Origin of the sequence: Hyphobacterium sp. SN044 (assembly GCF_021864465.1) — a bacterium.
Lineage (GTDB): Bacteria > Pseudomonadota > Alphaproteobacteria > Caulobacterales > Maricaulaceae > Hyphobacterium.
On sequence record NZ_JAKKUV010000012.1, the window covers coordinates 641 to 56,373 of the forward strand.

Sequence of the window (55,733 nt, forward strand, 5' to 3'; positions counted from 1 at the left end):
GGCCTCGGCGGTTTTCAGGGCGGTTTCAGCGGTTTCGGGGGCTTCGCCGAACATTTCGCTGCGATCGGCGCGTGCAGCTTCCGCGGTTTCGAGCTGGCGCGTCAGCTTTTCGAGCCGCTGGCGGTGACTGTCGACCTCACGGCGTGCCGAATCGCGGGCAGCATGAAGCGCGGCCACGGCGCGGGAGGCGGCATCGAGCGCCTCGTCCTTCTTGCGGCGGCGGGCCTCGGCATCGCTGCGCACGGCTTCGGCGCCGGCGAGCGCCTTTTCCTCGTGCGAGGCGGCGTCTTCGAGGGCCTTTACCTCGGCGGCGGCGCGTTCGGCGGCGGCCAGCGCATCCTCGTGCAGCGCGCCTTCGCGCTCAATCGAGGAAGCCAGGTCCTTCAGACGCGATTCGAGGGCTTCAATATTGCGGCTGATGTCAGCGGCATCGCGCTGGAACGTGTCGCGCTCGCGTTCCAGGCGCCGAAGGGCCGCGCTCGCCTCAGCCTCGGCGGTGCGGGCGGGTTCGAGCGATGCGCCAGCGGCTTCGGCCGCCGACGAGGCGGCGGCAGCCTTTCGAATCGCTTCCTCGGCGGCCGACCGGGTTTCGGCCATGCGCGCTTCGGCGGTGTTCACCGCGTCGCGGGCGTCCTGCCAGCGCTTCAGCCACAGGGCGGCTTCGAGCGCGCGGATGTCGCCGGAGAGATTGCGATAGCGGGCGGCCTGGCGTGCCTGTCGCTGCAGCGCTTCGTGGCGCGCTTCGAGGTCGTCGATCACGTCCTGCAGCCGATCGAGATTCGATTCGGCACCTTTCAGGCGCAGTTCCGATTCATGGCGGCGGGCGCGCAGGCCAGCGACCCCGGCGGCCTCTTCCAGAACCCGGCGGCGGTTTTCCGGCTTGGCGGCAATCAGTTCGCTGATCTGGCCCTGGCGGACCAGGGCCGGGGAGTTCGCGCCGGTCGAAGCATCGGCAAAGAGCAGCTGGACGTCCTTGGCGCGGACCTCCTCGCCATTGACCTTGTAGAGTGAGCCGGCGCCGCGCGTGATGCGGCGGATGACTTCCAGCGAGGCGCTGTCATTGAAGCGGGCGGGCGCGGTGCGGTCGGAATTGTCGACATTCAGGACGACTTCGGCGCGGTCGCGCGAGGGGCGGGCGTCGGTGCCGGAGAAGATCACGTCTTCCATGCCGGCGCCGCGCAGCGACTTGGCCGACGTCGCGCCCATCACCCAGCGCAGGGCTTCGAGCAGGTTCGACTTGCCGCACCCGTTGGGCCCGATAATCCCCGTCAGGCCCGGCTCGATGCGCAGCTCGGCCGGGTCCACGAAGGACTTGAATCCAATGAGTTTGAGTGCCGTGAATTTCACGGTGCCTCCGCCGGACCCCGGACGGATGTCACCATCCGTCCCTCACGCATCACTACCCCTGGCGGATGTCATTCCCCCGCCTGATTCAGGTAATGAAGAATGATTCGGCGGAATGTGTCTGCACCGCCGTCCGTCGGGAGAAGATCGCCGTCGATTCGCAGCGGCTCGCCTTCCGCGTACCAGACCCAGCCCTGACCCTCCGGCGAAGCGCCGGAATTGACCATCACGCCGTTGAAAAAGAAGGTTGGCGTTCCGCCAACGCCATCTTCCACCGCCTGTTCATGCTCGGCCAGAACGGCCTGAAGCACGTCCTGATTCTCGAGGCAGGCATCGAAGGCCGCCTCATCCATGCCGAGCGCAGCGGCGATCTGGAGATATTGCTCGCGCGGCCCGCCATCGCGTGCGGCCTCGAAGATGGCGTGCTGTTCCTCGAACAGCAGGTGGATGGCGTCGAAGTAAAGGTCCGGGTCGGCACAGCGTGCGGTCATGAAACCGGCCATCGCAAGGCGCGGCTCGCCGGTCAGCATTTCCCGCAGGACGAAACGGACCTCGCCGGTCGAAATGAACTCATCCGAGACCATCGCCCAGTTGTCTTCATACCAGTGGGCGCAGTGGCCGCAGGCGACCGAGGCGTATTCGATCATCAGGAGCGGAGCATCGGGCTCGCCGAGCGTCCATTCCCCTTCGCGTTCGAGGCCGGGATCGCTCGCGGGCGCGGCGGCTTCGTCCTGGGCGAGAGCCGGGGCGGCAAAGACGACGGCCCCGGCGATCACTGCGATCCTGAGAAGCTTATTCACCGGTTTCACCTTCGCCTTCGGTTTCGCCGTTTCCGGCCGGAGCAGAGCCGCCCGCTTCGGCGAGCATGTAGTTCAGAAGGGTGCGGAAGGTGTCCTCGTCGACGCGGCCCGGAACCGGCTCGCCGTCGATCAGGATCAGTTCGTCTCCCCAGAAATAGACGTTCTGGCCATTGGAGCGGCGCGCTTCGAGCATTTCGCCATTGATCACGAAGAGCGGGGTGGAGTTGATGCCGTCCTCGATCGCCTGATCGTGCGCATCCCGCACGGACTGGCGGTGTTCCTCATTGTTCAGGCAGGCGTCGAACTCGGCCTCGCTCAATCCGGCGGTCCGTGCGACGGACAGAAGTTCGGCGCGGGCGCCGCCCGGCTGACGCGCGGACTGGAAGATCGCGATCTGCTGCTGGAAGAGCAGGTCGATCATGCCGAAATACTCATCGTCCGGCACGCAGCGCGTCAGCATGAAGCCGGCCATGGCGATCGGCGCGGAGCCGGTCAGCATTTCGCGCATGACGAAGCGGACTTCGCCGTCCTCGATGAATTCCTCACGGATCATCGGGAAGACTTCCTCGTGGAAGTCGCGGCAGTGCGGACAGGCGACGGACGAGTATTCCACAACCGTCAGCGGCGCGTCGGCGCTGCCGATGGCGCGGTCGCCGGCACGCTCGTACTCGGTGCGCGGACCGGACGTGCCAGAGGTATTGCCTGCGTCATTGCCTCCGCCGCAGGCGGCCAGAGCGGTGGTGGCGGCCAGCGCCGCGATCGTGAACAGCCGTCGATTGGCGAACATGGTCATGCTTCCTGTCCTGTCAGCTTTCGCGGGCGCGGACGCCGCGCCCGAATTTTTCCAGAGCGGAGTTTAGCCGGGCTTCCGGGTCCGTCTCCACCCCTTCTCGCACGGTTTCCGCTTTGTGTGGCGGTGTTGCGGCAGATGCCGCGGCGGGACGGTTCGGCCGGCCTTGCCGGATACGGATTTTCGTTGGAGCGGATTTACCAGCGAACTGGGCAACGCGCTGCAGGATGCGGCGCGATTCCGCCTCGATCACGGCGGCGGCCGGACCGCGCGCAGTGACATAGAGCGTTCCGCCCCGGATCGAGTCCGGCGCGCACCATTGCGCCAGTGTCTCGCCGACGATTTCAGGCCAATGCCGGGCCAGCGCCTCGGCACCCGGCCCGAATTTCTCGGAAAGCGGTTTCAGGATCTTGCCTGCGGCCCGGCCCGCGCTCGGCGGACCGGCGAAGGCCGCCTTGCCGCGGCGCTGCGCCAGATAGCGCGCGGCGGCGGATTCGAGACTGACGGAACGGCGGGGCGGTTTCATGCGCGCCATCCTTGTCCGGGAGGGGGCATCCGCACAAGTTCTGCGGCAATGACAAAGCTGTCACGCGACACGATCACGCGCCTGCGCCGCGAATTGCTGGACTGGTATGACCGGTCCGGGCGGATTTTGCCGTGGCGGATCCGGCCCGACGACCGGGACGTCGGACGCGTGGCTGATCCCTATGCGGTCTGGCTGTCGGAGATCATGCTGCAGCAGACGACCGTGCCGCACGCGACGCCCTACTGGCACCGCTTCCTCGACCGCTGGCCGAGTGTGGAAGCACTGGCCGCTGCACCCGACGACGATGTGCTGACCGAATGGGCGGGGCTCGGATATTACGCGCGTGCTCGAAATCTGATCGCCTGTGCCCGTCAGGTGGCGGAGCAGGGCGGACGGTTTCCCGACACGCTCGAGGGGTTGAAGGCACTCCCCGGGATCGGCGACTACACGGCCAATGCCATTCTGGCCGCCGCCTTCGACAAGCCGTCGAGCGTCGTCGACGGGAATGTCGAACGGGTGATGACGCGCGTCTTCCGGATCGAGACGCCGCTGCCCAAGGCCAAGCCGGAAATCACCGAGATCGCCGCGGAAATCGCCGACCCGGACCGGCCCGGCGACTATGCGCAGGCGATCATGGACCTGGGCGCGACAATCTGCACGCCGCGCTCACCGGCCTGCGGCCTTTGTCCGTGGCGCCCCGATTGCGCGGCGCAGTCCGCCGGGGTTCAGACGGACTACCCGAAAAAGATCGCGAAGAAGGCGAAGCCGGTCCGGCGCGGGATCGTCTGGCGGATCGAGCGCGACGGGAAGGTCTGGCTGCGCAAGCGGCCGGAAACCGGCCTGCTCGGCGGCATGATGGAAGTTCCGGGCTCTGTCTGGTCAACCGAGACACCTGAGGCGGATCCGCCCTTAGAGGCCGACTGGGACGCCCTGCCGGAGGTCCGGCACGTCTTCACGCATTTCGCGCTGACGCTTGAGGTGCGCCGGGCGGACGCACCGGACGGTTGGGAACCCGGCGAGGGCGTGTGGGCGGATCTGGACGCGCTCGGCCGCTATGCGCTGCCGAGCGTGTTCCGGAAAGTGCTGGTGCTTTGATTTCTTCGTCATTCGAGGTTCGCTTTTCGGGCACCTCAGGATCAGGAAATCAACAGACTTGACCCTGATGCTGAGGTGCCGCCGTCAGGCGGCCTCGAAGTACGAGGTTCGCACTAGACGGTCATCGTTTCACGGATCTGGGCGCGGAGCGTGTCGAGCGGCTGGAAGCCGCCGCGCACGCGGATATGCCAGAACGTCCAGCCATTGCAGGACGGGGCCTTCTGGATCTCCGCGCCGACCTTGTGGATCGAGCCGGTCGAGCGGCCGGAGATCAGCGTTCCGTCCGCCCGGACGCGGGCGGTGCGTTCACCGCGCGGGCAGTAGAGCGTGTCACCGGGCTTCACGAGGCCGCGCTCGACGAGATTGCCGAAGGGGATGCGCGGTTCGGCGCGCTTCGACTGGGTGACGGCCAGAACTTCGCGCGTCGCCGGAGAGATCGAGGCAATGCGCTCGCGGGCGATCGCGGCATAGTCCTTGTCGCGCTCGATGCCGATGAAGTGACGGCCCAACCTTTTCGCGGCGGCACCGGTCGTGCCCGATCCGAAGAAGGGGTCGAGCACGAGGTCGCCCGGATTGGTCGTGGCGAGCAGGACGCGGTGCAGCAGGGATTCGGGCTTTTGCGTCGGGTGGGCCTTCTTGCCGTCGGCCAGTTTCAGGCGTTCGCCGCCGGAGCAGATCGGCAGGGTCCAGTCGGAACGCATCTGCACGCCGTCATTCAGCGCCTTCATCGCGGCGTAGTTGAAGGTCGGCTTGGCGTCCTTCGTCTTGGCGGCCCAGATCAGCGTTTCGTGGGCGTTGGTGAAGCGCGTGCCCTTGAAGTTCGGCATCGGGTTCGACTTGCGCCAGATCACGTCATTCATGATCCAGAAGCCCATGTCCTGAAGGAAGGTGCCGAGCCGGAAGATGTTGTGATAGGTGCCGATCACCCAGATGCCGCCATCGGGCTTGAGAAGCCGGTGGGCCTCTTCCAGCCAGGCGCAGGTGAAGAGATCGTAGTCGTCGTGATTGCCGATCTGGTCCCAGTCGGCATCGACGGCGTTGACGCGGGAATTGTCCGGGCGGTGAAGTTCACCGCCGAGCTGGAGGTTGTAGGGCGGATCCGCGAAGACCAGATCGACGCACTCGTCCGGCAGGGCCTGCATCGCGTCGACGCATTCCGCTTCGATAATCTGGTCAATCGGAAGATCGTCCCGCATCGCCCCGCTCCATCCCGTTTTTCTGTCGGGACAGAATCCGGCGGTTGTGGCTAACGGGGGGTTAAGCCGAGTGCGCGCTGGGCGATCGGGGCGAAGCTCAGCCGATGGATCGGGCAGGGGCCGATTTCCGCGAGCGCGGCGAGATGGGTGGCGGTGCCATACCCCTTGTGGGCTGCGAAGCCGTAACCCGGCCAACGCGTGTCGGCGCGCTGCATCAGCGCGTCGCGGGCGGTCTTGGCAATGATCGATGCGGCAGAAATCTCGGGCACGCTGGCATCGCCGCCGACGATCGCTTCGCCATCGCAATCGAGCCGGGCCGGAACGCGATTGCCGTCGATCAGTGCCCGGTCCGGGCGGACGGGCAGGGCCCAAAGCGCCCGGCACATGGCGATCATGGTGGCGTGAAGGATGTTCCGCCGGTCGATTTCCTCCGGCTCCGCGATCCCGATGCCGACCCAGGCCTTCTGACGGATACGCGCCGCCAGTATCGTCCGCGCCCGTTCGGAAAGACGCTTGGAATCGTCGAGTCCCTGCACGCGGCGACGCGGGTGGAAGATGACGGCAGCCGCGACGACCGGACCGGCCAGCGGACCGCGACCGGCTTCGTCGATACCGGCGATGAGGGCAGGGGGATTCATATAGAAATGGTAAACGATTCCCGGTGCCGTGACGTCACTCCAGCACAGAGGCGGCGGGTCACCGCTCCGGCGGCCAGGGCCTGTCCGGACTTTCTGGCGTTGGCGGGTTTGAGATCGCCTGCTCCGGCCCGGCTGCGTCTGCCTCGCCTTTCGGCGGCTTCCGGCGGATACCGACGGTGATCAGCTTCAGCCAGAAAAAGATCGCGCCGATCGGTATGGCCGCAAGCAGGAAGGCGGGTTCGACCTCGGCGGCCCGCGAATAGCCACCGCCGAGAAAGCTGAGCTCGAAGAGCTGATAGTGAGTGATGGCGCCCGACTGACGAACCGCGGGTGCGAGCATCTCCCAGCCGCCGGTTGTCCAGTTCAGCTGGAAGACGGGGTAGCAGGCGAACAGGATGAAGAGCGTCCACAGGATGCGCCGTTTCACGCGTTTCAGCCGGTACATGGCGATCAGGGTCAGGATCACGAAGACCGGCACGCCGATCGCCGCGGCGAGGAAAATCTGGTGCGCACGCGTCAGGGTTTCGGGGGAGGCGTAGGCCGCAGGATCATAGAGGACGACCCGCAATGTGGTGATCCGCAGCGGTTCGTCATTCTCTGCATAAAGCTGCTGGATCAGTCCGTACTTGTCATCGCCGTAAACCAGCAGGACCACGGCCGTGCGCCGGCGGCTTTCGACATTGCCATCGCTCGAAACTCTCAGATTGTTCGAGAACTGATAGCCGATCAGGCCGCGGCGGTCGGGGGGGCCGTCGGGCAGGATAGCGAGGATTTCGGCAAATCCGCCATCGATCGAGGCGGCCGGGATGACCGGGTGGAGCAATGGCCGCACCGGTTCCAGGTCACCGGCGATGGCGGCATCGGTTGCCAGATCGACGATCGCCCGGGTTTCCTCGTCGATCATCCGCTCGGCGGCTTGAGACTGCAGTGCTTCGCAGGCACTCAGAAATCCGCACGCCAACAGAACCAGAAATATGCGCATCATCCCCAACCCCCACAGATAAAACTGCCTGCATTGAAGACGTTGCGCAATTTCAAATTTAATTCTGCCCGGTGCTATATCGGGCCAGGACGGTGATCGGACCGGGAGTGGTCGAATGCATCAAACGCACGCAGATACGCATCGCCTCGACACGATCCTTCGCGTGACCGGATGGGGCGGGGCCATCACGCTGCTGCTCTTGCCGCTGATCGCGATGCAGTTCACCGACGAGGTCAACTGGACGCCGGGCGACTTTCTCGCCGCGGCCTTCCTGCTCGGTGCCACGGGCGTTGCCATGGAAGCGATCTTCCGGAAGTCGGCGAACTGGACCTACCGGATCGCGGGCGGGATTGCCGCGGGGGCGGGCCTGCTTCTCGTCTGGTCGGTGTTGGCGGTCGGGATCATCGGCGCGGAAAGCGATCCGGTGAACCTCCTGTTCGCCGCGGTGTTCGCGGTGCTGGCAGGCGGGGCGGTCATCGTCCGGCTGGAAGCCGACGGAATGGCGCGGACTCTGATCGCGGCGGCGGTCGTTCAGGCGATCATCACGGGCATCGCGCTGGCGGTCGGATACGGCGCGGAAACGGGCCATGAGCTGATCGAGGTGCTGGGGGCGAACGGCGTCTTCATCCTCGCCTTCCTGCTTTCGGCCGGCCTATTCCGGATCGCGGCCAGGGCTCAGAACAGCGCGGCCTGATTTTTCGAGCCGAGCGGGCGCTGGAAGAGATCGACGCGCAGGCCGGGGGCGGGGCGGTTCAGGCCGATGCGCTCCACGGTCGCGCGGAAGCGGCGGGCGATGATCTGGGCATAGGGGCCGTCGCCGCGCTGGCGCTTGCCCCAGCTGGAATCGTATTCCTTCCCGCCGCGCGTCTGGCGGATCAGGCTCATCACATGGCTGGCGGAATCCGGGCGCGTTGTCGCCAGCCATTCCTTGAACAGGTCCTTGATCTCCTGCGGCAGGCGCAGCAGCACATAGCCCGCGCTCTTTGCGCCCGCCTCGGCGGCGGCTTCGAGGATCTTCTCCAGCTCCCGGTCGGTCAGCGCCGGGACGACCGGCGCGGCCATCACCGTCACCGGGATGCCCGCCTCGCTAAGACCGCGGATCGCGTCGAGCCGCTTGGCGGGTGTGGCGGCGCGGGGTTCCATGTCCCGCGCCAGGCGGCGGTCGAGCGTTGTCACCGAGATGGCCGCCCGGACGAGACCCTTCGCCGCCATGGGCGCGAGAATGTCGAGGTCGCGCAGGATCAGCGCCGACTTTGTGATCAGGCTGACCGGGTGATTGAAGCGGGCGAAGACCTTCAGGAGTTCGCGGGTGATCTGCTGCTCGCGCTCGATCGGCTGATAGCAGTCCGTATTGGCGCCGATCACGATGGGCTCGGGCCGGTATTTCGGGTGCAGGAAACGTTCTTCCAGAAGCTTCGGCGCGTCCGGCTTCACGAACAGGACGCTCTCGAAATCAAGGCCGGGCGAATAGCCCCAATAGGCGTGGCTGGGGCGGGCATAGCAATAGATGCAGCCATGCTCGCAGCCGCGATAGGGGTTGATCGACCAGTCGAAGGAAATGTCCGGACTGTCGTTCTTGTTCACGATCGTCCGGGACGTGTCCTTGATTGTGACGGTGCGCAGCTGGCGCGGGACGGCATCGTCTTCCCTCCAGCCGTCGTCGAACGGCTCATAGGCGAATTTCTCGTATCGCCCGGTGACGTTCGACCGCGCGCCGCGGCCACGGATCAAGGGCTGGGACGTGCCGGTGAAGAAGGCCGTGCCGCCGGCATCTTCCATGCGGGCGGGCGGGCCTTCCGCGTCGGGAAGGGGTTCGTAAACAGGGTCGTTCCGGTCCTCGCTCATGGGCGAGGATAATGTTCCTAGAGAAGGAACAATACAAGAACAAAAATCAGGACGCCGATGTCAGATCGGCAGGCCGTAGCGGGTCGAGTATTCCGCCTCCAGCCGTTCCAGCGTGGCCCAGAAGGGCAGTTCGGCCTCGCCGGTCAGCACCGAGCGCAGCAGGTTGAGGTGGGCGTGCCACCCGGCCAGAACGCCAGCCTGGGAATCGACCTTGGCGAGATCGGTGTGGATCAGGATGAGGCGGACGCGGTCGCCGTCCTCCTCGAGCGAGAAGGTCACGTCGGACCAGTCGTCATTGCCTTCTTCCCACTTGAACCGCAGCAGGCGCGGCGGGACGGCCTCGACGATCTCGGCTTTCGTCGGGATTTCGGAATTGCCTTGCTTCGCATATTTCTCCGGCGGCCGGTCGTCGGGCCCGGTCAGTTCGCCATTGCGGAAGATCAGCTCGGCCTTCCCCCCGGGCTTGAGGTCCATATGGCCCGCCGCCAGCCATTGCGCGCGCAGATCCGGTTCGACGAGATAGGCCCAGACCTTCTCGATCGGGCCGGGCAGGAGGCGTTCGAATCGCAGCGTGCCTGGCGGGGTGAAACTGCCATGGTCGAGATTCGTATCGGTCATTGCCTCGGTTCCTCGCTGAGCAGGGCTTCCAGCCGGTCGAGCCGGCCATTCCAGAGCGCACGTTTCCCGGTGATCCAGCGCGCGAGCGCGTCCAGAGGTTCCGGGGAAAAGGCGATGCGATGCTCCTTGCCTTCCCTCCGGCGGGTCACGAGCCCGGCGTCTTCCAGCACGCGGATGTGTTTCGACACGGCGTTCAGCGACATCTCGAAGGGTTCGGCGATCTCCGTGACGCGCGCCTCGCCGCGCATCAGCCCGTCGAGAATGGCGCGGCGCGTGGGATCGGACAGGGCGTTGAAGATCGTGTCGAGCGCTTGCATGCCATCATTCAACTTAATGGTTGAATGAAAGTCAAGACCTGGCTTGGAATCCCTCTCGCCGCAGAAAAATTTCAGGCGTATGGAGTCGCCGTTCTCTTTTTTGGGGGAGGGCTCTCCACATGTTGCGCATGACAATCGCGGCTGCCGCAATGGCAGCGGTTTCCTTCGGCGTGGCCCATGCACAATCGTGCTGCGAGCCGCCGAGCTGGGACTGGATTGAAAACGCCGAGACAAGCTCGACGGGCGTGACGCCGCCGGCGGCCGCCATGCTGGGTGATTTCGAAGTCACATTCGAAATGACCACGCTTGCCGAAGTGGCGGCCTTCGCCGGCGGGGACGTGTCCCATGCGGGCGACGCGGCGGCCTCGCAATACTGGCTTTGCTATACGCTGCCGGACTCGCGTGTATGGGTGATCTCGAACGGCGAAATGGGCGGAACCGACCATGCCGTTACTGGCGTGGCGGTCGCATCCGATCCCTCCGGGGCCGAATTCGACGGCTGCCCGGCGGCGGAGTTCGGATCTTTGACCGTGTCGGGCGTGGGGCTTGGGTCCGATGCCGCGGCTCTCGAAGCCGCCTTCGGCCAAGTCGCGGCGCAGACGGATCGCGGGTCGGTCTATTTCTCGATGATTCCCGCTGAAAACCCCGACTTCTCGGTCGTGTTCGCAGCGGGCGCCCAGTTCGAGAATGATGGTGTCCTGACGCTGCAGGTCAGCCACATCACGGCGAACTGAGTAGTTGCGTCACCCCGGCGGAAGCCGGGGTCCAGATTTGCGGTCTTTCTGGATTCCGGCTTTCGCCGGAATGACGCCTAACCCGTTTCCTCCAGCCGCTTCTGCAGCATCAGCAGGTCGCGCCAGGCCTGCTTCTTTTCCTGCGGGCGGCGGAGGAGATAGGCCGGGTGGAAGACCGGCAGGGCGGGGATGTGTTCGCCCGGTTCGAACTTCTCGTCCTTGAGGCTGTATTCCGCCCAGCGGCCGCGCAGGCGCATGATGCCGACCGAGGCGCGCAGGAGGGCCTGCGCCGAGACGCCGCCGACACACACCACGATCTTCGGTTTCACCAGCGCGATGTGCCGCTCGATGAAGGGCAGGGCGAGGGCGATTTCCTCGGTCGTCGGGCTGCGGTTGCCGGGCGGGCGCCAGTTGAGGATGTTCGAGACGTAGACATCGGTCTCGCGGTCGAGCCCGATCGACGCGAACATGCGGTCGAGCAACTGGCCGGACTTTCCCACGAAGGGCTCGCCCTGTTCGTCCTCGTCCTTGCCGGGGGCCTCACCGACAATCATCAGCCCGCTTTCCGGATTGCCGCGGGCGAAGACCGTGTTGCGCGCGGTGCGCTTCAGCGGGCTGCCCTCGAATTCCTCGATGGCGGTTTTCAGGTCTGCGATTGTCTTCGCTTTCGCGGCGACCTTGCGCGCCTCGGCCTCGTCGGCGGCCTTCTCGCCATAGCCGGCGGCACGGGCGGCGGCCGCCGTCGCGGGTGCCGCCTGCATGGCAGGCGGAGGCGCGCGCCTGGCTGCCGGTTCCGGGGCTCGGGGACGCGGCTTCGGCGCGCTGACCGGCAGGTCCGGCTCGATACCCATATCGGCCCACCAGGCGGTGAGGCTTTTCAGGGCGGTTTCGCGCGGATCGGCGGCGGGCGGCATCGGTTCGGGTCCGGAATGGTCGGAGAAGGCCCTGCGGCCTAGATGAAGGCAGAAAGCTAAGCTAAGACGGGCCAACAGCAAACCGTGCCATCAGCATCTGAGGGAGACCGACATGGCCGATACCGGCGTTGAACGCGAGTCGATGGAATATGACGTCGTCATCGTCGGCGCGGGACCGGCCGGCCTCTCGGCCGCCATCCGCCTGAAACAGCAGGCGGAAGCGGAGGGCCAGGAGATCAATGTCGCGGTTATCGAAAAGGGCGGCGAGGTCGGGGCGCACATCCTGTCGGGTGTGATCATGGACCCGAAGGCCATGAATGAGCTCTTCCCGGACTGGAAGGAGCGCGGCGCGCCGCTCGACACCGAGGTCAAGGACGACCGCTTCTACTACCTCAACGAAAAAGGCGGCTTCCGCTTCCCGAACTTCATGTTCCCGCCGCTGATGAGCAATCACGGCTGCTATGCAGGCTCGCTCGGGAATATCTGCAAATGGCTGGCCGAGCAGGCCGAGGCGATGGGCGTTGAAATCTATCCGGGCTTCCCGGCGGCCGGTCTCGTCATCGAGGACGATGTCGTGAAGGGCGTCGTGACCGGCGATTTCGGTGTGGCGCGCGATGGCGGCCACAAGGACGGCTACCAGCCGGGCATGGAATTGCGCGGCAAGTACACGCTGATCGCGGAGGGCGCGCGCGGATCGCTCGCCAAGGTGCTGCTGGAAAAATACGGGCTCAACAGCGACAGCGAGCCGCAGAAATACGGGATCGGCCTGAAAGAGCTTTGGCAGGTGAAGCCGGAGCGTTTCAAGCCGGGCCTCGTACAGCATACGATGGGCTGGCCGCTCGACAACAAGACCGGTGGTGGCAGCTTCCTCTACCACTGGGGCGACAATTTCGTCTCCGTCGGCTTCGTGGTGCACCTCAACTACAAGAATCCGTGGATTGCGCCGTTCGAGGAATTCCAGCGCTTCAAGACACACCCCGACATTCGGGGCACGTTCGAGGGCGCCGAGCGCGTCTCCTACGGCGCGCGCGCGATCACCGAAGGCGGTTATCAGTCCGTGCCGAAGCTCGCCTTCCCGGGCGGGGCGCTGATCGGTTGCTCGGCCGGTTTCGTGAACGTGCCTCGCATCAAGGGCAGCCACAATGCAATGAAGACCGGCATGATGGCCGCCGAAGCCGCTTTCGAGGCGATCAAGGCCGGCCGTCAGGGCGACACGCTTACGGCTTATGAAGAGGCGTACGAGACTTCATGGGTGGCGAAGGATCTGAAAAAGGTCCGGAACGCCAAGCCGCTCTGGTCGAAATTCGGCACCTTCATCGGCGTGATGCTGGGCGGGGTCGACATGTGGACGAACACGCTGTTCGGCATGTCGGTCTTCGGCACGATGAGCCATGGCGGCACCGATGCCGAGGCGCTGGAACCCGCCGACCAGCACCAGAAGATCGCCTATCCCAAGCCCAACGGCGTTCTGACCTTCGACAAGCTGTCCTCGGTCTTCCTGTCCAACACCAACCACGAGGAGGACCAGCCGGTTCACCTCAAGGTGAAGGACATGGAGCTGCAGAAGACGAGCGAGCTCGAAGTCTATGCCGGACCGTCGGCGCGCTATTGCCCGGCCGGCGTCTATGAGTGGGTGAAGGATGAAACCTCCGGCGAGGAGCGTTTCGTGATCAACGCGCAGAACTGCGTCCATTGCAAGACGTGCGACATCAAGGACCCGAACCAGAACATCAACTGGACGACGCCGGAAGGTGGCGGCGGCCCGATCTACGTCAACATGTGAGGAGGGCGGCTTGCCGCCCGGTTCCGGGCGGCGCAGCATGATGCCCATGACACTTCGTTTCCTGACCGTTCTGACCGGTGCGGCCTGTGTGCTTGGCGCTTGTGCGTCCACCGGTGACTATGCCGAATCCGACAATCCGGCCGAAGAGACACAGTCGGCCTATGGCGCCTTCCTCGCGGCGCGCTTCGCCGGGACGACGCAGGATCTCGACATCGCCTCGGACTATTTCGCCGCCGCGCTCGGTCACGAACCGGGCAGCGTCTTCCTTGCCGATCGAACCTTCCTGGCCGCGACGATTGCGGGCGACATGCAGCGCTCCGCCGATGCGGCACGCCTCGCCGTGACCGGTGCGGACGAAAGCGGACTGGCGCGGCTGCACCTCGCCGCAGCGGATCTGCGCGCCGGACGCGGGCGGGAAGCGGCCGCCTGGCTCGAAGACGGCAATTACGGCCCGTTCAACCAGCTTCTGGCCGACATGCTGCGCGGTTGGGCGCTGGCCTCGACCGGCAATTTCGACGAGGCGATCGCCAGCGCCGACATGATGAATGCGCCGGGTTTCTCCGCGCCCTTCGTGACGATGCACAAGGCGCTGCTGTTCGATCGCGCTGGCCGCAATGACGAGGCGGAGGCGGCCTATCAGGAGGCGATGGCCGGGGCGAGCTATCGCCGCGTCACCGTTGAGCTCTATGGAGCCTTCCTCGAGCGGCAGGGCCGTCAGGCCGAAGCCGAAGCGCTCTACGTCGCGTCGCTGGCCGAAGCGCCGGGTGATCCCGGTATCGAAGCCGATCTAGAGCGCGTCCGGTCGGGGGGCCGTGCGCCGCGTTCCCTCAGCCTGTCACAGATGGCCTCCCGCGCCATTCTGGGGCCGTCGGCGGCCGTGGCCGCACAGGCCGACATGGAAATCTCCATTCTCTATCTGCGCCTCGCGCAGCGGCTCGACCCGGATTATGCGCCGACCCTGATCCTGATGGGCGGATCGCTCGACCGCATGGGGTTCAGCGAGGCTGCGCTCGATGCGTTCGACGCGGTGCCGCGCGGCCCGTTCTGGATGAGCGCGCGGATCGAGCGTCTCTGGCTGCAGGCCCGCTCCGGCGATCCCGACGGGGCGCGCGCCGGTGTCCGGCGTCTGGCCGACGAGACCGGCGATCTTGAAGCCCTGACCCTTCTGGCCGACCTGTCGCGGGCCAATGGCGAGCTTGAACAGGCCGCCGCGCTCTATGAAGAGATCGCCGCCCAGTACGAAGCCGCGGGACAGGCGCCGGACTGGCGCTATTACTTCTTCCGGGCCGCTGTCCTCGATCAGCTCGGGCGCTGGGACGAAGCCGAGGCGCTGTTCCTGCGCGCACTCGAAATCAGTCCGAACGAGCCGGATGTGCTCAACCACCTCGGCTATGTCTGGGTGACGCAGGGCCGGAATATCGAGGAAGCCTTTGCGATGATCCGCACCGCGGCCGCCCAGGAACCCGATGCTGGCTATATCGTCGACAGTCTCGGCTGGGCGCATTATGTGCGCGGCGAATATGAGGAGGCTGTCCGCCACCTCGAACGCGCCGCGGAACTCGACCCCGCCAGCCCGACGATCAACTTCCATCTCGGCGATGCCTACTGGCAGGTTGGCCGCGGCGTCGAAGCCCGCTTCCAGTGGCAGCGCGCGCTCGAGCTCGATCCTGATCCCGATGAAATCGAGGCGCTGAACGCGCGGCTGGAAACCGGCGTCGTACCGGCGCTTCCCGAAACCGCGTTGGCGGAGGGGCCCGAGGCTCCGTGACCCGTGAATTCGCGGCGGCGAAGCTCAATCTGACACTCCATGTCGGACCGGTCCGGCCGGATGGCTACCACCCGGTCGACAGCCTTGTCGTGTTCGCCGACTGGGGCGACCGGCTGACTTTTGAGGCCGCCGATACGCTGTCCCTGGAGATCAGCGGCGAAGGGGCGGAGACGCTCCGCGCCGAGGACGGCAATCTCGTTCTGAAGGCGGCCGAAACGCTGGCGATCGCGGCAGGCATCAATGCGCCGGGCGCGCGGATCCGGCTCGACAAGTCCATTCCGCTGGGAGCAGGTCTCGGCGGCGGGTCCGCCGATGCCGCAGCGGCCTTGCGCGGCCTCAACCGGCTGTGGGAGCTCGACTGGCCGGAAGACATGCTGGCGGGGCTCGGCGCCGAGATCGGTTCGGACGTGCCGGCCTGTGTTTTTTCCCGGCCCCTGCGGATGCGCGGCCGGGGTGAACGCACGGAATTGCTCGAGACCTGGCCAGCGCTTCCGACGCTGCTGGTCAATCCGCGGCAGAGCGTTTCGACGGGCCGGATCTTCGCGCTCTACGACAATGACCCTCAGCCGATCGCGGCGATGGGAACACCCGCTTGCGAGACAGCCGAACAGGCTATCGGAACCGTCGCGGCGGGGCGAAACGATCTTCAGCCGCACGCCGTCACCGCGGCCGGCGCGGTGGGCGAAGTCCTGAAAGCGCTTGAGGAATTGCCTGCGGCGCGTCTCGTCCGTATGACCGGGTCCGGTTCGACCTGTTTCGCGCTGTTCGATTCGAAGGAAGCGGCGGTCGAAGCCGGAATTCGGATCGCCGCCAGTCATGCCGACTGGTTGATCCAGCCCGTGATGCTGGGGGGAAGTAACGCCGCATGACCGCCTATGCCCTGATCCTTCCGCTCGGTTTTGCGATCAGCTTCGCCATGGCCTGGATGGTGCGCCATGCCGGTATTCTGGACCATCCGAACAATCGGTCGAGCCATACCAACCCGACCCCGCGCAGCGGCGGTCTGGCGATTGTTGCGGCGGTCGCCGCCTGTGCCATTGCCTGGACATTCGTTTCGCAGGCCCCGCCGGGCGTCGGCGTGGCACTCGCCGTCATGGCGGCAGCCGGGCTTCTGGGCTTCATTGACGACCTGATCTCCGCCGGAGCGGCGGAGAAATTCCTCGCGTTGATGGCGGTTTCGCTGGCCGCGGCCTTTGCCGCCGGGCCGGTCGCCGCGATCGATTTCGGGTTTGCGTCCGTGACCCTGCCCTTCGCCATCGGCCTTGCGGGGACGGCGCTCTGGGTTTTCGTCGCGATCAATGTCGTCAATTTCGCCGACGGGTCGAACGGGCTTGTGGCGGGTGCGATGGCGATTGCCGGTCTTGGACTGACGCTCGTCTCTGGCCAGCCTGCCGGCCTCTTCCTCACGGCGGCTCTGATCGGCTTCCTGCCGTGGAATGCCCCCAATGCCCGGCTTTTCCTCGGAGATGTCGGGGCGCTGGCGATCGGAGGCTGGTTTGCGGTCGCCGGGCTCAATGCGGTGACGGCCCAGGACGGGATCAGCGTCCTTCTCGTGCCGCTGCTGATGTTGCCGCTGCTCGTCGATATCCTGCTGACGCTGCTTGCGCGGGTCCGGGCCGGCTACAAGATCACCCAGCCGCACCGCAGCCATGGATACCAGATCCTGGTGCGCCTGGGGCTGCCGCACTGGCGCGTGGCGCTGGCCTATGCCGCCGCGACCGGGTGGTGCGTGATCCTGGCGCTGATCGCCAATGCGCTGGCCGGGGTCTGGCCGTTTGCGGCACTGGTCGTGATGAGTGCATTCCTCGGCATCGTGCACACGCGCATCCGCGCAAAGGCGAAAGCCAAGGGCCTCGATCTCGGCGAATAAACGGGTTAGTGCGCGCGCTCGACGACGAAGTCGGCCAGGTCGGTCAGCGCGGTCTTCCAGACATTGTCGGGGAAGCCGGAAAGCGCCTCGCGGGCATTGGCCGCATGCGTGCGAGCGGCTTCGAGCGTGGCCTGCAGCGCGCCATGCTTCGTGATCAGGTCCAGCGCGTGTTCGAAGTCGCCGTCCTTCTGGTCCTTGTCCGCGATGACGCGGGTCCAGAAGGCGCGTTCCTCGTCATTGGCCGCCGCGATCGCGATCGTGACGGGCAGGGTCACCTTGCCTTCACGGAAATCATCGCCGGTCTTCTTGCCGAGCGTCGCGGACAGGCCGCCATAGTCGAGCATGTCGTCGACCAGCTGGAAGGCGAGGCCGATCTCGCGGCCATAGCGGTCGAGCGCGGCGATCTCGTCCTCGGTGCGGTTCGCGACGATGCCGGAGACTTCGGCAGCCGCAGCGAACAGGGCCGCTGTCTTTGCTTCGATGATGGCGCGGTAGGACGCTTCGGACACGTTCACGTCGCCGGTCGCGGCGAGCTGGCGCACTTCGCCTTCGGCGATGACGCTCGCGGCACGCGACAGGGAATGCAGGGCGGGCAGCGATTCGGCGTCGACCATCAGCATGAAGGCGCGCGCGAAGAGGAAATCGCCTACGAGGACGCTCGGCGCATTGCCCCAGACGATGTTCGCGGACTTGCGGCCGCGCCGCAGGTCGCTCTCGTCGACCACGTCATCGTGCAGCAGGGTCGCGGTGTGGATGAATTCGACGGCCGCGGCGAGTTTCAGCTGCGCGTCGCCCTCATAGCTCAACATGCGTGCGGTCGCGAGCGTGATCAGGGGCCGGATGCGCTTGCCGCCAGCCTCGACCAGATAGCGTGCCAGTTTCGGGATCAGCGGAACCGGGCTGCCCATGCGGTCGAGGATGAGGGCATCGACGCGGCGCATATCGGACTGCGCCATGTCGGCGAGCCGTTCGGCCGCGTTCAATTCGGCGGTGGGCGCCTTGCCCGCTGTGACCGTGGTGTCCAAGCTCATTCCCCTGCGGCGCCCCGCGGTTGAATGCCAGACAATAGGAATGGGCCCGTCCGGCGGCAAGCGGCGCATGCGGCGCGTTTTCGTCGCATGCTTTTGCGGGTGAGATACAATATGCGGCCGAAGATGAAAGGTGCGGGCATGATCGAGGTGCACAGAACGAATGATCCGGTGGAGATGTCCTTCGTTCAGGCGGTGCTGAAAGAGGCAGGGATTCCCTGCTTCGTGACTGACGATCAGGCGTCGAGCCTTTATGGCGGCAGTCTGAAACAGCTGCGTCCGCGCCTTCTGGTGGCCGACGAGGATGCCGAAGAGGCAAGGCAGCTGCTGGAAGAGGCTTTTGCCGAGATCGCGAAGGGCGAGAGCGAGTGAGCGAAGACCGCTTCCTCGATGGCCGCATCACCCTGACCCAGCCCGATGACGGATTCCGCGCCGGGATCGACGCGGTGCTGCTGGCCGCGGCGCTGAACGCGAAACCGGGCGAACGGCTGGTCGAGCTGGGCTGCGGCGCCGGGACGGCCAGCCTGTGTGCGGCATCGCGGCTGACGGGCTGCCACTTCACCGGAGTGGATATCGACCCGGACATGGTCGCACTGGCTGAGGGCAATGCTGACGCCAATGCGATGGCGGACCGGGTGGGTTTCGCGCTGGGTGACGTCGCCGAGCCGGCGAATTGGGGACCAGCGGACCAGGTCTTCTTCAATCCGCCCTTCTTCGACGATCCGAAGTCGATGCGCGCCCCCAAGGCCGGGAAAACGCGCGCCTATCTGACCGGGCATACGGTGCTGGCGGACTGGATCGCGGCGGCGCGCAAGACGCTGAAGCCGCGTGGGCGGCTGACCGTGATCCACCGCGCCGACCGGCTCGGCGATCTGCTCTTCCTCCTGAATGCCCGCTGGGGCGATGTCGTCGTCAAGCCGGTCCATCCCCGCGCGGATGCGCCGGCGAAGCGGGTGATCGTTGCCGCGACCCGCGACGCGAAAGGGCCGCTGTCAATGCTCCCGCCGCTGGTCCTGCATGACGGCGCGGGCGGGCAATACTCCGCCGAAGCCGACGCGATCCTGAGGGGAAAGGCGGGGCTGGTGCTTTAGTTTTCGGACGTCTCCCGGTCGCGCGGAGCGTGGTCCGGGATCCTGCTGGACCCCGGTCTTCGCTGACGCGAAACCGGGGAGCGTCGGTTTTTCATGTCATTCCCTTCTCCCCTTTTTGAAGGGGAGAAGGTGCCCGTCGGGGCGGATGAGGGGTTCTGCTCTGTAATCGAAGAGTGAGGCTGTCCCCCTCACCCGGCGCTGCGCGCCATCCTCTCCCCCTAAAGGGGGCGAGGGGAAGCTTTGTTGGATTCCCGGTTGAAGCGCGCTACTCCACTGCCATGCTCGGGATCACGCTGCTCCTCATCGTTCTGGCCGCCTTTCTGTGGGGCGTGTTCCGCACGCCGGTGCGGCGGCGGAGGAACCAGGCGGCCGAAGCTGCGAAGCGCGCGGTGGAGAGCCGCATTTCGCCGCAGGACAAAGAGGATTCCTCTGCTTGATCGGGGCGGGCTTCCTGCCTAGGGTCCGCCCGCCTTCGCGCCGGGCTTGCCCGGCGGTGTTTCTTCAAGCATGACCGGACCCATGGCCGCGCCCTCCTTCCAGGACCTCATCCTCACCCTGCAGCGCTATTGGGGCGAGCAGGGCTGTGCGATTCTCCAGCCCTATGACGTCGAGGTCGGGGCCGGCACGCTGCACCCTGCGACGACGCTGCGCTCGCTCGGCGGCAAGCCGTGGCGCGCGGCCTATGTTCAGCCCTCGCGGCGGCCGTCTGACGGGCGCTATGGCGAGAACCCGAACCGGCTGCAGCACTATTACCAGTTCCAGGTGCTGCTGAAGCCGTCCCCGGCCAATCTGCAGGACCTCTATCTCGGCTCGCTCGACGCCATCGGGATCGACCGCGACCTGCATGATGTGCGCTTCGCCGAGGACGACTGGGAGAACCCGACCGTCGGGGCCTGGGGCCTCGGCTGGGAGGTGTGGTGCGACGGGATGGAAGTCAGCCAGTTCACCTATTTCCAGCAGGTCGGCGGGCTCGATGTCGAGCTTGTCTCCGGCGAGCTGACCTACGGGCTCGAACGCCTCGCCATGTATGTGCAGGGCGTGGAGAACGTCTACGACCTCGACTTCAACGGGGCGGGCCTGAAATACGGCGACGTCTTCCAGGAGGCCGAGCGGCAGTATTCGGCGTTCAACTTCGAACATGCCGACGTCGACATGCTGATGCGGCAATTCACCGACGCGGAAAACCAGTGCCGCGCGCTGCTGGCGCTCGATCCGCCGCTGCCGCTACCGGCATACGACTACTGTCTCAAGGCCTCGCACCTGTTCAACCTGGTCGAAGCGCGCGGGGCGATCTCTGTTGCCGAACGCGCCAGCTGGATCGCGCGGGTAAGAGAGCTGGCCAAGGGCTGCGCCGAGGCGTGGGTCAGCCTCAAGAAGGGGGCGGCGTGATGAATTTTTTCCACTCTGCTGAACTGCCCCCCACCCCAACCCTCCCCCGTGGGGGGAGGGAGGAATACGCCAGCGCCACTCCCTCCCCTGGAGGGGAGGGCCGGGGTGGGGTGAAATTCAATCCGATGGAGGCGTCCGCATGACGGTACAGCTTTACCACAATCCGCAATCGCGGGCGGCGCTGACGCACTGGCTGCTGGAAGAGCTCGGCATCGACTACGAGATCAAGCCGGTCGCCTATGAAGACGGGTCGATGCGGACGCCGGAATTCCTCGCGATCAATCCGATGGGCAAGATCCCGGTGATCGTCGACGGCGATACCGTCGTCACCGAAACGAGCGCCATCGCGATCTATCTCTGCGACAAGTACAAGACGCCGAACGATCTCGCGCCGGGTCTCGATGACCCCCGCCGCGGCGAGTATCTGCGCTGGGTCGTCTACCAGAGCGCGGCGATCGATCCGGCCATGATGCAGGCCAATACCAAGGTCGAGATCCCGCGCCAGTCGGCCGGCTGGGGCAGTGTGGAGCTGGTCGTCGACGTGCTGGAAGACCGCGTGTCGAAGGCGAACCCGTATCTCTTCGGCGAGTGGTTTACCGCCGCCGACGTGCTGATCGGCGGTGCGCTCGGATGGGCGACGCAATTCGGCATGTTCCCGGCCAAGCCGGGCATCAAGGCCTATGTCGAGCGCGTCCAGTCGCGCCCGGCCTTCCAGAAAGTCTTTGCCGGTTAGGATCTGACGTACACGTGGCCCAGCTGCTTCTCGAATTCTTCTCCGAGGAAATTCCGGCGCGCATGCAGGCGCGGGCGGAAGCCGATCTCGAACGCCTGCTGTCCGCCGCGTTGAAGGAAGCCGGTCTCGGCTGGGACAGCTTCGAGACCTTCTCCGGTCCGCGCCGTCTGGGCTGCGTGATCGAGGGGTTGCCGGTCGAGACCGAGGCCGTGCGCGAGGAACGCAAGGGACCGCGCACCGATGCGCCGGAAAAGGCGCTCGAAGGCTTCATGCGCGGGGCGGGCGTCGCCAGCCTCGACCAATGCGAAGTCCGTGAGGACAAGAAGGGCAGCTTCTACGTCGCCATCATCGAGACGCCGGGGCGCAAGACGGCGGACGTGATCGCCGCCGCCGTCCCGCAGATCGCGAAGGACTTCCCCTGGCCGAAATCGATGAAGTTCGGCGAGGGCGACAGGACGCAGCGCTGGGTCCGTCCGCTGCAGCGTGTCCTCTGCCTGCTCGACGGCGATGTCGTGCCGTTCGCGGTGTTCGGCATCGCCACCGGCAATGAGACCGAAGGCCACCGCCGCATGGGGCGCGGCCCGTTCGCGGTTACCGATTTCGCCGATTACGAAAAGACGCTGCGCGACAAGGGCAAGGTCGTCCTCAAACGCGCCGACCGCATGGCGATGATCGCCGAGCAGGCGGCGAAGGTCTGCGCCGATGCGGGCCTCAAACTCGTCGAGGACGAGGAGCTCTTAAGCGAGGTCGCGGGTCTTGCGGAATGGCCGATCGCCATTCTCGGGCAGATGGACCCGGACTTCCTCGACCTGCCGCCGGAAGTCATCCAGCTGACGATGAAGACGCACCAGAAGTATTTCGCGGTGGCGCGGGCCGACGGCTCGCTCGCGGCGAACTTCGTCGTCGTCGCCAACCAGGACGCCCCCGATGGCGGCAAGGCCATCGCGGCGGGCAATGCCCGCGTGCTGTCCGCGCGCCTCAGTGACGCGCGCCACTTCTGGGACAAGGACATCGCCCGCGGGCTCGAGGACATGGCGAAAGACCTGTCCAAGGTCACCTTCCACGAGAAGCTGGGGACGGTCGCCGACAAGGTGGAACGCGTCGCCGCGCTCGCCCGCGAACTCGCGCCGTCGGTCGGCGCGGACCCGGATCTGGCAGAGCGCGCCGCGCGCCTGGCCAAGGCCGATCTCGTGTCGCAGATGGTCTATGAATTCCCCGAGCTTCAGGGGGTGATGGGCCGGTATTATGTGCTGGAAGTTCTGAAGAATAATCCCCCCTCCGTCGGCTCCGCCGCCACCTCCCCCGTGAACGGGGGAGGAAAGCAGGGCGGCGATTTTCCTCCCCCGCCTGCGGGGGAGGGGGACCACGAAGTGGTGGAGGGGGGAGTTCTCTCGGGGCTATCCGAGGACGGGCTCCGCCAGATCGCCGATGCGATCCGCGATCACTACAAGCCGCAGGGCCCGTCCGACGCCGTGCCGACCGCGCCGGTCAGCGCCGCGGTGGCGCTCGCCGACAAGCTCGACACGCTGGTGGGCTTCTGGGCGATCGACGAAAAGCCAACGGGCTCGAAAGACCCGTTCGCGCTGCGGCGTGCTGCGCTGGGGGTGATCCGCGTGTTGTTGGAAAACAGCATTCGTCTTTCCGTAAGTGACGTCATCCACCGCGCTTTGGCTATTGTTGTCCCACAGCTTGAGAAATCACCTGTCATATCCATCCAGGGCAAATTTTCTGCAAGTGATCTCGATAAGCTCTCTGATGTGATTGCTGAGGCGAAGCCTTCGGGATCAGTCTCGATTAAAGCTCGATACTTTTCAGGCGTTGTTTCGGTCTCGACCGGATGGGCCTTCATGGCTGTGTTGATGTCCAACAGCGGCATCCTCGCCTTCTTCGCCGACCGCCTGAAAGTCCATCTGAAGGACGAGGGCGTGCGGCATGACGTGATCGATGCCGTGTTTGCCCTCGGCGACGATGATCTCGTCCGCGTCACCAACCGCGCCCGTGCGCTGCAGGCCTTCCTCGACAGCGAGGACGGGGCGGCGCTGCTCGCCGGCTATCGCCGCGCGGCGAATATCCTCAAGGCCGAGGAAAAGAAGGATGCGAGCGGGTTCGCCGCCGATCTGGGCGATGGCGCGCTCGATGCGGACTATCTGACCGGCGATCTGCAGCCGGAAGAAACCGCGTTGATCGCGGCGCTAGAGACCGCCTCGAACGATGTGAAAGTGGCGGTCGAAACCGAGGATTTCGAGGGCGCGATGCGCTCGCTCGCCGTGCTGCGCGGGCCGGTCGATGCCTTCTTTGACAAGGTCACGGTCAATGCCGATAACGCCATGTTGCGGCGCAACAGGCTTCGTCTGCTGGCGCGTATAAGGTCGGACGCGCATGTCGTGGCCGATCTGTCGAGAATCGAGGGGTAGACCCCTCACCCCAGTCCTCTCCCTCATAGGGAGAGGGAGTCCGGTTCGGCGCTACTTTCCCTCTCCGTTGAGGGAGAGGGTGGCCCGCTAGGCCCCCGCGAAGGCGGGGCAAGGGCCGGGTGAGGGGGTAGAAGGGCAGTTTTCCCTCCCCTTGTGGGGTGGGCCAGGGTGGGGTGAGACACCTTCGAATTCCCCCCACCCCAACCCTCCCCCGATGGGGGAGGGAGAGAGAATTCGGCTTCCTCCACGGAAGCAGAGAAGGAAGAAGAGCATGAGCGGCACCAAGTGGGTCTATGCGTTCGGCGGGGGTGACAGCGAGGGCGAGGCCTCGATGCGCGAACTCCTGGGGGGCAAGGGCGCGAACCTGGCCGAGATGGCCAAGCTGGGCCTGCCCGTGCCGCCGGGCTTCACGATCACGACGAGTGCCTGCAACGCCTATTACGACGGCGGCAAGCAATGGCCGGGCGGACTGAACGAACAGGTCGAGACCGCGCTGGCGAAGCTTGAAGGCGTGACCGGCAAGGCGTTCGGCGATCCGAAGAATCCGCTGCTCGTCTCGGTGCGCTCCGGTGCCCGCGCCTCGATGCCGGGCATGATGGATACGGTGCTCAATCTCGGGCTCAATGACGAGACCGCGGAAGGCTTGGCGCAGCTCTCCGGCGACCGCCGCTTCGCCTATGACAGCTATCGCCGCTTCATCCAGATGTATTCCGACGTCGTTCTGGACCTCGACCATTCGATGTTCGAGGAGATCCTGGAGACGTTCAAGGAAGAGAACGATTTCACGCTCGACACCGAATTGTCGGCCGAGGACTGGGAAGAGATCGTCCGCGATTACAAGGCCGCCGCCGCCAAGGCGCTGGGCCGCGACTTCCCGTCCGATCCGCGCGAACAGCTGTGGGGCGCGATCGGTGCGGTCTTCGCCAGCTGGATGAACGACCGGGCCAAGACCTATCGCCGCCTGCACGACATCCCGGCGAGCTGGGGCACGGCGGTGAACGTCCAGGCCATGGTGTTCGGGAATATGGGCGAGACAAGCGCCACCGGCGTTGCCTTCACCCGCGACCCGTCCACCGGCGAGAACGCCTTCTATGGCGAGTTTCTGGTCAATGCGCAGGGCGAGGACGTCGTTGCCGGCATCCGTACGCCGCAATGCCTGACCAAGGACATGCGCGAGAAGATGGGCGACAAGGCCCCCTCCATGCAGGAGGCGATGCCTGACAGCTATAACGAGCTGGCGGAAGTCTTCTCCAAGCTGGAGCGCCACTACCGCGACATGCAGGACATCGAGTTCACGGTCGAGCGCGGCCGGCTCTGGATGCTGCAGACCCGCAACGGCAAGCGCACCGCCAAGGCGGCGCTGAAGATTGCCGTCGACATGGCGAAGGAAGGCCTGATCACCGAGGACGAGGCGATCCTGCGCGTCGACCCCGCGCAACTCGATCAGCTGCTGCACCCGATGATCGACGAAAGCGCCCAGCGCGACGTGCTGGCCACCGGTCTGCCGGCGTCGCCGGGTGCGGCGGCGGGCGTCGTCGTGTTCGACAGCGACGAGGCCGAGGCCATGGCCGCGCACGGCGAGAAGGTCATTCTCGTCCGCATCGAGACCAGCCCGGAAGACATTCACGGCATGCACGCCGCGCAGGGCATCGTCACCGCGCGCGGCGGCATGACCAGCCACGCCGCCGTGGTGGCGCGCGGCATGGGCCGGCCCTGCGTTTCCGGCGCGGGGTCGATCAAGATCAACTATGCGGAAAAGTCCTTTACCGTCGGCGGACGCACGGTGAAGCAGGGCGATTTCATCACCATCGACGGTGCCACCGGCGAAGTGCTGAGCGGCGCGGTGCCGATGATCAAGCCGGAACTGACCGGCGATTTCGCGGCGCTGATGGTGTGGGCCGACAAGGCACGGCGCATGAAGGTGCGCACCAATGCCGAGACCCCGGCCGACGTCCAGACGGCGAAGGAATTCGGCGCGGAAGGCATCGGCCTTTGCCGCACCGAGCACATGTTCTTCGACGCCGACCGCATCGCGGCGGTGCGCGAGATGATCCTGTCGGAAGACCGGGCCGGTCGCGTCGCGGCACTGGCGAAAATCCTGCCGATGCAGCGCCAGGATTTCGAAGAGATCTTCACCATCATGGAAGAGCGGCCCTGCACGATCCGCCTGCTCGATCCGCCGCTGCACGAATTCCTGCCGCACACTGAAGAAGACGTGGACGCAGTGGCCAAGGCGACCGGCCTGTCGGCGAAAGCGCTGATGGAACGCGCCGCGGCGCTGGGCGAGACGAACCCGATGCTGGGGCATCGGGGTTGCCGTCTGGGGATCACCTTCCCGGAAATCTACGAGATGCAGGCCCGCGCGATCTTCGAGGCGCAGGTCAATGTCCAGAAGAAGACCGGCGTGCGTCCGGTCGCCGAAGTGATGATCCCGCTCGTGGCGATGGCGAAGGAATTGTCCATCCTGAAGGCCCGCATCGAAGGCATCGCCAAGGCGGTGGAGAAGGAAAGCGGCACCGCGCCGGTCTATACGGTCGGTACGATGATCGAACTGCCGCGCGCGGCGCTGCGCGCCGATGAAATCGCGATCGAGGCGGAATTCTTCTCGTTCGGCACCAACGACCTGACGCAGACCACGTTCGGCCTGTCGCGCGACGACGCCGGCAAATTCCTCGGCGACTACATCGAGGCCGGTATCTTCGAGAAAGACCCGTTCGTCACGCTCGACCAGTCCGGCGTGGGTGATCTGGTGCGGATTGCCGCGGAACGCGGCCGGTCCGCGCGGCCGGGGCTGAAGCTGGGGATTTGCGGCGAACATGGTGGCGATCCGGCTTCGATCGCCTTCTGCGATTCGGTCGGGCTCGACTATGTGTCCTGCTCGCCATACCGCGTGCCGATCGCGCGGCTTGCTGCAGCGCAATCTACCCTCAAGAATAGACGATAAAGTCTTGAATCGACTTGGGCTTGATTAAAGCGGCTTGCCAATTGCAAGGCAGTTACCCATATGCGGGCATCAGTCCCGCTTGACCATGCATTGAGGGTCATTTAGACGGGCCCGCTAATTTCATCATCTGTTCAGCGTCTCGTGGTAAATGCCACAGTAAGGTTGAACGGGTGATTCGACGGGACGGAGTTACATGACCGCCACGCCGATTTTGAAAAACCGGCCGCGACTGATCGCGGGCCTGAAGACCCTTGCGGTTTCGGTACTCGCTGCGAGCCTCGCAGCGATGTTTCCGCTCGCCGGTGTCCGTATCCAGCAGCAGGAAGATGCCGCCCACTGGCAGAATCTCGCCTCACGCTATCTCGAAGCCGAGGACGCGCTCGACTGGTCCGCGCCGGGCTCGCTGCAGCTCGCCGCGCTGCGTGTCGATGCCAATCCGGAAACCGGGGTGACGCGCGTCGCCTCGCGCCCGCTGGCCGAATTGCGCACCTTCGACCGCACGCATATCGAACGCGCCCGGCTGGAAGCCGAGCAGCTCGATTGCCTTGCGACCGCCGTCTATTACGAGGCGCGGGGCGAAGGCTTCGCCGGCCAGGTGGCGGTGGCGGAAGTGGTGATGAACCGGGTGGCCCACTCGGCCTATCCCGATACGGTCTGCGGTGTTGTGTATGAGGGTTCGACGCGCGCGTCGGGCTGTCAGTTCAGCTTCACCTGCGACGGTTCGATCAATCGGTCGCCGCGCGGCCGCGCCTGGCGCCGGGCTCAGCTCGTCGCCGAGCACGTGATGCTCGGTTTCGCACCGCCGGTTACGCGCAATGCCACGCACTACCATACGGTCGCGATCGACCCGCACTGGTCGAGCTCGCTCGTGCGCACCCGCACGATCGGCGAGCATATCTTCTATCGCTTCCCGAGCCGCCGCGAACGGGCGGAGATGGAACGCGATCTCTAAAGGCCGCGCACCTGAATAACGAACACGAACGCCGCCGGTTCCCCCGGCGGCGTTTTGCATTGCAGCGCAGGATTTTCGCCCGTGAGGCGCGAAATGCGTTAACCTCCTCCGACATCGTCCGGGGAGGTTGATATGCGCGCACTTGGTCTGATTGCGGCGGTCGCGCTGCTAGGAGGTTGCGGTGAACTGGGGGTCGGGGACGACCCTGAAGCCGCCGGTGCGGGACCAGACGGTCCTGCAGTCTTCACCGCCCCCGTAACGCAGACGACCAGATTTAGCGATCTCGCGCCCGGGCGCGACACGGGTTTCCGGCTCGACAGCGCGATCACCTCCGGACAGCGCCAGGCATACCAGGTCGTGATCACTCTGCCGGCGGCCTACGCGTTCAACGGGTTCACGGCGCTGGGTCCGGCAGGCACGCGGATTGGTGCCTATGGCTTCGAGTTCAATCCAAGTTCACCAGGACCTGACCGTCTGTTCCCGGTCTATTCGATCGACAGCGATAGTGCCTGGGTCGACACCAATCTCGACGGCAATACCAATCCGCTGAAGCCGACGATCGAGTATTCGCAGGACGGCAGCCAGAACCATGTCCTCACCATCACGCTGCCGCGTGGCGGCGACGGGCTGACGGGGTCGCAGACGGCCAGTTTCAGTTCCGACGTGATGGCCTTCCTGCGGACCGGTATTTTCTCGAACCCGGCCTCGGGCGGTGGAGTGCCCATCACTGTGGCGCTGACTTCGGTTGATCCCGACACCGGCGACGCGAACGACAATGCCGGAAGTCCGCCGGAAAGCTTTGCGGTCAACGACACTGTGACGATCGCGCAAACCCAGATCTCTGCCGCCGTTCTGCCGTCCAGCCGTTCGGTCACCTATGAACGGACGGCGACGGCATTTGCCACGATCGTCAACGGCGGCCAGGCGGTGGCGGAGAATTGCTCGATCTCGCTGCTCAATGCGATCAAGGTCGGATTCAGCTATCAGACGACAGATCCGAACACCAACGCACTGACCGGCACGATCAACACACCGGTCGATATACCGGCGGGCGGCAATCAGAGCTTCGTGATCGCGATCCGGCCGGAAGAGGAATTTTTCAACGCGCCCATTCCGTTCACGACCGAGCCGCTGGAATTCGTGTTCAGCTGTTCGACAGGTCAGGCGATCCAGCTTCCCGGCGTCAACCAGTTGCTGTTTTCGTCGGGCCCCGGACAGCCCGCCGATGTGATCGCCATAGCCGCGACGGCCACGAATGACGGCATCCTTCATCTCGGCTCGACCACCTCAGGCGGCGCAATCGGTGTCGCGTCGATGAATATCGGCACCGGCAGCCCGCTGACCATGCGTGCGACAGCCGCGAACGTCACGGTCCGGATGTGCGAAACCACCGGGAATGCGAATGGCGCCTGTCTGGCCGCGCCGGCCGCGACGCTGAACTTCACCCATGATCAGAACACCGTCCGCACCTTCACCGTGCTGGTGCGGGGGAGCGGTCAGGCCATCGCCAACGATCCGGCGCGCAACCGGATCCGGCTGGAATTCGTCGACGCGGGTGGTGTCGTGCGCGGATCGACCTCGGTCGCGGTGACGACGGCGAACGCCCCGACCTAGCCGGTCAGCGCCTTCGCCAGAACCGGCAGGCTGCGATCCATGCGGTAGTCGATACCGGAATGGTTGTCGGGGAATTCCTCATAGGTATGGGGCACGCCCATTTCGGTGAGGCGTTTCGTCATGCGCCGCGCGCCGTAGAGCAGGTTGTACTGGTCGACATCGCCGCACTCGATCCACAGCGCCTTGAGCTTCTTCAGTCCCTCTCCGTGCTCGTCGAGCATCTCCAGCGGATCCCACTTCATCCAGTTTGCCCAGCGTTCCTCGATGCGCTCGCACGTGTCCATGGTGACGGGGAGGCGGATGCCGAGAAATTCCTCCGGCGCGGGGTCGTAGGTCGCGGCCATGGCGAGGATCATCAGGGCGTGGATGTCCTTGCCGTCCGGCTTGTTCTCGTTCTCGAACTTCTCGATGAAGCGCTCGATCGAGCCGCCATGCTTGTCGATCCGCCGCAGCGTCTCGGCGAAGTCGGCCGCGAACATCAGTTCGAACCCCATGTCACCGGAATAGCAGGCCGTCGCCGACCAGAAGTCCGGGTGGAGCAGGGCGTGAACCATCGCCCCATAACCGCCCGAGGACTTGCCGAACAGGCCGCGCCTGCCGTCGCCGCCGCAGCCATAAGCTTTCTCGACCGCCGGCACGGCCTCCTGCAGCAGGAAGTCGTCCCAATTCCCCATCGCGGCGGAATTGACGTACTGGTTGCCGCCGAGGCGGGTGAAACAGTCCGGGAAGGCGCACACGACCGGCGGCATCTCGCCCGAGCCGATCAGCCGGTCGAGGCGTTCGGGGACGTTCTCGCCGAAATTCTTCCAGTTGGTGTGGGCGGGTCCGCCGGCGGTGAAGCCGACGATGTCGACGAGCAGCGGCAGGCCGGACCCGTCGGACCCGTGCGGGATGTAAACGTCGATGCGCCGCCGCGTCGGGGCGCCCAGAACGTTGTTGGCGACGGCCCTGCTGTCGACCCAGATCGTCTCCACCCGGCCTTCGGGATGGTCGTGGCGCTTTCTCATCTCGCTCTCCTCGCGTGTTCGCGGCGGAGGTTAGCGGGGTTTTCCGAGGGGTTCGAGGCGGTGAGTACAGGTCCGTCGGGAGTCTGAGAGCTTCATCCTTGACGCTCCCCGGTTTCGCGAAGCGAAGACCGGGGCCCAGATTGCAGGCTGCATGGATCCCGGACCGGCTGCGCCGTCCGGGAAACGTCAGTAATTATCTGAAATACTCGCGTTCCTCCCCTTGAAGGGGAGGGAAAGGACACTGTCAAACCGCGTCCAGCCCCAGATCGAAATTGGGAGCGGAATGGGTGAGAGCGCCGACCGAGATGATGTCGACACCGGTCTCGGCGATGGCGCGGACAGTCGTTAGATCGACGCCGCCAGAGGCTTCCAGCACCAGCTTGCCCTTCGCCTGCGAGACTGCGGCGCGCATGTCGTCGAGGCCGAAATTATCGAGGAGGACGACGTCCGCCCCGGCCTCGATGGCTTCGGCCAACTGATCCAGCCGGTCGATCTCGGTCGATATGCGGACCATGTGGCCGGCATGGGCGCGGGCCGCGCGGACCGCTGCGCCGACTCCGCCCGCCGCGGCGACGTGATTGTCCTTGATCAGGATGGCATCGGCGAGATTGAAACGGTGCGCCCCGCCGCCGCCCGCGCGGACGGCCTGGATCTCGAAGGCGCGCAGGCCGGGCGTGGTCTTGCGGGTGTGGACGATGCGCCCGCCCGTGCCTTCCACCGCCTTGACGAATTGCGCGGTCAGCGTCGCGATGCCGCTCATCCGGCCGAGGAAGTTCAGCGCCGTGCGCTCGGCGGTGAGGATGGGCTGGACGCGGCCTTCGACCGACAGGACGACGGAGCCCTTTTCCAGCGCCGCGCCGTCATCGAGACGGACATCGATTTCCAGATCGGGTCCGCAATGCCAGAAGGCTTCGAGCGCCGGTTCGAGACCGCACAGGACGCCGCTCTTGCGGGCGCGGAGTTCGTAGCGGCCTTCGGCATCTTCCGGCAGCGTTGAAAGCGAGGTGAGATCACCGCCGCCGCCGAGATCCTCGGCCAGCGCGCGGCGCACGGCATCTTCCACGATATGGCGGGGCAGGGGCGGAACCATCATGCGGGGCGGGCCTCGGTCGTGTTGGCGGGCGCATCGAGATCTTCAAGCGCCAGGCGCGTGTGGCGGGCGCTCTCGGCCTTCGCCGGGTAATCGAGCCGCCAGTGTGAACCGCGGCTTTCCTGCCGCCGGAGCGCGCCCGTGACCACGAAGCGCGCCGCCAGCAGCGGGTCGGCCTCGCCATAGCGCGCGGCCAGCCCGTCCAGAATGCCGCGGAGGCGTTCGAGACCCGCGCCCGTACGTTCGACGCCGCATTCCGCGCCCATGGCCTGTCTGAGGCGCGTCAGGGCGAGCGGCGGCAGGACGGGTGCCGCCTCGGCCCGCAGAGCGATGCGGTCGGGGCCGGGGTGCATGCGGATGGCATGCGCCACGCGCGCACCGAAGACGAGGCCTTCGGCGAGGGAATTGGAGGCCAGCCGGTTGGCGCCGTGCAGGCCGTTCGCGGCGCATTCGCCGACGGCCCACAGGCCGGGAAGGCTGGTTTCGCCGTCCATGCCGGTGAAGACGCCCCCCAAGTGATAATGCGCCGCCGGGGCGACCGGGATGGGTGTGGTGCGCGGATCGAGCCCGGACTCCGCACAGGCCGCGAAGACGGTCGGGAAGCGCTCCGGGAAGGTGTCGCCCACCGCGCCGCGCGCATCGAGGAAAGCCTTGCGGCCTGTCTGGCGGGCGCGGTGAACGGTGCGGGCAACGATGTCACGCGGTGCGAGGTCGAGCGCGTCGTGCACGCCGTCCATCAGTCGGCGGCCGTCACGGTCGATCAGGACGGCGCCAGCCCCGCGCAGCGCCTCGGTGGCGAGCGGGGCGGGGTCACGGCCGAGATCCATCGCGGTCGGGTGGAACTGGACGAATTCGGGGTCGGCGATTTCCGCGCCGATCCTCGCGGCCATGGCAATGGCCTGACCCAGCGCGCCCGCGGGGCTGGTCGAGACGTCCCACAGACCGCCCGCGCCGCCCATGGCGAGGACGGTGTCGTTCGCCTCGGCGGGCTCGGTTTGGCCGTCCGGGCCTTGCAAGAGCGCACCGGCGCAGCCGCCATCGCGCGACGGCAGCAGTGCCACGGCGCGCCAGCTCTCGCGGATCGTGATGTGGTCCGCCGCGCGCACCGCGCGTACCAGCACGTCCAGGATCGCCGCGCCGGCACGATCGCCGCTGACATGGGCGATGCGGGGGCGGGAATGGGCGGCCTCCAGGCCCTGGGTGAGGCGTCCCTTCGCGTCGGTATCGAAGGGCACGCCCAGCGCCCGCAGCGCCGCGACTTCCTCCGCGATGCCGGAGGCCAGCAGGCCCGCCGCCCGGACACAGGTCAGGCCGTCGCCGGCGGCGAGCGTGTCCTTCACGTGCAGGGCCGGGCTGTCGTCCTCGCCCAGTGCGGCGGCGATGCCGCCCTGCGCCCAGCCGGTCGCCGCACCGGACCCGAGCGGCGATCCCGTCACCAGCGTGACCGGGCGCGGTGCCAGCTTCAGCGCGGTCCAGAGACCGGCGATGCCAGCGCCGAGGATGAGAACGGGGCGGTCTGCCACCTTCGTTGCTCCTAAACCGTCACGAGTTCGATCGGGCCGGCCTCGCGGGCCGGATCGAAGCGGGCGGGTTTGTCAGGCTTCGGCAGGTCGAGCATGCGCTGCACCGACTGGCGAGCGCGTTCGGCGATGTTGGGATCGACCTCGACGGCGTAACGCTCGTATTTCAGCGCTTCGTAAATATTCCTGAGATTGATCCGCTTCATGTGCGGGCAGAGATTGCAGGGGCGGACGAATTTCGTCGCCGGGGCCTCCACCGCGACATTGTCGCTCATCGAGCACTCCGTGAGGAGGACGGCGGTCGCCGGCTTCTCGCGCTTCACATAGTCGGCCATCGCCGCGGTCGAGCCGGCGAAATCGGCGGCCTTGACCACGGCGGAGGGGCTTTCCGGGTGGGTCAGGATGATGACACCGGGATGGGCTTCGCGCAGCGCCGCGACATCTTCGGCGGTGAAGCGTTCATGCACTTCGCACGCCCCCTTCCAGGACAGGATGCGGACGCTGGTATTGGCCGCGACATTGCGCGCCAGATACTCGTCCGGGATCATGATGACGGTGTCGGAGCCCCATTCCTTGGCGGCCCATTCCACGACCTGGACCGCGTTCGAGGAGGTGCAGCACACATCGGCCTCGGCCTTCACGTCGGCGGAAGTGTTCACATAGGTGACGACCGGGACGCCGGGATATTTCGCCTTGATCAGTGCCACGTCGCGGCCGGTTATCGAGGAGGCGAGCGAGCAGCCCGCGCGCATGTCGGGGATCAGGACGGTCGTTTCCGGGGCGAGGATTTTCGCCGTCTCGGCCATGAAGTGGACCCCGGCCTGGACGATGATGTCGGCATCGGTCTTCGCCGCCATCTGGGCGAGGGCGAGGCTGTCGCCCATCAGATCGCCGACGCCGTGGAAGATTTCCGGCGTCATGTAGTTGTGGGCGAGGATGACGGCATTCTTCTGCCGCTTCAGCGTGTTGATCGCATGGATCAGCGGCGCGTGGGCGGGCCATTCCTCGGGCAGGATCACGTCCTTCACGCGGTCATAGATCGCGTCGGTCGCGCGCTTCACCTCGTCCGTATAGGGCAGATCTTCATTGTCATTGAAGGCGGTCGCCGGGGCGTCAAAGCCGTAGCCGCCACCATTGCCGGTCAGAATGCGTTCCATCTCTTCGCCTCCTTATGCTCATATTGAGCATTTATAGGGCCCGATGACAGGCGGCTGTGTCGTACAGCCGCCTTTTGCTCTTTCAGAGCCTAAGTAGGGTGAGCACCCGTCCGGGTCAATGCGCTTTCGTCGCTGCAGCGCAACATATGTGTCACGAATGGTCGCGCGGCCTGTTCGTCCGCCACACTGAACCGATGGATTCGAATAGCGTCGTGCTTGGCCTCGGGATATTGATGTTCCTGATCGTGATCAGCTGCTGCTCATATGTGGACGATTTAGAATGGCTCACTTGTCAAATCTATTTATATTCAATATATTAATTACAATAATATACATACCTTTAGTGCGTGAGCGCATTATAATTGAAAATTATAAAGGAAATAATTTCATTCGTACAAATCTATATTATAGAATTGCTATCGTTGTCGTTTCTTTATCATTACCATTCATGTTTTTAATTATTAATTATATTATTAATCAATCACTGTTTGAGTGGTCCGACTTTAGTTTGTTTAAATTATTCGCTTTTTTGTTGCCGCTATTTAGCTTCTTGGCGGTCTTTTTAATGGCACGAGCTTTACGCTAAGTTTGCTACGGTTGTCGCACTGAACGAAATAACTCTCGGTTAGCTATCGAAGTTGCGCGTCTGATGATTGGGAAGCTTTTCCACCATTGCAAGATGTTGCCCGACGCCTTGAATCCCCACGCCCATCACCCCTGATTGAGCCTCGGCGTTGCCAGGCCCGAGGCCGGGCCTTCGCGCAGGGCTTCGCGGCGGAAACGGAAGAGCTCGGCGGGGCGGCCGCCCGTGCGCGCTTCCATCCGCCCCGTGCCTTCGACGAAGCCGGAGCGGTCGAGCGCGCGGCGGAAATTCTGCTTGTGCAGCGGATAGCCGACAATGGCCTCGGTCACGCGCTGCAGGTGGGAGAGGGTGAAGCGTTCCGGCATGATCTCGAACACGACCGGGCGGTATTTCACCTTGGCGCGCAGGCGGCTGATCGCGGTCGCCAGAATGCGGCGGTGGTCGGACGCCATCGCTTCACCCATGCCGGCCGGCACGGCTTCGCGGTCGCCGCGGTCGCGGCGCGCTTCGGTCACTAGGCCGACCTCGTAGAGCAGCTCATAGCGGTCGAGGACGCGTTCCTCATTCCAGGTCATGCCGTCGAGGCCGAAGGCGATGCGGAGGCGGTCGCGGCGGGCCTCCCGCTTGCCGGGCGACCCGGCCTCATCCGCCCAGCGGCGCAGCGCCGGGGCAATGACGGCCGCGATGACGGCCGGCTCACCGATGCGCCAATCCTCCCACGGGAAGAAGCGGTACCAGTCGCGCCACACGCCGCCGCCTTCGGGCGGGTTGGAGGTGTCGGGCGTCAGGGCGAGATAGCCGATGGAGATGACGCGTGCGCCGTCCGTGCCGGTCAGTTCCGCCAGCGGCGCTTCGCGGCCCATATCGCCGAAGGTGTAGAGCTGTTCGACATAGCCGAGCTGAAACTGGGCCTGTTCGCTGACCCATTCGCGCAGGCCGATCTCGAACGTTCGGTGGGTCTTCGGATCGAACGGGCCGAAGGGCAAGGCGGGTGCGCCTTCGCCGCTCGGCACGGCCAGAAGCTGGGGCGCGTCCTCGTCCACCGCCACGATGACGGCGTTGAGGCCAACGATCAGCGCCCCGGACCCGATCATGCGCGTTTCCGTCTCGGCCTGGCGTCCGCCTCGACGTTGGCGAGCAGCGTCTCGAACCGAGCGACGAAGCGTTTCTGCGCCTCCTTCGGCGGGGCGGGGTCGATCGTGATGCCGAGGCCCGCAGGCGGCTTGCCGAAGAAGGCGTTGGACTCGGCCTCGGAGAAGCCCGCGATCTGGGTCGCCTCGAACCAGGCGCAGATATGATCGGCACGCTTGATCTTGCGCTTCACCTCGGCCGGCGTTTTCGCGGGCAGGCCGAAGCGGGCGTGGACGGCGTGCTCCAGCTTCTCCTCGAACAGCTTGTAGTCGATGCCCAGCGCCGCCTTGAACGGGCTGATCATGTCGCCGATCACGTATTCCGAGCTGTCGTGCAGCAGGGCGGCGAGACGCCATTTCGCCTCGAGATCGGGATAGAGAAATCCGGTGATGTGTTCGACCACCAGGCTGTGCTCGGCGACCGAGAAGGCATGGTCGCCGCGCGTCTGGCCATTCCAGCGCGCCACGCGGGCGAGGCCGTGGGCGATGTCGTCGATCTCGATGTCGAAGGGCGAGGGATTCAAGAGATCCAGCCTGCGTCCCGACAGCATCCTTTGCCAGGCTCGCGGCGTTTTGTCGGATGTCGGTCGCGTTCTCGGCATGTCAGTCTTATCCTGTAGCTCGACTCGGCTGGCGGGCGGCCTTTCCTAAGACCCGTGCCGCGAAGATCAAGCGCGCTGCCAACAGAAGGATCACTCCCATGGCCCGCGAACGCATCATGGTCACTTTGCAGGGTGACGAAAAGGACCGCCCCACCGTGGAGGCCGCTGCGCGCCTGGCGCGCGGGATCGGGGCGACACTGGACGGGCTCTTCGTCGAGCCGGACGCCTCGGCCTATCTGATGTGGACTGGGCCCGGCGTCGCCGCCGCGACGGTCATGGCCGGCGCGGTCGATTCGATCCGCGAGGAAAGCGACCGCTGCGCGGAAACGGCGAAACAGACCTTTTCGGGCGTGCTCGCCGGTTTCGACAGCCTGGCGGCGGACGGCCGCTTCTACCGGGTTTCCGGCACGGTGTCCGAGGTGGCGGTCGAAGCGCGGCTGGCCCGCTATGTCGTGACCGATCCCCAATCGATGGCTGGAAACGGCCCGCTCGCCGATTTCGTGACGGCGGTGCTGATCGACGAGCAGGTACCGGTGATCGCGGCGCGCGCCGGCATGATGCCGCCGGAAACCATCCACATCGCCTGGGACGGGTCGAAGGAAGCGGCCCGCGCCGCGGTGGGAGCCGCCCCGCTCATCGCCAATGCCAAGCGCGTCATGGTGCTGCAGTCTGACAAGGGGCTCGACTATTCGGATCGCCGCAGCGCCCCGCCGGAACGCCTGATCGACTGGCTGGCCGATCTCGGCTGCCGGGCCGGGACGATCGATATCGACGACGCGGACAATGTCGGCGAAGCGATTCTCGATTCGTCGAAAGGCGCGGACCTGATTGTCGCCGGCGCTTATGGCCATTCGCGCTTGCGCGAATTCGTCTTCGGGGGCGTCACTCGGTCGCTCTTTCAGGCCGTTGACGGACCGTCGCTTCTTGCGGCTCACTGAACCAACAGAAAAACAGGAGACTCCTCATGGGCCTCATGCGTGTCACGCTACGACTGGGTCGTAATCCCGATGCCGGCTTTCCCGATGGCGACGACCATCAGGGCTATGTGATCGTCGCGCCGCTCGACAAGGACGGGCGTCTCGATCTCGGCCTGTGGCGGGAGAACAAGGAGACATGCACCGTGCTGCGCTTCGACCCCGATCCGGACGAGCGCGCTGACGGCTGGCTGAGCCATCGCGGAAACAACTGGTATTTCCGCTATGACGAGGAAGACGAGGGCCCGGACGAGCCGGTCTACAAGCTCGGCGATCACACGCTGAAGCTCGGCGAATACCTCACCATCCACGAAGCCGATGGCGACGATCTGACCTACAAGATCACCGAGGTCACCGCGGTCTAGAAGCTCCGGTCGTCAGCGACCACGGCCAGCCTGGTGCCGTCGTCGCTGACCGCCATGCGCGTCACGTTGGTGATCATCGCGCCGCGGAAATCCGCGACCGGCGCCCACTCCGTGCCGGCGGTGCGCGAGTAGAGCGTGCCTTCGTCACTCGACAGATAGACGAGCGTGCCGTCCGCCCTGCGATGGGCTGCGAAATCCTGGCTCATGCCCGGCAGGGTGAAGAGCATTTCAGTCTCGCCCGAGTCGAAATCATAGCGGTTGAGCGCCCAGCCTTCTTCCTCGTTCCCGGTGGTGAAAAGCGCCGCCGCGCCGCCCGGCTCGGCGTTGAGCGCCCGGCCGATCCCGTCGGCGACGATCTGTGTCTCGCCGCTGGCGACGTCCGCCACCTGCAGCGTGAAGGTCTCGCCCAGGACGAAGAGGGCGACCTGCGACCGGTCGGCGTTGAAGGCGTAATAGCCGATCGTCGTCAGATCGAGGACGGGCTGCGGGTCCGACCCGTTGGCGTTGGCGTGGACGAGATGCTGCGTCGATCCGTCGGCCAGTTGCCGCACAAAATAGAGGCCGGATGTGGCGCCATAATTGCGCGGCGAATATTCGCCCGAATCCGGCGTCGAGGTGATCTGCTGGCTATTGCCGGACGTGGCGATATGGATGCGAATATCCGTCAGACCGCCATCGGATTCCGAGGAATAGAAGAAGTCGTGACCGTTCGGCAGGAAGGCCGGCTGGTTGTCGTAGCCGGGGTGGTTCGTGGCGTTGCGCATGTTGGTGACGGCCGGGACCGCGCCGGTCCAAGCCAGGTCGGCGAGAAAGATATCGGTCGTCGGCAGCATCGCCTCGGCCGCGTCATCGGGTTCGGCGGCTTCGTCCGCACCCTCGCCCTCGGCCGGCGTCACGTCCGGCAGCTGGGTCGCGACCTCGTCGGCCACTTCACTGGCGGCGCTGGTGAGTTCCTCGTCGACGGGGACCTGGTTCTCCGGCGAGCAGGCCATAAGAAGCGCGGCACTCGCCGCCGAAATCATCAGGGTGAGCGTCCGCGTCATCGCATGTCTCCGAAGGGTCAGCGTTTCTGGATCACGGCCGCGCCGCAGCCATAGCCTGCACCGAATGCGCACATCAGTCCACGTTCGCCCGGCTTCATGTCGTTGCTGTTGAGGTCGAATGTCATCAGCACGCTGGACGAAGAGGTGTTGCCGTATTCGTCGAGGATGATCGGCGCGGCATCGGCATCGGGTTCGCGCTCGAGGACGCGTTTGGCGACCATCTGGACGATGCGGATATTGGCCTGGTGCAACCAGGCGCGGCGCACATCGGCGGGTTTCAGCCCGAGATCGGCGATCAGGGCAGACCCCACGCCGGAGGCCATCGGAATGACGTCGCGGAAGACGCGGTGGCCGTCCTGGTCGACGAAGGGTTCGAAATTGTCGCCTTCCTCGAACTCGGTGTGATTGAGGAAGCCGAAGTCGGACCGCAGCGCGTTGGAATACGCATTCTCCAGCCGCGTACCGAGCACTTCCCAGCCGCCGGCTTCGCGGTCGCCGCGCTCAAGCAGCACGGCGGCGGAGGCGTCGCCGAAGATGAAATGCACTTCGCGGCGGCGGTAGTGATTGATCGCGCTCATGATTTCCGGGCAGCAGATCAGGATCGCGTCGGCCGAACCGGAGCGGATCATGTCGCGCGCCAGCTGCATGCCGTAGATCGCCGAGGCGCAGGCCATCGTCATGTCAAAGGAGAAGCCGTTGATGCCGAGCGCGGACTGGATCTCGGTCGCGACGGCCGGAAAATTCCGCTGCTGCGCGGAGGAAGCGACGATCACGCCGTCGACGTCCGCTGCCGTACGATTGGCCTTTGCCAGCGCCTTCCTCGCCGAGAGGAGGGCGAATTCGGCCTGCACCGACATCTCCTCCTTCGGGCGGTGGGGCAGGCGGGGGCGCATCCGGTTCAGATCCATCAGGCCCGGCTTGTCGATGACGTGCCGGTTCCTGATGCCCGAGGCCGAGACGATGAAGTCCTCACTCGACAGCGGCTTGGGTTCCGCTTCGCCGCGCGCGATCGCGTCGGCATTTTCCGCATTCCAGCCCTCGGCCCAGGTGTTGAACACCTTCACGAGCTCGGCGTTTGAAATGCTCTCTTCAGGGGCGTGCCAGCCCACCGAACGGATGACGCAGTCCCTCACGCGGCAATCCTTCTTTCGACAAAAATCGATCCGACCGAGTATCCGGCCCCGAAGGAACAGATCAATCCCTTCTCCCCGGATTCGAAATCATCGTTGTGGCGATGGAAGCAGACGACCGAGCCTGCGCCCGCCGTGTTGGCGAACTCGTCGAGAATGGTCGGCGCCTCGGCGTCCGCGTATTCGCGGCCGAAGACTTTCTGCGCGATGACGCGGTTCATGTTGGAATTCGCCTGGTGCAGCCACAGGCGCTTCATGTCGTCGGGCTTCAGGCCGCAATCGCCCATGTGCTGCAGGATCATCTCCGCCACCATCGGGCAGACTTCCTTGAAGACGCGGCGGCCATTCTGGACGAACAGCATCTCGTCCTCGTCGCGCGCCGGTTCCTCGCAGCGATTGAGGAAGCCCTGATTGGAGCGGATATTGTTCGAATACTGGGTCTTCAGCCGGGTGGAGAGGATTTTCCAGCCCGGATTGCCCCAGTCGGCCCGCTCCAGAATCACGGCCACGGCGACATCGCCGAAGATGAAGTGGCTGTCGCGGTCGGTGTAGTTCAGCTGCGGCGTGGTGATCTCGGGCGTCACGACGACGATCCGGTTGGCCTGACCGCAGCGGATCGCGTTCACCGCCTGCTGCAGCGCGAAGGTCGCCGAGGAACACGCGACGCTCATGTCGAAGCCGAAACCGGTCGCGCCGATCGCGTCCTGGATCTCGATCGCGACGCACGGATAGGTGCGCTGCATCGAGGTGGCCGAGCAGATCACGCCGTCGACGTCGCTGCCGTCCAGCCCGACACGGTCCAACGCGTCCTTCACCGCCACCACGCCGGCTTCCGCCATCAGGCAGAGTGCGTCGTCGGGGCGGGGTTCGACCTTCGGACGCAGGCGGCTGGCGTCGAGAATGCCGTCCGGATCGATCGCGTAGCGCGATTTGATTCCCGAGGCCTTTTCGATGAATTCGACGGAGGAGGGCTGTTTCGCCTCGCGCTCGCCGCGTTCGATTTCGCCCGCATGCTCCTCGTTCCAGCGCGCCGCATAGGTGTTGTAGCTCTCCACGAGCTGCGCGTTGGAAATGGAATGGGGCGGTGTCCACAATCCCGTGGACCGGATGATCACGTCGCTCATGAAGACAGCGCCTCGCGCAACAATGTGAAGACTTCGTTGCAGCGCGTTATGGCGCGGACCGCCGCATTTGTCAGTTCCGCGGTGTAGCAGACGCTAGTTCGGATCGGCGATGCGCCGGTCGCCGCGGCCTTCCTGGTCCTCGCACACCCAGTCGCCGGGACCGGCCGGATCGTGCGAATTGCCCATGCGGCATTCGTCCCGCGACATCTGGCGCGCCTCGCCCGGTTCGGCCGGGTCGAGATCGAGTGTGGAACAGGCTGACAGAGCCAGCGGCAGGGCAAGAAGAAAAGCGCGTTTCATCGAACTACCTCGCAAGGGCACGGACCGGATCGTGGCGCGGGCAGGTGACGAGGTGATCGTTCACCAGCCCGGTGGCCTGCATGAAAGCATAGACGATGACCGGGCCGCAAAACCGGAATCCGCGATTCTTCAGATCCTTCGACATCCGCTCGCTGAGCGGTGTCGAGGCGGGAACATCACGCAGGGTCCCGAAACGGTTCTGAATGGGGCTGCCGTCGACATAGCCCCAGAGGTAGTCCGCGAAATTCTCGCCGCGCTCGCGCATGTCGAGATAGAGTTTCGCATTGCCGATCGCGGCCTTGATCTTCGACCGTGATCGGATGATGCCGGGATTGCCGAGCAGGCGTTCGATATCGGCCTCGCCATAGCGGGCGATGATCTCCGGATCGAAGCCGTCGAAGGCCTCGCGCATGGTCTCGCGCTTCCTGAGAATGGTGATCCAGGCGAGGCCGGCCTGGAAGCCGTCGAGGATCAGCTTCTCCCACAACGCCCGGGCATCGTATTCCGGCACGCCCCATTCGGTGTCGTGATAGGCGGCGTAAAGCGGGTCGTCATCGGGCGCCCAGGGGCAGCGGGTCAGCATGGCGGAATCTCCTCCGCCTCCGGTCTAGCGCGCGGCGGTGAGCGTGGCGACCCGATGTTTGCTGCTGCCTTGCTCACGTTTCCCGGACGCGCGCAGCGCGATCCGGGACCCAATCAATCGTGATAGCTGGACCCCGGTCTTACCGGGGAGCGTCGGATTATTGTTTACACACCTGCCGGCAAAACCACCTTTGCCTTCAAACCACCTGACTCCACCTCTCGCGCGTCGTCCAGGCGATCGAGGCGCAGGATGGCGAGAGCATGAGCGCCCGCCGAAGACGTGATCGTGCCAAGCGCGGTGTCGCCGAGCGTCACGTCCGTTCCGGCCGCAGGAGCCGTAGCTTCGAAATCGAGTCGAACAGTCCGCTTGCGGATCGTGCCGCGCCGCTTCATGCGCGACACGACTTCCTGACCCACGAAACACCCCTTCTTCCATCCGATCCCGCCATAAAGGTCGAGATTGACGTCGGTCGGAAAGACGTCGGCCTCGCCATAATCCCGGGCGAAGGCCGGGACACCGGCCGCGATCTCGGCCTCTGCCTGAGAAGCGTCTCCCGCTCGCCATCCAGCCGTTTCGGCGCGCGGCCGGATACCGCGTTTGGGCAGGGCGGCGCTCCGCGGATCGGGCGTGCCTTCGCCGGCGATGATGGCGAGATCCTCGCTGACGCGGACTTCGGCCCTTGCGCGCAGCTTGTACATCGACAGGCGTTTCGCGAAAGCGTCGGCCGCGGCGGCGGGCAGTTCGATCAGGACGCCGTCCGGGCGGCCATGGATGAGGAAATCCACGATGATCTTGCCTTGCGGAGTCAGCAGGGCGCCAGCACGCATTTCGCCGTCACTGATGTCCGCAATCGGACAGGTCACGACGCGTTGCAGGAAGTCGCGCGCTTCCTCGCCGGTAACGGCGATGGCGGCACGATCGGTCAGGCGGGCAGGGGAATCAGAGTTCATGGCCCAGCATATGGCCACGCCTTGCGCGCTGGCCAAGACTCACCGGCTCGGCTATTCCGCTTTTCCATGCAGCGCATCCTGTTCATCACCTCCACGCGCATCGGCGACGCCGTCATCAACTCCGGCGTGCTCGATCATCTGGTTCGCACCAATCCGGATGCGAAATTCACCATCGCCTGCGGACCGCTGGCGGTTCCGATTCTGGAAAACACGCCGGGGCTGGAGCGCCTGATCATCATCCACAAGAAGCCCGCCGGCATGCACTGGCCGGGCCTGTGGCGGCGCGTGGCCGGGACGAAGTGGGACAGGGTGGTGGACATGCGCGGGTCGGCGATCGCCTATCTCCTGCGCGCCGGGGAACGCAATGTCGCGGGCCGCTATCCCTATCCGGACAACAAGGTGCGCGAGGCCGCCAGCGTGATCCGCGCCGAACCGCCGCCCGCACCGAAGATTTACGTGCCGGCGGACGCCCATTCCCGCGCGCTCGGCCATTTGCCGGCCGGGCGGCAGATGCTGGCGATCTGCCCGTCGGCCAGCTGGCCATTCAAGATGTGGCCCGCCGACCGGTTCGCGGAGCTGGTGAAGCGCCTCGTCGGGCACGGCGGACCGATGGCCGGCGCTGCAGTGCATATCTTCGGCGGGCCGGGTGATGAGGAACACGCGCAGCCGATCCTGCGCGTCCTGCCTGATGCCGGCGTCGTGGACTTTACCAACAAGCTGCACCTGATGGACGTGGCGGCGCTGCTCGGCCGGGCGCGCCTGTTCGTTGGCAATGATAGCGGCGTGATGCATATCGCCGCCGCGATGGGTGCGCCGACGCTGGGGCTGTTCGGCCCGTCGGACGAGCGGCGCTACGGCCCGTGGGGCGAGAATTGCGCGAGCGTGCGCGGTCCGCGCGGTTTCGAGGAAGTCCGTGAACTCGCGACTTCGAAGGATTTTCGGGCCAATCCCGAAAGCCTGCTTCTCGATCTGTCGACCGATGCAGTCTATGAAGCGGCATGCCGGCTGCTGGAGCGGACGAGTTCATGACCCAGACCTATGACCTGATCATCAAGGGCGGCGAGGTGGTGAACCACGCCGGCCGCGGACGCGCCGATGTCGGCGTGATCAATGGAAAGATCGCGAAGATCGGCGATCTCGGTACCGCCAGTGCGGGCGAGACGGTCGACGCCGCGGGACTGCACGTCCTGCCGGGCGTGATCGACAGCCAGGTGCATTTCCGGGAACCGGGGCTGGAATGGAAGGAAGACCTCGAAACCGGGTCGCGCTGCGCGGTTCTGGGCGGGGTCACCGCCGTGTTCGAGATGCCGAACACCAATCCCACGACCTCCGATCCGGACACGCTGCTCGACAAGCTGAAGCGCGCCGAGCGGATGCATTGCGATCATGCCTTCTATGCCGGGGCGACGAACGAGAATGCCGACATCCTGCCCGTGATGGAGCGGATGACCGGCTGTTGCGGCGTAAAGGTTTTCATGGGCGCTTCGACTGGCGATCTGCTGGTCAAGGACGATGCGGGCGTCGAGCGCGTCCTGAAGGCGATCAAGCGCCGCGCCGCTTTCCACAGCGAAGACGAATACCGCCTCGAGGAGCGCCGCAAGCTGGCGGTCGATGGCGACTGGACGAGCCACGAGATCGTGCGCGACGCCGAGGCGGCGATCATGTCAACGCGGCGGCTGGTGCGCCTCGCGCGCAAGACCGGCAAGCGGATCCACGTGCTGCACATCTCGACGGCGGAGGAAGTCGACTTCCTGCAGTCGCACCGCGATATCGCCAGCTGCGAGGTGACGCCGCAGCACCTGACGCTGGAATCGCCGGACTGCTACGATCGGCTGAAGGCCTACGCCCAGATGAACCCGCCGATCCGAGGGGCAAAACATCGCCTGGCGCTGTGGCGCGGGCTCGATCAGGGCCTGTTTGACGTGCTCGGCTCCGACCACGCGCCGCACACGAAGGAGGAAAAGGCCCGGCCCTATCCGCAGAGTCCATCCGGCATGCCGGGCGTGCAGACGCTGGTGCCGGTCATGCTGAACCATGTCGCCGAAGGCCGGCTGTCTCTGGAACGCTTCGTCGATCTGACGAGCCATGGCGCACAGCGGATTTTCGGCATTGCGGGCAAGGGGCGCATGGCGACGGGCTGGGACGCTGACTTCACCCTCGTCGACCTCAAGGCGAAGCGCACGATCACCAATGATTGGAATGCCTCGAAATGCGGCTGGACGCCCTTCGCCGGGATGGACGTAACCGGCTGGCCGATGGCGACGATCATCCGCGGCCGCACCGTGATGCGCGATGACGAGATCGTCGCGCCCTCCACCGGCAAGCCGGTCCATTTCATGGAAACCCTGCCCGAGGAGGCGTAGCCGGTGTCCGAACGCCAGAGTTTCTACTTTTTCGACATCGACGAAAACGTCCTGCACCTGCCGACCAAGGTGCATCTCCTCAACACCATGACGGGTGAGGAGAAGACGATGACGCAGGCTGAGTTCGACGGCATTCGCGGTTATCTGGGCATGGCGGGCGAGTGGGAAGACTGGGCCGCGCCGCCCGAGCGTGCTTTCCGCGAATTTGCAGACGGCAAGGACCGTCACGGTGAGGAATACCTGCTGCGCGACATCCGCCGTGGACTGGAACAGGGCGGCTGGAAGGGGCCTAGCTGGGACATCTTCAAATACGCCGTGCTGCGCCATCGCCCGGTCGCGATCATCACCGCGCGCCAGCATTCCGCGGAGATCATCCGCGAGGGGATCAAGCTGCTGAAAGAGGCCGGCGAGATTCCGGAAGAGCCGGACTATATCGCGATCTACGGCGTCTCGAACCCGGACGTGAAGGCGGCGCTCGGCGCGCATCTGACGACGGCGGGCCTCAAGCGCGCGGCGATCCGCGCCTGCGTCGAGACGGGGCTGGAGAAGTTCGGCCGCGACCTACCGCACAGCTTCGGCATGTCGGACGACGACCCGAAGAATGTCGACCTGATCACCTCGGCGATGCTGGAGTGCAAGCTCGACTATCCCGACAAGCGCTTCTTCGTGATCTCGACCAATCGCCGCCGTCACGTGAAGCTGGAAGTTCTTTCACCGCACAAGGAGGAGTCCAAGCTCCGCGCTGCGGTCGAGGATTATTACGGTTAGACGCCCCCTGTTTCCTCCCCGTTTACGGGGGAGGGGGAACACGACGTGGTGGAGGGGGATAATCCCCCCCCTCGCCCCGGACCAGATCCGGGGCACTCCCCCCCGCAAGCGGGGGGAGAAACTCAATCGGTACTGTCCTCAGCCAACAACGGCGCCAACAGCGAATCCGACAATTGCCGGCCGCGGCTTGCGAGTTCGCGGCGTTCGGCCTCGACCTGAGCGCCGCAGGTCAGGCGATAGCGCTGCTGGTCGCGGAAGCCGTTATTGAAATTGTCGATCAGGCGTTCGCGCCAATAGCCGTTGGCCGGCGCTTCGAGGTCGAGCAATTCCTGCATCTGGTTGCGCCAGGCTTGTGCGTGGTTTCCCTCACAGGCATAGGCGAGGTAGTGCAGCTCCCCCAGCACATAGGCGAGATCCGGGATGACCCGGTCGCGATTGACGCTGGGTGTGCGGGGCACGTCCTCGAAGGTCGGCTCGTCGCCCGGACGCACGTCCGGCTTCACCTGCGCGATGGCTGGTGCGGCGAGTGTGAGGACGAGGATTAGGACGGCGAAGCGCATCGCGGCGCAGTCTAATCGCGTGAATGCGGCGAAGCGTGGGCACGCGGTGTGATGACGCGGCGCGTCTCGTCCCAGCTGACTTTTTCAAGTGCTTCGGCGAGCGGGAAGAAGGCGGCTTCCTCGGCGTCGTCCGCGGCAACCGGCTCACCTGCGATCCATTCCGCCTCGAAGTCGATCAGCACGTAGTGCGCGTTGTCCATGATGGAATCGACGACGTCGATCAGGCCGGTGATCCGGGCCGTGACGCCGGTCTCTTCCTTCAGTTCGCGCAGTGCGCCGTCCGCGACCCGCTCGCCGTATTCCAGCTTGCCGCCGGGGATGGACCATTTGCCCTTGAGCGGCTCGCGGCCGCGCTTGACCAGCAAGACCTCGTCGCCGCGCCGGCAGACGACGCCGATACAGGCGAGGGGGAGTTTTCCGGTGGTCACTACTTCGCGGTCCAGCCGCCATCGACGGAGATGTGCGTGCCATTGCAGGACGCCCCGGCGTCGGAAACGAGGAAGAGGAGGGCGCCGACAAGCTGGGAATATTCCACGAAGCGCTTGGTCGGCTGCGCCGCCAGCATCACGTCGCGGACGACCTCTTCTTCGCTGATGCCGCGCGCCTTGGCCGTGTCGGCGATCTGGTTTTCCACCAGCGGCGTCTTCACATAGCCCGGGCAGATGGCGTTCACCGTGATGCCACTTTCGGCGACTTCGAGCGCGACTGTCTTGGTCAGGCCGAGCACGCCGTGCTTGGCGGCGACATAGGCCGACTTGAAGGGCGAGGCGACGAGGCCGTGGGCCGAGGCGAGATTGACGATCCGGCCCGAGCTCTGACGCTTCATGATCGGCAGGGCATTCTTGATGGTGTGGAAGTTGGAAGTGAGGTTGATCTTGAGGATCGCCTCCCACTTGCCGGCCGGAAATTCATCGACGGGCGAGACGTGCTGGATGCCGGCATTGTTGACGAGGATGTCGAGCCGGCCGAATTCGCTCTCGGCATAGCGGATCAGGCCGCCGATCTCGTCGGCTTCCATCATGTTGGCCGGGTGATAGCGCGCCTTCACGCCGTGTTCGGTCTCGATGCGCTTGCGGAGGCGTTCGATCTCGTCCTGCGGCCCGAGGCCGTTGAGGACGACATTCGCGCCGCACTCGGCGAGCCCTTCGGCCAGCGCCGCACCGATTCCGCTGGTCGAGCCTGTGATGACGGCCACCTGGCCGGAGAGGTCGGTTTTCAGTGCGCTCATGATCGGCCCCTTCAGCGGAATTGTGCGGCTGCGAAATGGCCCGCGCCGGGCCGTCGCGTCAAGCGGCGCGCTTCTTCGGCGGCTGCGGACGGACGAAGGTCAGCTTGCCGCCGGCCGAGGCCGACGCGTCGAAGCTGTAGCCCTCGACATTGAAGTCCTTCAGCTTCGCCGGATCGGTGACGCGGTTCTCGATGATCCAGCGCGCCATCAGGCCGCGCGCGACCTTGGCGAACATGAAGAGGATGCGGGCCTTGCCGTCCTTCTCTTCCTTGAAGTCGACATCGACGATGTCGGCGTCGAGCGTCTTGCGGTCGACGGCCTTGAAGTATTCGTTGGAGGCGAGGTTCACGATGGTCCGGCTCTGCTGACCCTTGAGGGCGTCATTCAGCTGGCTGGCGATATCGCTGCCCCAGAAGTCGTAAAGGCTCTCGCCCTTCTTCGTCTTGATCTTGCGGCCCATTTCAAGGCGATAGGGCTGGATCGCATCGAGCGGGCGCAGCACGCCATACATGCCCGACAGGATGCGCAGATGGTCCTGCGCCCATTTCAGATCCGTGTCCGACAGGCCTTCGGCGTTGAGCCCGCGATAGACCTCACCGGCGAAGGCGAGCGCGGCGGCCTTGCCGTCCTTCGCGTCCGGATCGAAGGCCTGGAAGCGCTGGTAGTTGAGCTCGGCCAGATCGTCGGACAGCTCCATCATCGTCTTGATCTTGCGCTTCGACAGTTTCGCCGTCTCCTTCGAGAGATCGGCGGTGCGGTCGACCAGGGCCGGGCGGGTCAGGTCGAGCGTATGGGCGCTCGGTTCGAAATCGAGGCGTTTCGCCGGGGAGAGCAGGACGAGCATGGGAATCGGTCTCCGGGTCGCTTTCACCCGGATTTAGGCAGCGAGGTCCGTCAGGTCGAGTCGTGTGGCTGGATCAGGACCCGAAGATCATGCGCGGGTTCATGATCCCCTTGGGATCGAGCGCGGTCTTGATCGCCTTCATCAGCTCCACATCGAGCGGGCGTTTCTCCGCCAGTTCGGTGCGCTTCATGATACCGATGCCGTGCTCGGCGCTGATCGAACCGCCATATTTCGCGACCTTGTCATAGATCATGGCGGTGACGGGTTCGGTCGATTTCGCGAAGTCGAGTCCCGCGCCCGGCTCGGTCCGCGCGACGTTGAAATGGACATTGCCGTCGCCGACATGGCCGAATGCGATGATCATCACGCCGGGCAGCATGCGTTCGGCCTCTTCGGTCGCCTCGGCCATGAAGGCCGGCATTTTCGACACCGGGATGGAGACATCATGCTTGGCCGCGCGGCCATGCGCCTTTTCCGCTTCGGCGATCGGCTCGCGCAGATTCCAGAAATCCTTCGCCTGCTGCTCGCTTTCCGCGATCACCGCGTCGCGGATGAGGCCCGCTTCGAAGGCTTCTCCGAGCGCGGCTTCCATCATCTCGCGGCCCTCGCCCGCGCGCGCGGCGCCGATCTCGAGCAGGGCATACCAGGGATGGGTGTCGGCGAAGGGATCGCGCGTTCCGGGAATATGTTGAACGACGAGTTCGAGCGCATTGCGCGGAACGAGTTCGAGCGCCGAGAGCGCGCCCACCGTGGCCGTCTTCATGTGGCCGAGCAGGGAAACCGCCGCCTCCGGGCTGTCGACCGCGGTAAAGGCGACGGAAATCTCGCCGGGCTTCGGGAAGAGCTTGAGCGTCGCAGCGGTGATCACGCCGAGCGTGCCTTCCGCGCCAATCAGCATCTGCTTCAGATCGTATCCGGTATTGTCTTTCCTGAGGCCGCGCAGCCCGTTCCAGACGCGTCCGTCGGGAAGGACGGCTTCCAGCCCCAGCACCAGGTCGCGCATCATGCCGTAGCGCAGGACGTGGACGCCGCCAGCATTGGTCGAGATCAGCCCGCCGATCGTCGCCGAGCCCTGACTGCCAAGGCTGAGCGGAAACAGGCGGCCGGCGTCGGCGGCGACGTGCTGGATGGCTTCAAGCACGCAGCCCGCCTCGACGGTCAGCGAGTCGTTGCCGATATCGGTCTCGCGCACGGCATTCATGCGGCGCGTGGTCAGCAGGATCTCGCCCTGCGGCGTGCCGCCGCCGACGAGGCCGGTATTGCCGCCCTGCGGCGTGATCGCGATGCCCGCCTCGTGGCAGATCGCGACGACATTCGAGACCTCTTCGGTCGAAGCCGGTTTGACCAGAAGCGGAGTCTCGCCCTGGTAGCGGCCCCGCCAGTCGCTGGCCAGTGGCCCGATCTCGGCCGGATCCTCGCTCCAGCCCTTCGGCCCGAGAACAGACTTGATGCGGTCGATGGCGGTCATGGTGTCAGTCCCGTGGGGCGGCGGCGCGATTGAGGCGATCATTGATGGCTTCGCCGAGCCCGTCCATGGGGATGGGCGCGACGGCGATGCGTTTGTGCCCCTCGGCGTCGAGCTGGCGCAGCAGGGCGAAGAGGTTGGCGGCGGCCTCGGTCAGATCACCGGTGCGCGACAGGTTTGCGGTGCAGGCCTCTGCTCCGGGGCCGAAGGCGAGAAAGGCTTCGCCGGATTCGGGCGCGGCGGCGTTCAGGCGCAGCGCCGCATCCGGCGCGTAATGGCTTTTCAGCATGCCGGGGGAGGCGAGGGGCGCATTGGCCTCTGCCGACCTCAGGGCCCCCGTGAGGGCTTCGATTTCGCTGCGCGGCAGGCCGCCGGGCCGCAGCAGGATTGCGGTGTCGCCGTCGATTGCGAGGACGGTGGATTCCACACCCACAGGGCAGGGCCCGGCATCCAGGATCAGATCGATCCGGTCGCCGAGACCCTCGGCCACGTGCTGCGCGTTGGTCGGGCTTACCGCGCCGGACGGATTGGCACTCGGGGCAACGAGCGGCCGGCCGAAGGCCGTGATCAGGGCCTGCGCCGCCTTGTGCGCCGGTATGCGAACGCCCAGCGTGTCCAGCCCGGCCCCGGCGAGTTCGCTGACCGGGGCGTCCTCCTTCTTCGGCAGGACGAGCGTCAGCGGACCGGGCCAGAACCGGTCCATGAGGGTCGCGGCAAGCGGCGGGACCGTCACGCAGGTCTCCGCCATGTCCCGGCCGGACACGTGGACGATGAGCGGATTGAAGCTGGGCCGGCCCTTGGCGGCGTAGAGGCGCGCAACCGCTTCACCGTCCGCCGCGTCGGCGGCGAGGCCGTAGACCGTCTCGGTCGGCATGGCGACGAGGCCGCCGCGGCGCAGGATATCTGCGGCTTCGGCGATCGCTGTCATGTCGCGGGCAGGTTTGACGGGCGCGCTCATGCGGGCAGCTAGCCCATCGCGGCGCACGCGGGCAAGGTCACTCCGCGCGGTCGGCCTCGATATGGACGCGCACCGTGACCTCGGCTGCGGCTTCGCCCCAGCTCGATCCACCCACGCCAAACCTTTCACGTTCGATCACCATCGTGCCGTCGGCCACCGCCCGATCGCCGTCGATTACGACGCGGAAGGGCAGTTCTACGGGCAGGCGCGCCTCGCGCAGGATCAGATCGCCGCGCGCGATGTAGCAGGTGTCGCATTCATCGCTGGCCTCGATCGTTTCCGACATGAAGGTCGCGGTCGGATAGGTGTCGGGGTCGAGACCCGGCTCCGACATCATCTCGTCGGTATAGGATGGGGTCGAGGCCTCGCCGCTTCCGACGCGGACCGTGGCGTCGATATAGCTGTTGGCGAGATCGTCCGGATCGAAACCGATTGCCGCGCCGAATTCGGAGAAGCGGCCGGTGACCGGCGCGTCGAGCACGTCGGTCTCGAACGTCACTTCGCTGGCGTCGTGATCGACTTCCCAGTCGGAGGCGAGGACCGGAGCGGAGACGAGAAGCGCGAGGGGGAAGAGCGCGAGTTTCATGCTTTGCCTTACGTGTCTTTGCGGCGGAGGAAGGGGATCATGCGAGCCAGCACGTCATCCTTGTCGACAATATGGTGCTTGATCGCTGCTCCGGCATGAAGGACCAGCAGGATGATGATCGCCCAGCCGCCCCGGCCGTGCAGGAATTCCGTCACCTCGTGCAGTGTCTCGTTGTTCGGCGCGATGTCCGGGATCGGCCAGGCGGGATTGTTGAAGAAGAAGCTCGGCGCTTGTGAGGACGAGGCCGTCAGCCAACCGAGGATCGGCATGCCGATCATCAGCACGTAGAAGCCGATATGGGTGAAGCGGGCGGCGAATTTCTCCCACCCCTTCATGGTCTCGGGCAGTGGCGGGACCGGGTTCATGAACCGCCAGGCGAGGCGGATCAGGCTGAGCACCAGAACCAGGATGCCGAACGTCTTGTGCATGTTGAAGACGAAGCGGACGTCGTCGATGGTGAATTCGGTGCTGCCCGCGCGCAGCGCTTCGGCCATGTCGCCGGCGCGCCACCCGACGAAGACCAGCAGCACCATCATGATGGCGATGATCCAGTGCAGGGCGATGGCAACGCTCGTGTAACGCTTGGTTTCGGTCATGTCGGTCTCCCTGTCCGTTCGGACAAACCTGCCCGAGCGTCGCCGTCGGGACAATTGCCTATTTTGCCGCCGGTTTCAGTGCGGGAATGCGAAATTCCAACTTTCCGCGCGGGAAAGGCAGGTGGGACAACCTGCCCGGCTCGACGCGGCGCGTGAAACCGCTATCTTCCGGCCTCCGATTGACCGTCACGACAACTGGATACGCCTCTCATGACCTTCCGCGCGCCCGTTCAGGACATCCGCTTCGCCCTCGACGAGATTGCCGCCATGGACGGCCTCAAGGCCTCCGGCGCGTTTCCGGAACTGTCCGAGGATCTGACCACCGCCATTCTCGACGAGGCCGCGAAGTTCGCCAACGACGTTCTGGCCCCGCTGAATCGCACTGGCGACCAGCAGGGCTGCACGCTGAAGGACGGGGTCGTAACGACCCCGAAGGGCTTCAAGGACGCCTACGCGAAATATGTCGAAGGCGGCTGGCAGGGGCTGCAATTCCCCGCCGAGGCCGGCGGCATGGGCCTGCCGCGCGTTCTGGGCATGGCGGTGATGGAGATGATGCAGTCGGCCAACATGGCCTTCAGCCTGGGTCCGATGCTGACCAATTCCGCGATCGAGGCGCTGCTGGTCAACGGCACGGACGAACAGAAGGCGCTCTACCTGCCGCGCATCATCACGGGCGAATGGTCCTCGACCATGCAGCTCACCGAGCCGCAAGCCGGGTCCGATGTCGGTCTCCTGAAGACCAAGGCCGAACCCAATGACGACGGCAGCTGGTCGATCACGGGACAGAAAATCTACATCACCTGGGGCGAGCACGACTGTGCCGAGAACATCATCCACCCGGTGCTGGCGCGGACGCCGGGGGCGCCGGACGGCACGAAGGGCATTTCGCTTTTCCTGATCCCGAAATTCCTGCCCGATGCGGAGGGCAATCCGGGCGAGCGCAATTCGATCCAGGCGATCGGCCTTGAACACAAGATGGGCATTCACGGCAGCCCGACCTGCGTCATGGAAATGGACAAGGCCAAGGGCTGGCTGATCGGGCCGGAGCTCGGCGGCATGGCGGCGATGTTCATCATGATGAATTCCGCGCGCCTCGCCGTGGGGGTTCAGGGTGTCGGCATTGCCGAGCGCGCCTATCAGCATGCGCTGGCCTATGCGCAGGAGCGCCGCCAGGGCCGCGCGCCGGACGCCGATGGCCCGGCGCCGCATCCGATCATCGAACACCCGGACGTGCGCCGCATGCTGGCGACGATGAAGGCCAAGACCGAGGCCGCGCGGGCGATCTGCTATCTGTGTGCCGTGTCCGCCGACGAGGCCGAGCACGAGGAGAGCGAAGAGGATCGCGCCTTCGCCAAGCGGCGCGAGGAATTCCTGACGCCGATTGCAAAGGCCTGGGCGACCGATGTCGGCGTCGAGGTGTCCTCGCTCGGCATCCAGGTGCATGGCGGGATGGGCTTCATCGAGGAGACAGGCGCCGCCCAGCACTACCGCGATGCGCGTATCGCCCCGATCTATGAAGGCACGAACGGGATCCAGGCGATCGACCTGATCGGCCGCAAGCTTTCCATGGGCGGCGGTGCGGCGTTGAAGGAGTTGCTGGAGGACATCCGCCAGACGGTCGAGGACTGCGCGACGTCGTCCAATCCGGAACTGCCGGAACTGGCCAAGCGGCTGAAACCCGCAGCCGACGCGTTCGAAACGGCCGCGAAATGGCTGATGACCTGCGAAGACCGGGCCGACGCGCTGTCCGGCGCGACCGAATTTCTGGCCCTGTCCGGCGATGTGATCGGCGGCTGGCTGCTGTGTATCGGTGCCGTTGCCGCACAGCGCCGCCTGAAGGAAGGGCAGGGCGACGAGGATTATGCCGAAAGCCGGATCGAAATCGCCCGTTTCTATGCCGAGACCGTCCTGACGCAGGCCCCGGGCAAGCTCGATTCAATCCGCGTCGGATATGAGTGCCTGCCCGACGACCTCGCGCTCGGGATAAACTAGACGAAGAAGGTCTTCTGATCGGGGTGCGGACGACCGTCGACGAGGCGGACGAGACCGATCGCGACCCGGATGATCATCCAGATCCCGAGGAGCAGCCAGATCAGCATGGCGACCGGGAGAAGGATGATGGTGATCGCGCAGATGATCGCGATGATGACGAGCGCGATCATGTAGATGAGCGTACGGATCTGGAATTCGTAGTGACCGGCCAGCCATGGGGCGGCCTTGTCCTTGCGCAGCAAGGCGATCAGCGCCCCCACGAGCACGGTCAGACCGTTGGCCGGGCCGAGCAGGTACAAGACGTAGACAAGACCACAAAGAAGACGTTCGTCACGTTCGTCAGTCGCCGGTGTCGGTGCCGGATTCGGCTGGGTGTCGGTCACTTGCGGGCCTCCAATCCTCGCTCTCGGGGTGATCTTATCCCCGTATTCGCCTGCCGTCACAACGCCGGTTCGTGCGCCCGTGTTCCGGAGGCGCGAAGTGGCGGAAAGACTTGAGTTCGCGGCGTCCGGGCCGCACCATGCCGTCCGCCGGACCGTATCTGCCGGTGATCAAGGGAAATCCAGCGTGCAATCGAACCTGATGACGAGCTTCGCCTACGGGCTGGCCTTTGCCGGTCTGGGCCTCTGGGCCCTGCTGGCGGCCGCGACCGGCTTGTTCGGTGTGCAGATCGCCTACCCGTTCAGCATCGTCTGGGTGGTTGCCGCGGTGCTTCCGGCGCTGGGGATAGCCATGTTGTTCCTGATCGCGACGGCCGGACGCGAAGACGAGGAGGCCGGGTCATGATCGTGACGATGAGCCCGGAGGTGCCGGGGCGCGAGATCGGTGAAGTGGTTGGCATTGCACGCGGAAATATCGTCCGCGCGCGCTTCTTCGGCCGCGATTTCATCGCCGGGCTTCGCAATATCGTGGGCGGCGAAGTGAACGAATATTCCGAGCTGCTCGAAGAGGCTCGCCACACTGCCTTTGACCGAATGGTCACAGATGCCGGAAATATGGGCGCGGATGCGATCGTAAGCTTCCGGTTCACCACCTCCGCCATTATGGAGGGGACTGCTGAAATTCTGGCTTACGGGACCGCGGTCAAATTCAAATGAAATCATTCGTGGAAAGACTGACGAAGAACGCTTCGAGCGAAGTGGGTGAAACGCTTCGCTTTATCGGCGGCGTGATCGGCGTCTGGTTCGTGATCGTCACCTTCCTCTTCGCACCCTTCCACATCCCGTCGGAAAGCATGCAGCCCTCGCTCGAGGTCGGCGACCGGGTACTGGTGTCGAAGTGGTCCTATGGCTATTCGCGCCACTCGTTGCCGCTGGGCCTCGGCTACCGCCTGCCGGACAGCTGGGATGCGCGCATCCTGCCCCGGACGCCGGAGCGCGGCGATGTCGTGGTGTTCCGCAATCCGGAGCAGGAGCGCAATCTGATCAAGC

Annotated in this window: 58 protein-coding genes (1 of these 58 cut by a window edge); 25 read left to right on the forward strand and 33 right to left on the reverse strand. The window is 65.4% G+C overall.

What is annotated here, in order from left to right:
- From L5876_RS13265 to L5876_RS13280, 4 genes are all read right to left on the reverse strand, one after another.
- On the reverse strand, window positions 1-1,347 hold a 1,347-nt coding region (locus tag L5876_RS13265), incomplete at its 3' end, for an AAA family ATPase (protein WP_236956839.1).
- A gap of 68 nt (window positions 1,348-1,415) precedes the next feature.
- Window positions 1,416-2,144: a thioredoxin domain-containing protein gene (locus tag L5876_RS13270; protein WP_236956840.1), complete on the reverse strand. Its 729-nt coding sequence runs from the start codon at window positions 2,142-2,144 to the stop codon at window positions 1,416-1,418.
- The gene (locus L5876_RS13275; RefSeq protein WP_236956841.1) at window positions 2,137-2,937 is read right to left on the reverse strand and encodes a thioredoxin domain-containing protein; all 801 of its coding nucleotides are present in this window, start codon (window positions 2,935-2,937) and stop codon (window positions 2,137-2,139) included. Before L5876_RS13275 ends, L5876_RS13270 begins: the two co-directional genes overlap by 8 nt.
- Window positions 2,938-2,950: 13 nt before the next feature.
- Window positions 2,951-3,460 carry a DUF721 domain-containing protein gene (locus tag L5876_RS13280; protein ID WP_236956842.1) on the reverse strand — a complete coding sequence of 170 codons (510 nt, stop codon included), beginning with the start codon at window positions 3,458-3,460 and terminating at the stop codon, window positions 2,951-2,953.
- Window positions 3,461-3,508: 48 nt separating this feature from the next.
- Between L5876_RS13280 and mutY the strand changes: the two genes are divergently transcribed.
- On the forward strand, window positions 3,509-4,555 hold the full coding sequence (gene mutY, locus L5876_RS13285; protein ID WP_236956843.1) for an A/G-specific adenine glycosylase: 1,047 nt from the start codon (window positions 3,509-3,511) through the stop codon (window positions 4,553-4,555).
- A gap of 113 nt (window positions 4,556-4,668) precedes the next feature.
- Here mutY and L5876_RS13290 read toward each other — a convergent pair whose 3' ends face one another.
- From L5876_RS13290 to L5876_RS13300, 3 genes are read right to left on the reverse strand one after another with little or no spacing between them, the layout of a single operon-like run.
- The gene (locus tag L5876_RS13290) at window positions 4,669-5,751 is read right to left on the reverse strand and encodes a site-specific DNA-methyltransferase (protein ID WP_236956844.1); all 1,083 of its coding nucleotides are present in this window, start codon (window positions 5,749-5,751) and stop codon (window positions 4,669-4,671) included.
- 50 nt (window positions 5,752-5,801) lie between these two features.
- Window positions 5,802-6,389 (reverse strand): ribonuclease HII, encoded by a 588-nt coding sequence (locus L5876_RS13295; RefSeq protein WP_236956845.1) that lies wholly within the window; start codon window positions 6,387-6,389, stop codon window positions 5,802-5,804.
- Window positions 6,390-6,447: 58 nt separating this feature from the next.
- Window positions 6,448-7,374 carry a hypothetical protein gene (locus L5876_RS13300; RefSeq protein ID WP_236956846.1) on the reverse strand — a complete coding sequence of 309 codons (927 nt, stop codon included), beginning with the start codon at window positions 7,372-7,374 and terminating at the stop codon, window positions 6,448-6,450.
- Window positions 7,375-7,486: 112 nt separating this feature from the next.
- Here L5876_RS13300 and L5876_RS13305 point away from each other — a divergent pair, with 112 nt between their 5' ends.
- On the forward strand, window positions 7,487-8,065 hold the full coding sequence (locus L5876_RS13305; protein ID WP_236956847.1) for a hypothetical protein: 579 nt from the start codon (window positions 7,487-7,489) through the stop codon (window positions 8,063-8,065).
- Here the strand turns inward: L5876_RS13305 and L5876_RS13310 are convergent.
- From L5876_RS13310 to L5876_RS13320, 3 genes are read right to left on the reverse strand one after another with little or no spacing between them, the layout of a single operon-like run.
- Window positions 8,047-9,216, reverse strand: coding sequence for a PA0069 family radical SAM protein (locus L5876_RS13310; RefSeq protein WP_236956848.1), 1,170 nt, complete (start codon window positions 9,214-9,216; stop codon window positions 8,047-8,049). The two genes, L5876_RS13305 and L5876_RS13310, sit on opposite strands and share 19 nt — an antisense overlap.
- A gap of 60 nt (window positions 9,217-9,276) precedes the next feature.
- Complete coding sequence (locus L5876_RS13315) at window positions 9,277-9,834, reverse strand: SRPBCC family protein (protein WP_236956849.1); 558 nt, start codon at window positions 9,832-9,834, stop codon at window positions 9,277-9,279.
- The gene (locus L5876_RS13320) at window positions 9,831-10,151 is read right to left on the reverse strand and encodes a helix-turn-helix transcriptional regulator (RefSeq protein ID WP_236956850.1); all 321 of its coding nucleotides are present in this window, start codon (window positions 10,149-10,151) and stop codon (window positions 9,831-9,833) included. The genes L5876_RS13315 and L5876_RS13320 overlap by 4 nt, the downstream gene beginning before the upstream one ends.
- A gap of 119 nt (window positions 10,152-10,270) precedes the next feature.
- Here L5876_RS13320 and L5876_RS13325 point away from each other — a divergent pair, with 119 nt between their 5' ends.
- Window positions 10,271-10,885: a hypothetical protein gene (locus L5876_RS13325; RefSeq protein WP_236956851.1), complete on the forward strand. Its 615-nt coding sequence runs from the start codon at window positions 10,271-10,273 to the stop codon at window positions 10,883-10,885.
- 77 nt (window positions 10,886-10,962) lie between these two features.
- Here L5876_RS13325 and L5876_RS13330 read toward each other — a convergent pair whose 3' ends face one another.
- Complete coding sequence (locus L5876_RS13330; RefSeq protein WP_236956852.1) at window positions 10,963-11,799, reverse strand: uracil-DNA glycosylase family protein; 837 nt, start codon at window positions 11,797-11,799, stop codon at window positions 10,963-10,965.
- 112 nt (window positions 11,800-11,911) lie between these two features.
- Here L5876_RS13330 and L5876_RS13335 point away from each other — a divergent pair, with 112 nt between their 5' ends.
- The 4 genes from L5876_RS13335 to L5876_RS13350 are packed head-to-tail and all read left to right on the forward strand — an operon-like array spanning window position 11,912 to window position 17,220.
- A complete protein-coding gene (locus L5876_RS13335) occupies window positions 11,912-13,582 on the forward strand; it encodes an electron transfer flavoprotein-ubiquinone oxidoreductase (protein WP_236956853.1) in 1,671 nt (556 codons plus the stop codon).
- Window positions 13,583-13,628: 46 nt separating this feature from the next.
- Complete coding sequence (locus tag L5876_RS13340) at window positions 13,629-15,350, forward strand: tetratricopeptide repeat protein (protein ID WP_236956854.1); 1,722 nt, start codon at window positions 13,629-13,631, stop codon at window positions 15,348-15,350.
- Window positions 15,347-16,219 (forward strand): 4-(cytidine 5'-diphospho)-2-C-methyl-D-erythritol kinase, encoded by an 873-nt coding sequence (locus L5876_RS13345; RefSeq protein WP_236956855.1) that lies wholly within the window; start codon window positions 15,347-15,349, stop codon window positions 16,217-16,219. The genes L5876_RS13340 and L5876_RS13345 overlap by 4 nt, the downstream gene beginning before the upstream one ends.
- Window positions 16,216-17,220, forward strand: a complete 1,005-nt coding sequence (locus L5876_RS13350; protein ID WP_236956856.1) for a glycosyltransferase family 4 protein — start codon at window positions 16,216-16,218, stop codon at window positions 17,218-17,220. Before L5876_RS13345 ends, L5876_RS13350 begins: the two co-directional genes overlap by 4 nt.
- 5 nt (window positions 17,221-17,225) lie before the next feature.
- Here L5876_RS13350 and L5876_RS13355 read toward each other — a convergent pair whose 3' ends face one another.
- Window positions 17,226-18,251, reverse strand: a complete 1,026-nt coding sequence (locus tag L5876_RS13355; protein ID WP_369281043.1) for a polyprenyl synthetase family protein — start codon at window positions 18,249-18,251, stop codon at window positions 17,226-17,228.
- Window positions 18,252-18,362: 111 nt separating this feature from the next.
- Here L5876_RS13355 and L5876_RS13360 point away from each other — a divergent pair, with 111 nt between their 5' ends.
- From L5876_RS13360 to L5876_RS13400, 9 genes are all read left to right on the forward strand, one after another.
- The gene (locus L5876_RS13360; protein ID WP_236956858.1) at window positions 18,363-18,620 is read left to right on the forward strand and encodes a DUF2007 domain-containing protein; all 258 of its coding nucleotides are present in this window, start codon (window positions 18,363-18,365) and stop codon (window positions 18,618-18,620) included.
- Window positions 18,617-19,339 (forward strand): methyltransferase, encoded by a 723-nt coding sequence (locus L5876_RS13365; protein WP_236956859.1) that lies wholly within the window; start codon window positions 18,617-18,619, stop codon window positions 19,337-19,339. Before L5876_RS13360 ends, L5876_RS13365 begins: the two co-directional genes overlap by 4 nt.
- A gap of 278 nt (window positions 19,340-19,617) precedes the next feature.
- The gene (locus L5876_RS13370) at window positions 19,618-19,776 is read left to right on the forward strand and encodes a hypothetical protein (RefSeq protein ID WP_236956860.1); all 159 of its coding nucleotides are present in this window, start codon (window positions 19,618-19,620) and stop codon (window positions 19,774-19,776) included.
- 70 nt (window positions 19,777-19,846) lie between these two features.
- Entirely contained in the window at window positions 19,847-20,728 is an 882-nt protein-coding gene (locus tag L5876_RS13375; RefSeq protein ID WP_236956861.1) for a glycine--tRNA ligase subunit alpha, read from the forward strand.
- A gap of 139 nt (window positions 20,729-20,867) precedes the next feature.
- On the forward strand, window positions 20,868-21,461 hold the full coding sequence (locus L5876_RS13380) for a glutathione S-transferase family protein (RefSeq protein WP_236956862.1): 594 nt from the start codon (window positions 20,868-20,870) through the stop codon (window positions 21,459-21,461).
- Window positions 21,462-21,475: 14 nt separating this feature from the next.
- Window positions 21,476-23,875, forward strand: coding sequence for a glycine--tRNA ligase subunit beta (glyS, locus tag L5876_RS13385; RefSeq protein ID WP_236956863.1), 2,400 nt, complete (start codon window positions 21,476-21,478; stop codon window positions 23,873-23,875).
- 271 nt (window positions 23,876-24,146) lie between these two features.
- Window positions 24,147-26,819: a pyruvate, phosphate dikinase gene (gene ppdK, locus L5876_RS13390; protein WP_236956864.1), complete on the forward strand. Its 2,673-nt coding sequence runs from the start codon at window positions 24,147-24,149 to the stop codon at window positions 26,817-26,819.
- 193 nt (window positions 26,820-27,012) lie between these two features.
- On the forward strand, window positions 27,013-27,771 hold the full coding sequence (locus L5876_RS13395; RefSeq protein WP_236956865.1) for a cell wall hydrolase: 759 nt from the start codon (window positions 27,013-27,015) through the stop codon (window positions 27,769-27,771).
- Between the two features lie 132 nt (window positions 27,772-27,903).
- Entirely contained in the window at window positions 27,904-29,385 is a 1,482-nt protein-coding gene (locus L5876_RS13400) for a hypothetical protein (protein WP_236956866.1), read from the forward strand.
- Here the strand turns inward: L5876_RS13400 and L5876_RS13405 are convergent.
- The 6 genes from L5876_RS13405 to L5876_RS13430 all read right to left on the reverse strand — a co-directional run bounded on the left by L5876_RS13405 (window position 29,382) and on the right by L5876_RS13430 (window position 36,474).
- Entirely contained in the window at window positions 29,382-30,392 is a 1,011-nt protein-coding gene (locus L5876_RS13405) for an alpha/beta hydrolase family protein (RefSeq protein ID WP_236956867.1), read from the reverse strand. The genes L5876_RS13400 and L5876_RS13405 overlap by 4 nt on opposite strands.
- A 244-nt stretch (window positions 30,393-30,636) precedes the next feature.
- The gene (gene nadC / locus L5876_RS13410) at window positions 30,637-31,485 is read right to left on the reverse strand and encodes a carboxylating nicotinate-nucleotide diphosphorylase (RefSeq protein ID WP_236956868.1); all 849 of its coding nucleotides are present in this window, start codon (window positions 31,483-31,485) and stop codon (window positions 30,637-30,639) included.
- Entirely contained in the window at window positions 31,482-33,005 is a 1,524-nt protein-coding gene (locus tag L5876_RS13415) for an L-aspartate oxidase (RefSeq protein WP_236956869.1), read from the reverse strand. Before L5876_RS13415 ends, nadC begins: the two co-directional genes overlap by 4 nt.
- A gap of 11 nt (window positions 33,006-33,016) precedes the next feature.
- Window positions 33,017-34,159, reverse strand: coding sequence for a quinolinate synthase NadA (gene nadA, locus L5876_RS13420; RefSeq protein WP_236956870.1), 1,143 nt, complete (start codon window positions 34,157-34,159; stop codon window positions 33,017-33,019).
- A 711-nt stretch (window positions 34,160-34,870) separates the two neighbouring features.
- The gene (locus L5876_RS13425) at window positions 34,871-35,836 is read right to left on the reverse strand and encodes an NAD regulator (RefSeq protein ID WP_236956871.1); all 966 of its coding nucleotides are present in this window, start codon (window positions 35,834-35,836) and stop codon (window positions 34,871-34,873) included.
- A complete protein-coding gene (locus L5876_RS13430) occupies window positions 35,833-36,474 on the reverse strand; it encodes an HD domain-containing protein (RefSeq protein ID WP_369281044.1) in 642 nt (213 codons plus the stop codon). The genes L5876_RS13425 and L5876_RS13430 overlap by 4 nt, the downstream gene beginning before the upstream one ends.
- Before the next feature lie 98 nt (window positions 36,475-36,572).
- On the opposite strand from L5876_RS13430, the gene L5876_RS13435 reads away from it, so the two are divergent.
- Both L5876_RS13435 and L5876_RS13440 read left to right on the forward strand, forming a co-directional pair.
- Window positions 36,573-37,412, forward strand: a complete 840-nt coding sequence (locus tag L5876_RS13435; protein ID WP_236956873.1) for a universal stress protein — start codon at window positions 36,573-36,575, stop codon at window positions 37,410-37,412.
- Window positions 37,413-37,438: 26 nt separating this feature from the next.
- Entirely contained in the window at window positions 37,439-37,813 is a 375-nt protein-coding gene (locus L5876_RS13440; RefSeq protein ID WP_236956874.1) for a hypothetical protein, read from the forward strand.
- On the opposite strand, the gene L5876_RS13445 is transcribed toward L5876_RS13440, so the two are convergent.
- The 6 genes from L5876_RS13445 to L5876_RS13470 all read right to left on the reverse strand — a co-directional run bounded on the left by L5876_RS13445 (window position 37,810) and on the right by L5876_RS13470 (window position 42,943).
- Entirely contained in the window at window positions 37,810-38,856 is a 1,047-nt protein-coding gene (locus L5876_RS13445; protein ID WP_236956875.1) for a hypothetical protein, read from the reverse strand. The two genes, L5876_RS13440 and L5876_RS13445, sit on opposite strands and share 4 nt — an antisense overlap.
- 17 nt (window positions 38,857-38,873) lie before the next feature.
- The gene (locus L5876_RS13450; protein ID WP_236956876.1) at window positions 38,874-39,989 is read right to left on the reverse strand and encodes a beta-ketoacyl-ACP synthase III; all 1,116 of its coding nucleotides are present in this window, start codon (window positions 39,987-39,989) and stop codon (window positions 38,874-38,876) included.
- Window positions 39,986-41,110 carry a beta-ketoacyl-ACP synthase III gene (locus tag L5876_RS13455; protein ID WP_236956877.1) on the reverse strand — a complete coding sequence of 375 codons (1,125 nt, stop codon included), beginning with the start codon at window positions 41,108-41,110 and terminating at the stop codon, window positions 39,986-39,988. Before L5876_RS13455 ends, L5876_RS13450 begins: the two co-directional genes overlap by 4 nt.
- A gap of 93 nt (window positions 41,111-41,203) precedes the next feature.
- On the reverse strand, window positions 41,204-41,410 hold the full coding sequence (locus L5876_RS13460) for a hypothetical protein (RefSeq protein ID WP_236956878.1): 207 nt from the start codon (window positions 41,408-41,410) through the stop codon (window positions 41,204-41,206).
- 4 nt (window positions 41,411-41,414) lie between these two features.
- Complete coding sequence (locus L5876_RS13465; protein ID WP_236956879.1) at window positions 41,415-41,993, reverse strand: DNA-3-methyladenine glycosylase I; 579 nt, start codon at window positions 41,991-41,993, stop codon at window positions 41,415-41,417.
- Window positions 41,994-42,157: 164 nt separating this feature from the next.
- Window positions 42,158-42,943, reverse strand: a complete 786-nt coding sequence (locus L5876_RS13470; RefSeq protein WP_236956880.1) for a folate-binding protein YgfZ — start codon at window positions 42,941-42,943, stop codon at window positions 42,158-42,160.
- A gap of 66 nt (window positions 42,944-43,009) precedes the next feature.
- On the opposite strand from L5876_RS13470, the gene L5876_RS13475 reads away from it, so the two are divergent.
- Genes L5876_RS13475 through L5876_RS13485 form a run of 3 tightly spaced genes read left to right on the forward strand, consistent with a single transcriptional unit; the run spans window position 43,010 to window position 46,074 of the window.
- The gene (locus L5876_RS13475; protein WP_236956881.1) at window positions 43,010-43,972 is read left to right on the forward strand and encodes a glycosyltransferase family 9 protein; all 963 of its coding nucleotides are present in this window, start codon (window positions 43,010-43,012) and stop codon (window positions 43,970-43,972) included.
- Window positions 43,969-45,306: a dihydroorotase gene (locus L5876_RS13480; protein ID WP_236956882.1), complete on the forward strand. Its 1,338-nt coding sequence runs from the start codon at window positions 43,969-43,971 to the stop codon at window positions 45,304-45,306. The genes L5876_RS13475 and L5876_RS13480 overlap by 4 nt, the downstream gene beginning before the upstream one ends.
- Window positions 45,307-45,309: 3 nt before the next feature.
- Entirely contained in the window at window positions 45,310-46,074 is a 765-nt protein-coding gene (locus L5876_RS13485; RefSeq protein ID WP_236956883.1) for a hypothetical protein, read from the forward strand.
- Between the two features lie 122 nt (window positions 46,075-46,196).
- On the opposite strand, the gene L5876_RS13490 is transcribed toward L5876_RS13485, so the two are convergent.
- From L5876_RS13490 to L5876_RS13525, 8 genes are all read right to left on the reverse strand, one after another.
- Entirely contained in the window at window positions 46,197-46,634 is a 438-nt protein-coding gene (locus L5876_RS13490; protein ID WP_236956884.1) for a TIGR02301 family protein, read from the reverse strand.
- Between the two features lie 11 nt (window positions 46,635-46,645).
- On the reverse strand, window positions 46,646-47,062 hold the full coding sequence (locus tag L5876_RS13495; RefSeq protein WP_236956885.1) for an NUDIX domain-containing protein: 417 nt from the start codon (window positions 47,060-47,062) through the stop codon (window positions 46,646-46,648).
- Window positions 47,062-47,862: a 3-hydroxybutyrate dehydrogenase gene (locus L5876_RS13500; RefSeq protein WP_236956886.1), complete on the reverse strand. Its 801-nt coding sequence runs from the start codon at window positions 47,860-47,862 to the stop codon at window positions 47,062-47,064. Before L5876_RS13500 ends, L5876_RS13495 begins: the two co-directional genes overlap by 1 nt.
- A 58-nt stretch (window positions 47,863-47,920) precedes the next feature.
- A complete protein-coding gene (gene yaaA, locus L5876_RS13505) occupies window positions 47,921-48,706 on the reverse strand; it encodes a peroxide stress protein YaaA (RefSeq protein ID WP_236956887.1) in 786 nt (261 codons plus the stop codon).
- Between the two features lie 73 nt (window positions 48,707-48,779).
- Window positions 48,780-50,174 carry an FAD-binding oxidoreductase gene (locus L5876_RS13510; RefSeq protein WP_236956888.1) on the reverse strand — a complete coding sequence of 465 codons (1,395 nt, stop codon included), beginning with the start codon at window positions 50,172-50,174 and terminating at the stop codon, window positions 48,780-48,782.
- 4 nt (window positions 50,175-50,178) lie between these two features.
- Entirely contained in the window at window positions 50,179-51,129 is a 951-nt protein-coding gene (locus L5876_RS13515; RefSeq protein WP_236956889.1) for an L-threonylcarbamoyladenylate synthase, read from the reverse strand.
- 37 nt (window positions 51,130-51,166) lie between these two features.
- Complete coding sequence (locus L5876_RS13520) at window positions 51,167-51,715, reverse strand: YceI family protein (RefSeq protein ID WP_236956890.1); 549 nt, start codon at window positions 51,713-51,715, stop codon at window positions 51,167-51,169.
- Between the two features lie 8 nt (window positions 51,716-51,723).
- Entirely contained in the window at window positions 51,724-52,311 is a 588-nt protein-coding gene (locus tag L5876_RS13525) for a cytochrome b (protein WP_236956891.1), read from the reverse strand.
- Window positions 52,312-52,521: 210 nt separating this feature from the next.
- On the opposite strand from L5876_RS13525, the gene L5876_RS13530 reads away from it, so the two are divergent.
- Entirely contained in the window at window positions 52,522-54,303 is a 1,782-nt protein-coding gene (locus L5876_RS13530; protein ID WP_236956892.1) for an acyl-CoA dehydrogenase, read from the forward strand.
- Here the strand turns inward: L5876_RS13530 and L5876_RS13535 are convergent.
- A complete protein-coding gene (locus L5876_RS13535) occupies window positions 54,300-54,686 on the reverse strand; it encodes a hypothetical protein (RefSeq protein WP_236956893.1) in 387 nt (128 codons plus the stop codon). The genes L5876_RS13530 and L5876_RS13535 overlap by 4 nt on opposite strands.
- 97 nt (window positions 54,687-54,783) lie before the next feature.
- Between L5876_RS13535 and L5876_RS13540 the strand changes: the two genes are divergently transcribed.
- The 3 genes in view from L5876_RS13540 to lepB are tightly spaced (at most 8 nt apart) and all read left to right on the forward strand, a layout consistent with a single transcriptional unit that may run on beyond the window.
- Window positions 54,784-55,089, forward strand: a complete 306-nt coding sequence (locus L5876_RS13540) for a hypothetical protein (protein WP_236956894.1) — start codon at window positions 54,784-54,786, stop codon at window positions 55,087-55,089.
- On the forward strand, window positions 55,086-55,400 hold the full coding sequence (locus tag L5876_RS13545) for a YbjQ family protein (RefSeq protein WP_039718626.1): 315 nt from the start codon (window positions 55,086-55,088) through the stop codon (window positions 55,398-55,400). The genes L5876_RS13540 and L5876_RS13545 overlap by 4 nt, the downstream gene beginning before the upstream one ends.
- An 8-nt stretch (window positions 55,401-55,408) precedes the next feature.
- Window positions 55,409-55,733, forward strand: the 5' end (the start) of a protein-coding gene (lepB, locus tag L5876_RS13550; RefSeq protein ID WP_236956895.1) for a signal peptidase I. Its footprint extends 425 nt past the window's final position; only the first 325 of its 750 coding nucleotides appear in the window; it begins with the start codon at window positions 55,409-55,411; the stop codon falls past the right edge of the window.

Coding starts and splice junctions, on each gene's coding strand:
- L5876_RS13500 (WP_236956886.1), bottom strand. CDS start 47,862: ATGAGCGCACTGAAAACCGACCTCTCCGGCCAGGTGGCCGTCATCACA.
- L5876_RS13545 (WP_039718626.1), top strand. CDS start 55,086: ATGATCGTGACGATGAGCCCGGAGGTGCCGGGGCGCGAGATCGGTGAA.
- L5876_RS13375 (WP_236956861.1), top strand. CDS start 19,847: ATGACCGGACCCATGGCCGCGCCCTCCTTCCAGGACCTCATCCTCACC.
- L5876_RS13395 (WP_236956865.1), top strand. CDS start 27,013: ATGACCGCCACGCCGATTTTGAAAAACCGGCCGCGACTGATCGCGGGC.
- L5876_RS13305 (WP_236956847.1), top strand. CDS start 7,487: ATGCATCAAACGCACGCAGATACGCATCGCCTCGACACGATCCTTCGC.
- L5876_RS13280 (WP_236956842.1), bottom strand. CDS start 3,460: ATGAAACCGCCCCGCCGTTCCGTCAGTCTCGAATCCGCCGCCGCGCGC.
- L5876_RS13525 (WP_236956891.1), bottom strand. CDS start 52,311: ATGACCGAAACCAAGCGTTACACGAGCGTTGCCATCGCCCTGCACTGG.
- ppdK (WP_236956864.1), top strand. CDS start 24,147: ATGAGCGGCACCAAGTGGGTCTATGCGTTCGGCGGGGGTGACAGCGAG.
- L5876_RS13400 (WP_236956866.1), top strand. CDS start 27,904: ATGCGCGCACTTGGTCTGATTGCGGCGGTCGCGCTGCTAGGAGGTTGC.
- nadC (WP_236956868.1), bottom strand. CDS start 31,485: ATGATGGTTCCGCCCCTGCCCCGCCATATCGTGGAAGATGCCGTGCGC.
- L5876_RS13445 (WP_236956875.1), bottom strand. CDS start 38,856: ATGACGCGGACGCTCACCCTGATGATTTCGGCGGCGAGTGCCGCGCTT.
- mutY (WP_236956843.1), top strand. CDS start 3,509: ATGACAAAGCTGTCACGCGACACGATCACGCGCCTGCGCCGCGAATTG.
- L5876_RS13340 (WP_236956854.1), top strand. CDS start 13,629: ATGACACTTCGTTTCCTGACCGTTCTGACCGGTGCGGCCTGTGTGCTT.
- L5876_RS13490 (WP_236956884.1), bottom strand. CDS start 46,634: ATGCGCTTCGCCGTCCTAATCCTCGTCCTCACACTCGCCGCACCAGCC.
- L5876_RS13335 (WP_236956853.1), top strand. CDS start 11,912: ATGGCCGATACCGGCGTTGAACGCGAGTCGATGGAATATGACGTCGTC.
- L5876_RS13310 (WP_236956848.1), bottom strand. CDS start 9,216: ATGAGCGAGGACCGGAACGACCCTGTTTACGAACCCCTTCCCGACGCG.
- L5876_RS13380 (WP_236956862.1), top strand. CDS start 20,868: ATGACGGTACAGCTTTACCACAATCCGCAATCGCGGGCGGCGCTGACG.
- L5876_RS13440 (WP_236956874.1), top strand. CDS start 37,439: ATGGGCCTCATGCGTGTCACGCTACGACTGGGTCGTAATCCCGATGCC.
- yaaA (WP_236956887.1), bottom strand. CDS start 48,706: ATGCTCGTCCTGCTCTCCCCGGCGAAACGCCTCGATTTCGAACCGAGC.
- L5876_RS13465 (WP_236956879.1), bottom strand. CDS start 41,993: ATGCTGACCCGCTGCCCCTGGGCGCCCGATGACGACCCGCTTTACGCC.
- L5876_RS13460 (WP_236956878.1), bottom strand. CDS start 41,410: ATGAAACGCGCTTTTCTTCTTGCCCTGCCGCTGGCTCTGTCAGCCTGT.
- L5876_RS13435 (WP_236956873.1), top strand. CDS start 36,573: ATGGCCCGCGAACGCATCATGGTCACTTTGCAGGGTGACGAAAAGGAC.
- L5876_RS13480 (WP_236956882.1), top strand. CDS start 43,969: ATGACCCAGACCTATGACCTGATCATCAAGGGCGGCGAGGTGGTGAAC.
- L5876_RS13530 (WP_236956892.1), top strand. CDS start 52,522: ATGACCTTCCGCGCGCCCGTTCAGGACATCCGCTTCGCCCTCGACGAG.
- L5876_RS13350 (WP_236956856.1), top strand. CDS start 16,216: ATGACCGCCTATGCCCTGATCCTTCCGCTCGGTTTTGCGATCAGCTTC.
- L5876_RS13370 (WP_236956860.1), top strand. CDS start 19,618: ATGCTCGGGATCACGCTGCTCCTCATCGTTCTGGCCGCCTTTCTGTGG.
- nadA (WP_236956870.1), bottom strand. CDS start 34,159: ATGGAACGCATTCTGACCGGCAATGGTGGCGGCTACGGCTTTGACGCC.
- L5876_RS13430 (WP_369281044.1), bottom strand. CDS start 36,474: ATGCCGAGAACGCGACCGACATCCGACAAAACGCCGCGAGCCTGGCAA.
- L5876_RS13470 (WP_236956880.1), bottom strand. CDS start 42,943: ATGAACTCTGATTCCCCTGCCCGCCTGACCGATCGTGCCGCCATCGCC.
- L5876_RS13510 (WP_236956888.1), bottom strand. CDS start 50,174: ATGACCGCCATCGACCGCATCAAGTCTGTTCTCGGGCCGAAGGGCTGG.
- L5876_RS13290 (WP_236956844.1), bottom strand. CDS start 5,751: ATGCGGGACGATCTTCCGATTGACCAGATTATCGAAGCGGAATGCGTC.
- L5876_RS13325 (WP_236956851.1), top strand. CDS start 10,271: ATGTTGCGCATGACAATCGCGGCTGCCGCAATGGCAGCGGTTTCCTTC.
- L5876_RS13520 (WP_236956890.1), bottom strand. CDS start 51,715: ATGAAACTCGCGCTCTTCCCCCTCGCGCTTCTCGTCTCCGCTCCGGTC.
- L5876_RS13320 (WP_236956850.1), bottom strand. CDS start 10,151: ATGCAAGCGCTCGACACGATCTTCAACGCCCTGTCCGATCCCACGCGC.
- L5876_RS13360 (WP_236956858.1), top strand. CDS start 18,363: ATGCGGCCGAAGATGAAAGGTGCGGGCATGATCGAGGTGCACAGAACG.
- L5876_RS13475 (WP_236956881.1), top strand. CDS start 43,010: ATGCAGCGCATCCTGTTCATCACCTCCACGCGCATCGGCGACGCCGTC.
- L5876_RS13355 (WP_369281043.1), bottom strand. CDS start 18,251: ATGAGCTTGGACACCACGGTCACAGCGGGCAAGGCGCCCACCGCCGAA.
- L5876_RS13275 (WP_236956841.1), bottom strand. CDS start 2,937: ATGACCATGTTCGCCAATCGACGGCTGTTCACGATCGCGGCGCTGGCC.
- L5876_RS13295 (WP_236956845.1), bottom strand. CDS start 6,389: ATGAATCCCCCTGCCCTCATCGCCGGTATCGACGAAGCCGGTCGCGGT.
- L5876_RS13515 (WP_236956889.1), bottom strand. CDS start 51,129: ATGAGCGCGCCCGTCAAACCTGCCCGCGACATGACAGCGATCGCCGAA.
- L5876_RS13330 (WP_236956852.1), bottom strand. CDS start 11,799: ATGCCGCCCGCCGCCGATCCGCGCGAAACCGCCCTGAAAAGCCTCACC.
- L5876_RS13300 (WP_236956846.1), bottom strand. CDS start 7,374: ATGATGCGCATATTTCTGGTTCTGTTGGCGTGCGGATTTCTGAGTGCC.
- L5876_RS13405 (WP_236956867.1), bottom strand. CDS start 30,392: ATGAGAAAGCGCCACGACCATCCCGAAGGCCGGGTGGAGACGATCTGG.
- L5876_RS13425 (WP_236956871.1), bottom strand. CDS start 35,836: ATGATCGGGTCCGGGGCGCTGATCGTTGGCCTCAACGCCGTCATCGTG.
- L5876_RS13455 (WP_236956877.1), bottom strand. CDS start 41,110: ATGAGCGACGTGATCATCCGGTCCACGGGATTGTGGACACCGCCCCAT.
- L5876_RS13315 (WP_236956849.1), bottom strand. CDS start 9,834: ATGACCGATACGAATCTCGACCATGGCAGTTTCACCCCGCCAGGCACG.